General features: G+C 53.9%; 70 protein-coding genes, 9 tRNA genes, 1 other RNA gene and 1 pseudogene (2 of these 81 cut by a window edge). 47 read left to right on the top strand and 34 right to left on the bottom strand.

Features of this window, described 5'->3' with window-relative positions; genetic code table 11:
* Together ligA and KHQ23_RS14185 are read left to right on the top strand one after the other, a co-directional pair.
* Positions 1 to 1,268: the 3' portion of an NAD-dependent DNA ligase LigA gene (gene ligA / locus KHQ23_RS14180; protein ID WP_004180820.1), read on the top strand. 748 nt of this gene lie to the left of the window's left edge; only the last 1,268 of its 2,016 coding nucleotides appear in the window; the start codon falls outside the window, past its left edge; it ends in the stop codon at positions 1,266 to 1,268.
* A gap of 1 nt (position 1,269) precedes the next feature.
* A complete protein-coding gene (locus tag KHQ23_RS14185; RefSeq protein ID WP_002913440.1) occupies positions 1,270 to 1,488 on the top strand; it encodes a DUF3820 family protein in 219 nt (72 codons plus the stop codon).
* Here the strand turns inward: KHQ23_RS14185 and KHQ23_RS14190 are convergent.
* On the bottom strand, positions 1,485 to 2,483 hold the full coding sequence (locus KHQ23_RS14190; RefSeq protein WP_002913439.1) for a bile acid:sodium symporter family protein: 999 nt from the start codon (positions 2,481 to 2,483) through the stop codon (positions 1,485 to 1,487). The genes KHQ23_RS14185 and KHQ23_RS14190 overlap by 4 nt on opposite strands.
* Positions 2,484 to 2,571: 88 nt before the next feature.
* Here KHQ23_RS14190 and KHQ23_RS14195 point away from each other — a divergent pair, with 88 nt between their 5' ends.
* Positions 2,572 to 3,498, top strand: coding sequence for a LysR family transcriptional regulator (locus KHQ23_RS14195; protein ID WP_009486215.1), 927 nt, complete (start codon positions 2,572 to 2,574; stop codon positions 3,496 to 3,498).
* An 84-nt stretch (positions 3,499 to 3,582) separates the two neighbouring features.
* Here KHQ23_RS14195 and KHQ23_RS14200 read toward each other — a convergent pair.
* The 5 genes from KHQ23_RS14200 to KHQ23_RS14220 all read right to left on the bottom strand — a co-directional run bounded on the left by KHQ23_RS14200 (position 3,583) and on the right by KHQ23_RS14220 (position 4,214).
* Positions 3,583 to 3,720, bottom strand: a non-coding RNA gene (locus tag KHQ23_RS14200) — RtT sRNA.
* 95 nt (positions 3,721 to 3,815) lie between these two features.
* Positions 3,816 to 3,891, bottom strand: a tRNA-Lys gene (locus tag KHQ23_RS14205).
* 4 nt (positions 3,892 to 3,895) lie between these two features.
* Positions 3,896 to 3,971, bottom strand: a tRNA-Val gene (locus KHQ23_RS14210).
* A gap of 46 nt (positions 3,972 to 4,017) precedes the next feature.
* A tRNA-Val gene (locus KHQ23_RS14215) sits at positions 4,018 to 4,093 on the bottom strand.
* A 45-nt stretch (positions 4,094 to 4,138) separates the two neighbouring features.
* Positions 4,139 to 4,214 (bottom strand) — tRNA-Val (locus KHQ23_RS14220).
* Positions 4,215 to 4,473: 259 nt separating this feature from the next.
* On the opposite strand from KHQ23_RS14220, the gene gltX reads away from it, so the two are divergent.
* Positions 4,474 to 5,892 (top strand): glutamate--tRNA ligase, encoded by a 1,419-nt coding sequence (gene gltX / locus KHQ23_RS14225; RefSeq protein ID WP_032421614.1) that lies wholly within the window; start codon positions 4,474 to 4,476, stop codon positions 5,890 to 5,892.
* A gap of 51 nt (positions 5,893 to 5,943) precedes the next feature.
* Here the strand turns inward: gltX and KHQ23_RS14230 are convergent, their stop codons facing one another.
* A complete protein-coding gene (locus KHQ23_RS14230; protein WP_002913435.1) occupies positions 5,944 to 6,336 on the bottom strand; it encodes a YfeC-like transcriptional regulator in 393 nt (130 codons plus the stop codon).
* 3 nt (positions 6,337 to 6,339) lie between these two features.
* The gene (locus KHQ23_RS14235) at positions 6,340 to 6,693 is read right to left on the bottom strand and encodes a YfeC-like transcriptional regulator (protein WP_002913434.1); all 354 of its coding nucleotides are present in this window, start codon (positions 6,691 to 6,693) and stop codon (positions 6,340 to 6,342) included.
* A gap of 219 nt (positions 6,694 to 6,912) precedes the next feature.
* Here KHQ23_RS14235 and KHQ23_RS14240 point away from each other — a divergent pair.
* From KHQ23_RS14240 to KHQ23_RS14250, 3 genes are all read left to right on the top strand, one after another.
* Positions 6,913 to 6,988, top strand: a tRNA-Ala gene (locus tag KHQ23_RS14240).
* A 41-nt stretch (positions 6,989 to 7,029) separates the two neighbouring features.
* A tRNA-Ala gene (locus KHQ23_RS14245) sits at positions 7,030 to 7,105 on the top strand.
* A gap of 209 nt (positions 7,106 to 7,314) precedes the next feature.
* The gene (locus KHQ23_RS14250) at positions 7,315 to 9,486 is read left to right on the top strand and encodes an EAL domain-containing protein (RefSeq protein WP_073553385.1); all 2,172 of its coding nucleotides are present in this window, start codon (positions 7,315 to 7,317) and stop codon (positions 9,484 to 9,486) included.
* Between the two features lie 48 nt (positions 9,487 to 9,534).
* On the opposite strand, the gene nupC is transcribed toward KHQ23_RS14250, so the two are convergent.
* Positions 9,535 to 10,737, bottom strand: a complete 1,203-nt coding sequence (gene nupC / locus KHQ23_RS14255; RefSeq protein WP_002913423.1) for a nucleoside permease NupC — start codon at positions 10,735 to 10,737, stop codon at positions 9,535 to 9,537.
* Positions 10,738 to 11,083: 346 nt separating this feature from the next.
* On the opposite strand from nupC, the gene KHQ23_RS14260 reads away from it, so the two are divergent.
* A complete protein-coding gene (locus tag KHQ23_RS14260) occupies positions 11,084 to 12,325 on the top strand; it encodes an Nramp family divalent metal transporter (protein WP_002913421.1) in 1,242 nt (413 codons plus the stop codon).
* A 57-nt stretch (positions 12,326 to 12,382) separates the two neighbouring features.
* Here KHQ23_RS14260 and KHQ23_RS14265 read toward each other — a convergent pair whose 3' ends face one another.
* Both KHQ23_RS14265 and mgrA read right to left on the bottom strand, forming a co-directional pair.
* On the bottom strand, positions 12,383 to 12,742 hold the full coding sequence (locus KHQ23_RS14265) for a DUF2502 domain-containing protein (RefSeq protein WP_002913419.1): 360 nt from the start codon (positions 12,740 to 12,742) through the stop codon (positions 12,383 to 12,385).
* Between the two features lie 130 nt (positions 12,743 to 12,872).
* Positions 12,873 to 13,865, bottom strand: a complete 993-nt coding sequence (gene mgrA / locus KHQ23_RS14270; protein WP_002913417.1) for an L-glyceraldehyde 3-phosphate reductase — start codon at positions 13,863 to 13,865, stop codon at positions 12,873 to 12,875.
* Positions 13,866 to 14,045: 180 nt separating this feature from the next.
* Here mgrA and KHQ23_RS14275 point away from each other — a divergent pair, with 180 nt between their 5' ends.
* Positions 14,046 to 15,707 carry an alpha-keto acid decarboxylase family protein gene (locus KHQ23_RS14275; protein ID WP_004159719.1) on the top strand — a complete coding sequence of 554 codons (1,662 nt, stop codon included), beginning with the start codon at positions 14,046 to 14,048 and terminating at the stop codon, positions 15,705 to 15,707.
* Here the strand turns inward: KHQ23_RS14275 and KHQ23_RS14280 are convergent.
* Positions 15,704 to 16,939 carry an ion channel protein gene (locus KHQ23_RS14280; RefSeq protein WP_032421613.1) on the bottom strand — a complete coding sequence of 412 codons (1,236 nt, stop codon included), beginning with the start codon at positions 16,937 to 16,939 and terminating at the stop codon, positions 15,704 to 15,706. The two genes, KHQ23_RS14275 and KHQ23_RS14280, sit on opposite strands and share 4 nt — an antisense overlap.
* Positions 16,940 to 17,202: 263 nt before the next feature.
* Between KHQ23_RS14280 and glk the strand changes: the two genes are divergently transcribed.
* Complete coding sequence (gene glk / locus KHQ23_RS14285; protein ID WP_002913377.1) at positions 17,203 to 18,168, top strand: glucokinase; 966 nt, start codon at positions 17,203 to 17,205, stop codon at positions 18,166 to 18,168.
* Between the two features lie 53 nt (positions 18,169 to 18,221).
* Here glk and KHQ23_RS14290 read toward each other — a convergent pair whose 3' ends face one another.
* Together KHQ23_RS14290 and KHQ23_RS14295 are read right to left on the bottom strand one after the other, a co-directional pair.
* On the bottom strand, positions 18,222 to 18,959 hold the full coding sequence (locus KHQ23_RS14290) for a LytTR family DNA-binding domain-containing protein (RefSeq protein ID WP_002913374.1): 738 nt from the start codon (positions 18,957 to 18,959) through the stop codon (positions 18,222 to 18,224).
* A gap of 11 nt (positions 18,960 to 18,970) precedes the next feature.
* Positions 18,971 to 20,668, bottom strand: coding sequence for a sensor histidine kinase (locus tag KHQ23_RS14295; protein WP_004149230.1), 1,698 nt, complete (start codon positions 20,666 to 20,668; stop codon positions 18,971 to 18,973).
* On the opposite strand from KHQ23_RS14295, the gene KHQ23_RS14300 reads away from it, so the two are divergent.
* Positions 20,667 to 20,780 (top strand): hypothetical protein, encoded by a 114-nt coding sequence (locus tag KHQ23_RS14300; RefSeq protein WP_032415287.1) that lies wholly within the window; start codon positions 20,667 to 20,669, stop codon positions 20,778 to 20,780. The genes KHQ23_RS14295 and KHQ23_RS14300 overlap by 2 nt on opposite strands.
* Here KHQ23_RS14300 and KHQ23_RS14305 read toward each other — a convergent pair.
* Entirely contained in the window at positions 20,777 to 20,962 is a 186-nt protein-coding gene (locus KHQ23_RS14305) for a phytanoyl-CoA dioxygenase (protein WP_032421610.1), read from the bottom strand. The genes KHQ23_RS14300 and KHQ23_RS14305 overlap by 4 nt on opposite strands.
* An 88-nt stretch (positions 20,963 to 21,050) precedes the next feature.
* Here KHQ23_RS14305 and alaC point away from each other — a divergent pair, with 88 nt between their 5' ends.
* Positions 21,051 to 22,265, top strand: a complete 1,215-nt coding sequence (gene alaC, locus KHQ23_RS14310) for an alanine transaminase (protein ID WP_002913372.1) — start codon at positions 21,051 to 21,053, stop codon at positions 22,263 to 22,265.
* Between the two features lie 70 nt (positions 22,266 to 22,335).
* Here the strand turns inward: alaC and ypdK are convergent, their stop codons facing one another.
* The 3 genes from ypdK to KHQ23_RS14325 form a co-directional block, all read right to left on the bottom strand.
* Positions 22,336 to 22,407 carry a membrane protein YpdK gene (gene ypdK / locus KHQ23_RS14315; RefSeq protein WP_099119320.1) on the bottom strand — a complete coding sequence of 24 codons (72 nt, stop codon included), beginning with the start codon at positions 22,405 to 22,407 and terminating at the stop codon, positions 22,336 to 22,338.
* Between the two features lie 338 nt (positions 22,408 to 22,745).
* On the bottom strand, positions 22,746 to 23,942 hold the full coding sequence (locus tag KHQ23_RS14320) for a CynX/NimT family MFS transporter (RefSeq protein ID WP_023313459.1): 1,197 nt from the start codon (positions 23,940 to 23,942) through the stop codon (positions 22,746 to 22,748).
* Positions 23,939 to 24,397 carry a nucleoside deaminase gene (locus KHQ23_RS14325; RefSeq protein WP_009486224.1) on the bottom strand — a complete coding sequence of 153 codons (459 nt, stop codon included), beginning with the start codon at positions 24,395 to 24,397 and terminating at the stop codon, positions 23,939 to 23,941. The genes KHQ23_RS14320 and KHQ23_RS14325 overlap by 4 nt, the downstream gene beginning before the upstream one ends.
* Positions 24,398 to 24,529: 132 nt before the next feature.
* Here KHQ23_RS14325 and cynR point away from each other — a divergent pair, with 132 nt between their 5' ends.
* Positions 24,530 to 25,438: a transcriptional regulator CynR gene (cynR, locus tag KHQ23_RS14330; protein WP_004149227.1), complete on the top strand. Its 909-nt coding sequence runs from the start codon at positions 24,530 to 24,532 to the stop codon at positions 25,436 to 25,438.
* Positions 25,439 to 25,447: 9 nt separating this feature from the next.
* On the opposite strand, the gene KHQ23_RS14335 is transcribed toward cynR, so the two are convergent.
* The 14 genes and pseudogenes from KHQ23_RS14335 to KHQ23_RS14395 all read right to left on the bottom strand — a co-directional run bounded on the left by KHQ23_RS14335 (position 25,448) and on the right by KHQ23_RS14395 (position 31,501).
* Positions 25,448 to 26,329 (bottom strand): hypothetical protein, encoded by an 882-nt coding sequence (locus KHQ23_RS14335; protein ID WP_023313458.1) that lies wholly within the window; start codon positions 26,327 to 26,329, stop codon positions 25,448 to 25,450.
* A 367-nt stretch (positions 26,330 to 26,696) separates the two neighbouring features.
* The gene (locus KHQ23_RS14340) at positions 26,697 to 27,179 is read right to left on the bottom strand and encodes a WbuC family cupin fold metalloprotein (RefSeq protein ID WP_004174945.1); all 483 of its coding nucleotides are present in this window, start codon (positions 27,177 to 27,179) and stop codon (positions 26,697 to 26,699) included.
* A gap of 336 nt (positions 27,180 to 27,515) precedes the next feature.
* Positions 27,516 to 27,716 (bottom strand): AlpA family transcriptional regulator, encoded by a 201-nt coding sequence (locus KHQ23_RS14345; RefSeq protein WP_023301637.1) that lies wholly within the window; start codon positions 27,714 to 27,716, stop codon positions 27,516 to 27,518.
* Complete coding sequence (locus KHQ23_RS14350) at positions 27,713 to 27,949, bottom strand: TraR/DksA family transcriptional regulator (RefSeq protein ID WP_211776910.1); 237 nt, start codon at positions 27,947 to 27,949, stop codon at positions 27,713 to 27,715. The genes KHQ23_RS14345 and KHQ23_RS14350 overlap by 4 nt, the downstream gene beginning before the upstream one ends.
* On the bottom strand, positions 27,946 to 28,173 hold the full coding sequence (locus tag KHQ23_RS14355) for a hypothetical protein (protein WP_211776909.1): 228 nt from the start codon (positions 28,171 to 28,173) through the stop codon (positions 27,946 to 27,948). Before KHQ23_RS14355 ends, KHQ23_RS14350 begins: the two co-directional genes overlap by 4 nt.
* Positions 28,170 to 28,394, bottom strand: coding sequence for a hypothetical protein (locus tag KHQ23_RS14360; RefSeq protein ID WP_096903563.1), 225 nt, complete (start codon positions 28,392 to 28,394; stop codon positions 28,170 to 28,172). Before KHQ23_RS14360 ends, KHQ23_RS14355 begins: the two co-directional genes overlap by 4 nt.
* On the bottom strand, positions 28,391 to 28,663 hold the full coding sequence (locus KHQ23_RS14365; RefSeq protein ID WP_049195670.1) for a DUF5405 family protein: 273 nt from the start codon (positions 28,661 to 28,663) through the stop codon (positions 28,391 to 28,393). Before KHQ23_RS14365 ends, KHQ23_RS14360 begins: the two co-directional genes overlap by 4 nt.
* Positions 28,660 to 28,880 (bottom strand): annotated as a pseudogene (locus tag KHQ23_RS26310) (hypothetical protein). Before KHQ23_RS26310 ends, KHQ23_RS14365 begins: the two are co-directional and overlap by 4 nt.
* Positions 28,877 to 29,404, bottom strand: a complete 528-nt coding sequence (locus tag KHQ23_RS14370) for a phage N-6-adenine-methyltransferase (protein ID WP_064392100.1) — start codon at positions 29,402 to 29,404, stop codon at positions 28,877 to 28,879. The pseudogene KHQ23_RS26310 and the gene KHQ23_RS14370 overlap by 4 nt, the downstream one beginning before the upstream one ends.
* A gap of 28 nt (positions 29,405 to 29,432) precedes the next feature.
* Positions 29,433 to 30,056: a lambda exonuclease family protein gene (locus KHQ23_RS14375; protein WP_048328006.1), complete on the bottom strand. Its 624-nt coding sequence runs from the start codon at positions 30,054 to 30,056 to the stop codon at positions 29,433 to 29,435.
* Positions 30,053 to 30,799 (bottom strand): phage recombination protein Bet, encoded by a 747-nt coding sequence (bet, locus tag KHQ23_RS14380; protein WP_008807812.1) that lies wholly within the window; start codon positions 30,797 to 30,799, stop codon positions 30,053 to 30,055. Before bet ends, KHQ23_RS14375 begins: the two co-directional genes overlap by 4 nt.
* A gap of 16 nt (positions 30,800 to 30,815) precedes the next feature.
* Positions 30,816 to 31,100: a host nuclease inhibitor GamL gene (gamL, locus tag KHQ23_RS14385; protein WP_060578944.1), complete on the bottom strand. Its 285-nt coding sequence runs from the start codon at positions 31,098 to 31,100 to the stop codon at positions 30,816 to 30,818.
* Between the two features lie 88 nt (positions 31,101 to 31,188).
* Positions 31,189 to 31,383: a hypothetical protein gene (locus KHQ23_RS14390; protein ID WP_032717012.1), complete on the bottom strand. Its 195-nt coding sequence runs from the start codon at positions 31,381 to 31,383 to the stop codon at positions 31,189 to 31,191.
* Positions 31,376 to 31,501 carry a hypothetical protein gene (locus KHQ23_RS14395; RefSeq protein ID WP_167875476.1) on the bottom strand — a complete coding sequence of 42 codons (126 nt, stop codon included), beginning with the start codon at positions 31,499 to 31,501 and terminating at the stop codon, positions 31,376 to 31,378. Before KHQ23_RS14395 ends, KHQ23_RS14390 begins: the two co-directional genes overlap by 8 nt.
* A 500-nt stretch (positions 31,502 to 32,001) precedes the next feature.
* Here KHQ23_RS14395 and KHQ23_RS14400 point away from each other — a divergent pair, with 500 nt between their 5' ends.
* Complete coding sequence (locus KHQ23_RS14400) at positions 32,002 to 32,205, top strand: hypothetical protein (RefSeq protein ID WP_019725100.1); 204 nt, start codon at positions 32,002 to 32,004, stop codon at positions 32,203 to 32,205.
* A gap of 166 nt (positions 32,206 to 32,371) precedes the next feature.
* Here the strand turns inward: KHQ23_RS14400 and KHQ23_RS14405 are convergent, their stop codons facing one another.
* Both KHQ23_RS14405 and KHQ23_RS14410 read right to left on the bottom strand, forming a co-directional pair.
* Positions 32,372 to 32,635 (bottom strand): hypothetical protein, encoded by a 264-nt coding sequence (locus tag KHQ23_RS14405; protein WP_211776908.1) that lies wholly within the window; start codon positions 32,633 to 32,635, stop codon positions 32,372 to 32,374.
* A 183-nt stretch (positions 32,636 to 32,818) separates the two neighbouring features.
* A complete protein-coding gene (locus KHQ23_RS14410; protein ID WP_064146708.1) occupies positions 32,819 to 33,529 on the bottom strand; it encodes a LexA family transcriptional regulator in 711 nt (236 codons plus the stop codon).
* A 104-nt stretch (positions 33,530 to 33,633) separates the two neighbouring features.
* Between KHQ23_RS14410 and KHQ23_RS14415 the strand changes: the two genes are divergently transcribed.
* The 33 genes from KHQ23_RS14415 to KHQ23_RS14565 all read left to right on the top strand — a co-directional run.
* Positions 33,634 to 33,825: a Cro/CI family transcriptional regulator gene (locus tag KHQ23_RS14415; protein ID WP_001548452.1), complete on the top strand. Its 192-nt coding sequence runs from the start codon at positions 33,634 to 33,636 to the stop codon at positions 33,823 to 33,825.
* Between the two features lie 79 nt (positions 33,826 to 33,904).
* Positions 33,905 to 34,189, top strand: a complete 285-nt coding sequence (locus tag KHQ23_RS14420; RefSeq protein ID WP_038435002.1) for a CII family transcriptional regulator — start codon at positions 33,905 to 33,907, stop codon at positions 34,187 to 34,189.
* Positions 34,190 to 34,223: 34 nt separating this feature from the next.
* Positions 34,224 to 34,370 carry a hypothetical protein gene (locus KHQ23_RS14425; protein WP_004151298.1) on the top strand — a complete coding sequence of 49 codons (147 nt, stop codon included), beginning with the start codon at positions 34,224 to 34,226 and terminating at the stop codon, positions 34,368 to 34,370.
* A gap of 40 nt (positions 34,371 to 34,410) precedes the next feature.
* Positions 34,411 to 35,262 carry a DNA replication protein gene (locus KHQ23_RS14430; protein ID WP_211776915.1) on the top strand — a complete coding sequence of 284 codons (852 nt, stop codon included), beginning with the start codon at positions 34,411 to 34,413 and terminating at the stop codon, positions 35,260 to 35,262.
* Positions 35,263 to 35,266: 4 nt separating this feature from the next.
* On the top strand, positions 35,267 to 36,682 hold the full coding sequence (locus tag KHQ23_RS14435; protein ID WP_211776914.1) for a DnaB-like helicase C-terminal domain-containing protein: 1,416 nt from the start codon (positions 35,267 to 35,269) through the stop codon (positions 36,680 to 36,682).
* Positions 36,682 to 36,984 carry a helix-turn-helix domain-containing protein gene (locus tag KHQ23_RS14440; RefSeq protein ID WP_023341873.1) on the top strand — a complete coding sequence of 101 codons (303 nt, stop codon included), beginning with the start codon at positions 36,682 to 36,684 and terminating at the stop codon, positions 36,982 to 36,984. The genes KHQ23_RS14435 and KHQ23_RS14440 overlap by 1 nt, the downstream gene beginning before the upstream one ends.
* On the top strand, positions 36,981 to 37,535 hold the full coding sequence (locus KHQ23_RS14445; protein ID WP_227525522.1) for a hypothetical protein: 555 nt from the start codon (positions 36,981 to 36,983) through the stop codon (positions 37,533 to 37,535). The genes KHQ23_RS14440 and KHQ23_RS14445 overlap by 4 nt, the downstream gene beginning before the upstream one ends.
* Positions 37,532 to 38,212, top strand: a complete 681-nt coding sequence (locus tag KHQ23_RS14450; RefSeq protein ID WP_074421332.1) for a DUF551 domain-containing protein — start codon at positions 37,532 to 37,534, stop codon at positions 38,210 to 38,212. Before KHQ23_RS14445 ends, KHQ23_RS14450 begins: the two co-directional genes overlap by 4 nt.
* Positions 38,212 to 38,460: a hypothetical protein gene (locus KHQ23_RS26540; protein WP_039108781.1), complete on the top strand. Its 249-nt coding sequence runs from the start codon at positions 38,212 to 38,214 to the stop codon at positions 38,458 to 38,460. The genes KHQ23_RS14450 and KHQ23_RS26540 overlap by 1 nt, the downstream gene beginning before the upstream one ends.
* A gap of 164 nt (positions 38,461 to 38,624) precedes the next feature.
* Positions 38,625 to 38,945: a hypothetical protein gene (locus tag KHQ23_RS14455; protein ID WP_039108779.1), complete on the top strand. Its 321-nt coding sequence runs from the start codon at positions 38,625 to 38,627 to the stop codon at positions 38,943 to 38,945.
* Positions 38,946 to 39,299: 354 nt separating this feature from the next.
* On the top strand, positions 39,300 to 39,755 hold the full coding sequence (locus tag KHQ23_RS14460; protein ID WP_004884220.1) for a YbcN family protein: 456 nt from the start codon (positions 39,300 to 39,302) through the stop codon (positions 39,753 to 39,755).
* Positions 39,755 to 39,922 (top strand): NinE family protein, encoded by a 168-nt coding sequence (locus KHQ23_RS14465; RefSeq protein WP_040218304.1) that lies wholly within the window; start codon positions 39,755 to 39,757, stop codon positions 39,920 to 39,922. Before KHQ23_RS14460 ends, KHQ23_RS14465 begins: the two co-directional genes overlap by 1 nt.
* The gene (locus tag KHQ23_RS14470) at positions 39,919 to 40,587 is read left to right on the top strand and encodes a metallophosphoesterase (RefSeq protein WP_087825974.1); all 669 of its coding nucleotides are present in this window, start codon (positions 39,919 to 39,921) and stop codon (positions 40,585 to 40,587) included. Before KHQ23_RS14465 ends, KHQ23_RS14470 begins: the two co-directional genes overlap by 4 nt.
* Positions 40,580 to 41,161 carry a recombination protein NinG gene (locus KHQ23_RS14475; RefSeq protein WP_211776907.1) on the top strand — a complete coding sequence of 194 codons (582 nt, stop codon included), beginning with the start codon at positions 40,580 to 40,582 and terminating at the stop codon, positions 41,159 to 41,161. Before KHQ23_RS14470 ends, KHQ23_RS14475 begins: the two co-directional genes overlap by 8 nt.
* Positions 41,158 to 41,382 carry a protein ninY gene (locus KHQ23_RS14480; RefSeq protein ID WP_211776906.1) on the top strand — a complete coding sequence of 75 codons (225 nt, stop codon included), beginning with the start codon at positions 41,158 to 41,160 and terminating at the stop codon, positions 41,380 to 41,382. Before KHQ23_RS14475 ends, KHQ23_RS14480 begins: the two co-directional genes overlap by 4 nt.
* Positions 41,379 to 41,519, top strand: coding sequence for a YlcG family protein (locus tag KHQ23_RS14485; RefSeq protein WP_211776905.1), 141 nt, complete (start codon positions 41,379 to 41,381; stop codon positions 41,517 to 41,519). Before KHQ23_RS14480 ends, KHQ23_RS14485 begins: the two co-directional genes overlap by 4 nt.
* On the top strand, positions 41,519 to 42,208 hold the full coding sequence (locus KHQ23_RS14490; protein ID WP_211776913.1) for a bacteriophage antitermination protein Q: 690 nt from the start codon (positions 41,519 to 41,521) through the stop codon (positions 42,206 to 42,208). Before KHQ23_RS14485 ends, KHQ23_RS14490 begins: the two co-directional genes overlap by 1 nt.
* Before the next feature lie 103 nt (positions 42,209 to 42,311).
* Positions 42,312 to 42,383: transfer RNA gene (locus KHQ23_RS14495), tRNA-Asn, on the top strand.
* A gap of 9 nt (positions 42,384 to 42,392) precedes the next feature.
* A tRNA-Phe gene (locus KHQ23_RS14500) sits at positions 42,393 to 42,468 on the top strand.
* A 5-nt stretch (positions 42,469 to 42,473) separates the two neighbouring features.
* Positions 42,474 to 42,548: transfer RNA gene (locus KHQ23_RS14505), tRNA-Thr, on the top strand.
* 394 nt (positions 42,549 to 42,942) lie between these two features.
* A complete protein-coding gene (locus tag KHQ23_RS14510) occupies positions 42,943 to 43,482 on the top strand; it encodes an HNH endonuclease signature motif containing protein (RefSeq protein ID WP_211776904.1) in 540 nt (179 codons plus the stop codon).
* Positions 43,483 to 43,600: 118 nt separating this feature from the next.
* Positions 43,601 to 43,906: a phage holin family protein gene (locus KHQ23_RS14515; protein WP_025987688.1), complete on the top strand. Its 306-nt coding sequence runs from the start codon at positions 43,601 to 43,603 to the stop codon at positions 43,904 to 43,906.
* On the top strand, positions 43,893 to 44,342 hold the full coding sequence (locus KHQ23_RS14520; RefSeq protein WP_211776903.1) for a lysozyme: 450 nt from the start codon (positions 43,893 to 43,895) through the stop codon (positions 44,340 to 44,342). The genes KHQ23_RS14515 and KHQ23_RS14520 overlap by 14 nt, the downstream gene beginning before the upstream one ends.
* Complete coding sequence (locus tag KHQ23_RS14525; RefSeq protein ID WP_211776902.1) at positions 44,339 to 44,545, top strand: hypothetical protein; 207 nt, start codon at positions 44,339 to 44,341, stop codon at positions 44,543 to 44,545. The genes KHQ23_RS14520 and KHQ23_RS14525 overlap by 4 nt, the downstream gene beginning before the upstream one ends.
* Entirely contained in the window at positions 44,542 to 44,952 is a 411-nt protein-coding gene (locus tag KHQ23_RS14530) for a DUF2570 domain-containing protein (RefSeq protein WP_374110501.1), read from the top strand. The genes KHQ23_RS14525 and KHQ23_RS14530 overlap by 4 nt, the downstream gene beginning before the upstream one ends.
* Complete coding sequence (locus KHQ23_RS26315; RefSeq protein WP_228297551.1) at positions 44,837 to 45,094, top strand: Rz1 lytic protein; 258 nt, start codon at positions 44,837 to 44,839, stop codon at positions 45,092 to 45,094. Before KHQ23_RS14530 ends, KHQ23_RS26315 begins: the two co-directional genes overlap by 116 nt.
* 137 nt (positions 45,095 to 45,231) lie before the next feature.
* Positions 45,232 to 45,960, top strand: coding sequence for a hypothetical protein (locus KHQ23_RS14535; RefSeq protein WP_211776901.1), 729 nt, complete (start codon positions 45,232 to 45,234; stop codon positions 45,958 to 45,960).
* A gap of 462 nt (positions 45,961 to 46,422) precedes the next feature.
* Positions 46,423 to 47,004, top strand: a complete 582-nt coding sequence (locus KHQ23_RS14540; RefSeq protein WP_101857262.1) for an HNH endonuclease — start codon at positions 46,423 to 46,425, stop codon at positions 47,002 to 47,004.
* Between the two features lie 38 nt (positions 47,005 to 47,042).
* A complete protein-coding gene (locus tag KHQ23_RS14545; RefSeq protein ID WP_087749011.1) occupies positions 47,043 to 47,678 on the top strand; it encodes a putative metallopeptidase in 636 nt (211 codons plus the stop codon).
* Positions 47,679 to 47,708: 30 nt separating this feature from the next.
* Positions 47,709 to 48,194, top strand: coding sequence for a DUF2280 domain-containing protein (locus KHQ23_RS14550; protein ID WP_211776900.1), 486 nt, complete (start codon positions 47,709 to 47,711; stop codon positions 48,192 to 48,194).
* 1 nt (position 48,195) lies between these two features.
* The gene (terL, locus tag KHQ23_RS14555) at positions 48,196 to 49,872 is read left to right on the top strand and encodes a phage terminase large subunit (RefSeq protein WP_211776899.1); all 1,677 of its coding nucleotides are present in this window, start codon (positions 48,196 to 48,198) and stop codon (positions 49,870 to 49,872) included.
* On the top strand, positions 49,873 to 51,393 hold the full coding sequence (locus KHQ23_RS14560; RefSeq protein ID WP_025713734.1) for a DUF1073 domain-containing protein: 1,521 nt from the start codon (positions 49,873 to 49,875) through the stop codon (positions 51,391 to 51,393).
* Positions 51,394 to 51,445: 52 nt separating this feature from the next.
* Positions 51,446 to 51,884: the 5' portion of a phage minor head protein gene (locus KHQ23_RS14565; protein ID WP_025713735.1), read on the top strand. It continues 260 nt past the right edge of the window; the window shows 439 of its 699 coding nt (coding positions 1–439); the start codon lies at positions 51,446 to 51,448; its stop codon lies beyond the right edge, outside the window.

Raw genomic sequence — 51,884 nt, forward strand, 5'->3', positions numbered from 1 at the left:
GGCTGCCGGTGAGCGATCGCGTCACCCTGTGCCACACCCCCGAGGAAGTGCTTACTTACTATCGTAAAGTCGAGGAAGAGCGTCCCCACCTGGGCTTTGACATTGATGGCGTGGTGATCAAAGTCGATTCGCTGGCGCTGCAGGAACAGCTGGGTTTCGTCGCCCGCGCGCCGCGCTGGGCCGTGGCCTTTAAGTTCCCGGCACAGGAGCAGATGACCTTCGTCCGGGACGTGGAGTTCCAGGTGGGCCGCACCGGGGCGATTACGCCGGTGGCGCGTCTGGAGCCGGTCCATGTTGCCGGCGTGTTGGTGAGCAATGCCACCCTGCATAATGCCGATGAAATTGAACGCTTAGGCTTGAAAATCGGCGACAAGGTGGTGATTCGCCGGGCAGGCGATGTGATCCCGCAGGTGGTTAACGTGGTGCTTTCCGAGCGTCCGGCGGATGCCCGGGATGTCGTCTTCCCGACCCACTGTCCTGTATGTCAGTCAGACGTTGAACGGGTGGAAGGCGAGGCGGTAGCCCGCTGTACGGGCGGCCTGATCTGCGGCGCGCAGCGCAAAGAGTCGCTCAAGCACTTCGTCTCCCGTCGCGCGCTCGACGTTGACGGCATGGGCGACAAGATCATCGACCAGCTGGTGGAGAAAGAGTACGTCCATACCCCGGCGGATCTGTTCCGGCTGACGGCGGGGAAACTGACCGGGCTGGATCGGATGGGGCCGAAGTCCGCGCAAAACGTAGTCAACGCCCTCGAGAAAGCCAAAGAGACGACCTTCGCACGCTTCCTCTACGCCTTAGGTATTCGCGAGGTAGGAGAAGCGACGGCGGCGGGCCTGGCGGCGCATTTCGGCACTCTCGAAGCCCTGGAGCAGGCTTCCATTGAGGAGCTACAGAAAGTCCCTGATGTCGGCATCGTAGTCGCTACCCATACCTTCAACTTCTTTGCCGAAGAGAGCAACCGCGATGTCATTGCGCAACTGCTGGCGGAGGGGGTTCGCTGGCCAGCGCCGGTGGTGGTGAAGGCGGAAGAGATTGATAGCCCGTTTGCAGGCAAAACCGTGGTCCTGACCGGCAGCCTCAGCCAGCTGTCGCGCGATGACGCCAAAGCGCGTCTGGTGGCGCTGGGGGCGAAGGTGGCAGGCAGCGTGTCGAAGAAAACCGACCTGGTGATTGCCGGCGAAGCGGCGGGTTCTAAGCTGGCGAAAGCGCAGGAGCTGGGCATCGAGGTGATTGACGAAGCCGAAATGATGCGTCTGCTGGGAGAATAACGTGGATAAAGCGCAGCTGGTCGAGATAGCCAATACCGAAATGCCGTTCGGTAAATACAAGGGACGTCGCTTAATCGATGTCCCGGAAGAGTATTTATTGTGGTTCGCGCGTAAGGATCAATTCCCTGCCGGGCATCTTGGCGAGCTGATGGCGTTGACCCTGCTGATTAAAACTGAGGGGCTGAGCGATCTGGTCCAGCCCCTGAAGAAAGCGCGTTAGGCTTTGGCCGCGTTGGCCTTTTCCTCAGCGAGACGCGCATCGGTTTGCTGCTTGTAGCGCCGCGCCAGCACCGCGCAGACCATCAGCTGGATTTGGTGGAAGATCATCAACGGCAGCACCATGATGCCGAGGATGGAGGTCGGGAAGAGAATATTGGCCATCGGAATGCCGTTGGCCAGGCTCTTTTTCGAACCGCAGAAGACGATGGTAATCTCATCGGCTTTGTTAAAGCCGCAGCGGCGGGCGACAAAGACGTTGACCGCGATGACGATGGCCAGCAGCACCAGGCTGACCACCACGATAAACAGCAGCGATCCCAGACCGACTTTATGCCAGATGCCATTCACCACCGCCTCGCTAAAGGCGGAGTAAACCACCAGCAGAATCGAGGTCTGGTCGGTCTTACCAATCCACTTCTTATGCTTCGCCACCCAGTCGCCAATCCACGGCCGCGATAAGTGACCGAGCACGAAAGGCAGCAGCAGCTGCAGCATAATTTTACCGACCTGCTCCAGACTGCCGCCTGCGCCGTGAAGGTTCATCAGGACCCCCACCAGTAGCGGGGAAACAAAGATCCCCAGCAGGCTGGAGGCCGAGGCTGAGCAAACCGCAGCCGCGACGTTGCCCCCGGCCAGCGAAGTAAAGGCGATAGCGGATTGCACGGTGGCCGGCAGAATGCACAGATAGATAAAGCCGCTGTAGAGCATCGGATCGACATTCACCGGCGCCCACCAGGCAAACAGAACCCCGAGTAGCGGGAAGAGAATAAAGGTGCTACACATCACCCAGAGATGCAAACGCCAGTGGCTGCCGCCGGCGATAATCGCCTCCCGGGAGAGTTTAGCGCCATGCATAAAGAACAGTAGCGCGATGGCGGCGGTGGTCAGATGTTCAAAGAAGGGGACGAAAGCGCCACGGGCCGGGAAGAATGAGGCCAGCAGGACAACGGTGATTAGCGTGGCCGTAAACGGATCGAGAATACGGAAAAGTTTCATAAACGCTCCTGAAAAGAGATGCGCTATTGTGCTTTTTTTCATTTGAGAAATAAAATTGATTTATTGCATCTATTCATGAATAAAAAAGATGAATTACTCTCTGCGTCAGTTAAAAGTATTTGTCACCGTCGCCCGGGCCAGAAGCTTCAGCCGGGCAGGGGAGATGATTGGCTTAAGTCAGTCGGCCGTCAGCCATAGCGTCAAGGAGCTGGAGCATCAGACCGGCGTCCGTCTGCTCGACCGTACTACTCGCGAAGTGGTGCTCACCGAGGCGGGCCAGCAGCTGGCGGGCAGGCTGGAACGTTTGCTCGATGAGTTGACGATTACCCTGCGCGACGCCGGGCGGGTTGGCCAGCAACTGAGCGGCACCGTCAAGGTCGCCGCCAGTCAGACGATTTCCGCCCACCTTATTCCGCAGTGTATTGCTCACAGCAATCGTCGTTATCCCGATATCGATTTTGTGCTGCACGATCGGCCCCAGCAGTGGGTGCTGGAGAGTATCCGCCAGGGGGAAGTGGATTTTGGCATCGTGATTGATCCGGGCCCGGCGGCAGACCTTCAGTGTGAAGTGGTTCTGGCGGAACCATTTTTGCTGCTCTGCCGGGAGGATCATCCTTTTGCCAGCCTGACAGAAGTGCCGTGGCTGGCGCTGCAGGATGAAAGGCTAATCCTGCAGGATTATGCGTCCGGCAGCCGCCCGCTGATCGATGCGGCCCTCAGCAGGCTGGCTATCCGGGCGAACATCGTCCAGGAGATTGGCCACCCGGCAACGCTGTTTCCGATGGTAGAATCGGGAATTGGCATCAGCGTTCTGCCGGCGCTGGCGCTACCGTTACCGCAGGGGAGCCATCTGACGGTGAAACGGCTGACTCCGGTGATGGAGCGGCAGCTGATGCTGGCATGCAGGAAAAATCGCTCGCTGTCGACCGCCGCTCAGGCGTTATGGGAAATTGTGCGTGAAGAAGGGGAGAATTTAACCGCCGCCAGGGTTGAAGATCCGCTATATCAGCGCTGACAGAGGGGATTGCTGCGGAGGGACTCGTGGCAGGGCCATGTTCCGCGCATAGCAAAAAGGCGCCTTTAGGGCGCCTTTTTACATTGGTGGGTCGTGCAGGATGACTCGGCTTCGCCTCGCCCTTCGGGCCGTCGCCGCAAGCGGCTCCGTTGTCTCACTACGTTCGACCCGAACCTGCTGCAGAGAAACTCGTCTCATCCTGAGACTCGCCCTGCGGGCCAACGCTGCCGCGTTGTTCAAAATTGTTCCCGACAATTTTGTCGAATCGTTGAGTTCGGCGCAAAGCAAAAAGGCGCCTTTAGGGCGCCTTTTTACATTGGTGGGTCGTGCAGGATTCGAACCTGCGACCAATTGATTAAAAGTCAACTGCTCTACCAACTGAGCTAACGACCCGAAGTGGTGGGTGATGACGGGATCGAACCGCCGACCCCCTCCTTGTAAGGGAGGTGCTCTCCCAGCTGAGCTAATCACCCACTTCGGTACTTAACATTTTGACAGAAAATCCAGCTGGCGAGAAAGTGGTGGGTGATGACGGGATCGAACCGCCGACCCCCTCCTTGTAAGGGAGGTGCTCTCCCAGCTGAGCTAATCACCCACTTCTCAATTTTCTGTTCTACACGGCGGATACTACGTTAAGTAGTGGTGGGTGATGACGGGATCGAACCGCCGACCCCCTCCTTGTAAGGGAGGTGCTCTCCCAGCTGAGCTAATCACCCCCGCTGTGTGGAGTCGCATTATAGGGAGAGTTGAAAATGAGTCAACGCCTTTTCTAAAGAATTCGTTCGTTCGTCGTAAAATTAAACAAAGCGATCGCGAAACCGGCGCCATAGCATGATTTATAAACAAAAATGGCAAACCGTGACGTTCCGATGGGAACAACATTGAGGAATCAGCCCACGGTGTTAGAATATTGACCCATAATTTCCACCGGACATTGCCGGCTATCGGCATCTTTATTAAACGTAAGGCCAATTCATGAAAATCAAAACTCGCTTCGCGCCAAGCCCAACCGGCTATCTGCACGTTGGCGGTGCGCGTACTGCTCTCTATTCCTGGCTTTTTGCCCGTAACCACGGCGGTGAGTTTGTGCTGCGTATTGAAGACACCGATCTCGAACGCTCCACCCCGGAAGCAATTGAAGCCATCATGGATGGCATGAACTGGCTGAATCTGCAATGGGACGAAGGCCCCTATTTCCAGACCAAACGTTTCGAGCGTTATAACAACGTAATCGATGAGATGCTGGAAGCCGGTACCGCTTACAAATGCTATTGCTCGAAAGAACGTCTGGAAGCGCTGCGCGAAGAGCAGATGGCGAAGGGTGAGAAGCCGCGTTACGATGGCCGCTGCCGCCATAGCCACGAGCACCATGCTGACGATGAGCCGTGCGTCGTGCGTTTCGCCAACCCGCAGGAAGGTTCGGTTATTTTTGACGATCAGATCCGCGGACCTATCGAGTTCAGCAACCAGGAACTGGACGATCTGATCATTCGCCGTACCGATGGTTCCCCGACCTATAACTTCTGCGTGGTGGTAGATGACTGGGATATGGCGATCACTCACGTGATCCGCGGCGAAGATCATATCAACAACACGCCGCGCCAGATCAACATCCTCAAAGCGCTGAATGCGCCGGTGCCGGTTTATGCGCACGTGTCGATGATCAACGGCGATGACGGTAAAAAACTTTCCAAGCGCCACGGCGCAGTGAGCGTGATGCAGTATCGCGACGACGGCTACCTGCCGGAAGCGCTACTCAACTATCTGGTGCGCCTGGGCTGGTCTCATGGCGATCAGGAGATTTTCACTCGCGAAGAGATGATTGAGTTCTTCTCGCTGGGCGCGGTGAGCAAATCCGCTAGTGCCTTTAACACCGATAAACTGCTGTGGTTAAACCATCACTATATCAATACCCTGCCGGCGGAGTATGTGGCAACGCATCTGCAGTGGCATATCGAGCAGGAAAATATCGACACTCGCAACGGCCCGCAGCTGGCTGAGCTGGTGAAACTGCTGGGCGAGCGTTGCAAGACGCTGAAAGAGATGGCCCAGAGCTGCCGCTACTTCTATGAAGAGTTCTCTGAATTCGATGCCGACGCCGCGAAAAAACATCTGCGACCAGTGGCGCGTCAGCCGCTGGAAGTGGTTCGCGATAAGCTGGCGGCGATTAGCGACTGGACGGCGGAAAACGTCCATCACGCGATTCAGGCAACTGCTGATGAGCTGGAGGTGGGGATGGGTAAAGTCGGTATGCCGCTGCGCGTGGCGGTTACCGGGGCAGGGCAATCTCCTGCGCTAGACGTTACTGTCCATGCTATCGGTAAATCCCGTAGCGTAGATCGTATCAATAAAGCGCTGGCTTTTATCGCTGAACGCGAAGGCCAGGCGTCCTGACGGCGACGCAGCTGAAACAACGGCAGGTTACCCTGCCGTTTTTTTTGTCTGTTATTCCGGACTGGCGATGCCGAGGCGGGCAAGAAAACCGCTAATCCCTTCCCGGGCCAGCAGATCGCGGAGCTGCAGCTGTTCTGCCGGAGTCATCAGCTGTAGGGTTTCCGTGATTTGCCGCCAGATCGCGTCTGCCTCATTGACCAGGTATGCACCTGGCGATTCCGCGAGATGATTGTCGGTAAGCAGATGGCGTCTGGCAGGGATGTTGGTCAGAAACTCGCGTACCGGTTGGTCGATAACCACCAGTCGCGCTCGCCCCCCTTTAACGCCGGGTATTGCTTCGGTGCGCCATTGTTTCTCGCGAACCCAGCGATTGATCGTTTGTCTGGCCAGCCCCAGGCAGTCGGCAAGCTCTGCGGGCGTCATTTTATCTTTCAGTTTCATCATGGTTTACCGATCGCGGATCCCTAACCGAAGCAGTAACCCGGTGATCCCCTCGCGCAGCAACAATGACATAAGCTGCTTCTGCTCGCTGGGGGTGAGTTCTTTACTGAGGGTCAGCAGCAGCGATTCCAGATCGCTATCATGGGGAGAATAGATGCCGGGCGTCTCCGCCACGCGCTGGGCGCTGCGGATAAACTCCCTGACTTGCTCATTGACATGGACCAGGCGCGCTTTGCCGCCCTGGACGCCAGGTCGCGGAGAGGTTTGCCAGCCTTCTTTCCGCACCCACTTATTGATAGTTTGCCGACTGTAGCCGGTTAGATGGGCAATTTCTTCAGGTGTCATTCGTTCCTTGAGCATACTATTTCCTGATTAAATGTATGGGAATTAGCTGCCCATGTTATAGCATCCTTTTACGTGAAAAGGTGACCTGTTTAACTTCTGACTGCGATAAGGCTCGCAATGTCAGCAAGTTGCCTGCTTTTTCAGCGATTGAATCGGGAAGGATAATTTTGCCGTTGACACCTGAGCGAGGAATTCATATTATGCCGCCCGTCAACACGACACGCTTTACGTTACGGGGCTATAGCTCAGCTGGGAGAGCGCTTGCATGGCATGCAAGAGGTCAGCGGTTCGATCCCGCTTAGCTCCACCAAATTCTGCACCCAGCGGATTTGGTTCGTAAAGAAGTCCTGTGGGGCTATAGCTCAGCTGGGAGAGCGCTTGCATGGCATGCAAGAGGTCAGCGGTTCGATCCCGCTTAGCTCCACCAAAATTCAGAACCCTCGCTTCGGCGGGGGTTTTTGTTTTTAGCGGGTTTCATGTAAAGCACTTTCTGGTTACGTCAGTTAATCTCCAGCAATTAAAATCGAAAGTAATTTCAGACTTTTTCCTGATAATTCGCCTTGCCTGCCCTAAATAAGCAACATAACATTTCCCCCATTAAACGTGATGAGGTTTCTGGAGTTTTAATTAACAATAATGCTTGATAAAATTAACATTAATATCAAAAAAACTCTATTGGCCTTTATCATTTGTTTAGTCGCTATTCCGCTGGCTCGTTTTATTTCACCGCAAACGATAATTGACGGCAATCTTATTTATATTGCCTGGCTGCCAATCAGCGTGATGTTTTCTGTTATTTTTATCTTTGGCCGCTATGCAATTGCGCCATTAATTCTCGCGTTTGCCATCACCAATAGTTTTCTCATTAAATTAACGCTGCCGCAGGCGTTTATCTTACTTTTTTGTCAACTGTTCGCCGTGTTTGTCTCCTGCGCTATTCTGCGACTGTTGGTGGGGAAGCGCTGGCGCTGCGGTCCAACGGCAAAATATATGGGGGCGCGGATCTTCTGGGGCGGCTTCTTCGCGCCGGTGCTCCTGAAAATCACCATGTATCTCGCCGGACAATATTTTGCGTTTCCATTAGCTATTACCAGTTACTTTGGTAGTATGCCGTTGATTTATACTGTAATAGATATCCAAAGTTTAATCAGTGCGGCATTAATTTTTACGACGTTTCTTTATTATCCAATGCGGATGATTATCAGTCCGCGCTACGCCCGACGTTTCTGGCAGCAGGAATGTTTACCGTGGCTGGCACCGCAATATCGCTCCTTTACCCTATATTGGTTTATCGCGTTGGCGGTGATATTAACGCTATTGTGTGCGCCGTATCAGTCTGAATTTATTGCCGGTTATTTAGTTCCGGTTATTTTTATTGTCTACTTTATCGGTATCAGTCGAATAGGCCATGCGCTGTTGCGGATTTCATGGTCTGTCTCGGCCTTTTTGCTGGTGGTATATAACAAAAACTTTCTCCAGGGGGTGCAAAGCGAGTATTCACTCTCCTTTGTGCTGTCGGTTCTGATCTCCTTTACTATCTGTTTGTTTTATATGGCCGACATCTATGCCCGCAGCGACCGCAACAAACGCCGCTGGCGTAGCCAGGCGGAAGAGGATCCGCTGACCGGCTTGCCTAACCTGCGCGCGCTGGAGAGCCATTTACAGAGCTGTCCTCAGCAGGCTATCTGCAGCCTGCGTATTGATAATCTCGACTTTCTCAGTCGGCATTATGGTCTGATGATGGGGGTGGACTGTAAACGGCAGATTATTCGGGCGCTGCAACCGCTGCTGGGAGCGGCGGATAAAGTCTTCCAGGTACCGGGCAGCGAACTGATCCTCGTGCTTGATGGACCGGAGCCGTCGTCCCGCTTGAACCATATGGTCGCGGTCCTCAACCACAAAAAGTTCAGCTGGCACAATCAGCCGCTGGATTTGGAGTTTGGCGCGGCCTGGGGCCGCGATGACGGCCAGGGTGAGGGACTTTACCAGATGCTGGGCCAGCTAAGCTGGCTTTCCGAACAGGCGGGCAGTGAACGTCGGGTGCTGGCGCTGGACGAGGAGCAGGATCTGGTAGTGGATCAAACTACCGAGCAGGTGCGCCTCCTAATGCGCGTCAAGCAAGTGCTCAAAGATCGCGCGCTGATGCTCTATGCGCAACCGATTCAGAATCCGGAGGGGGAGGGTTATCATGAGATCCTCACGCGCATGCGCTGTGGCGATAGCGTCATTATGCCCGACCGATTCATTCCGCTGATTGTGCAGTTTAACCTCAGCCAACGTTTTGACATGCTGGTGCTGGAGACCTTGTTCAGTATGCTCCATAAGCATCCCGGCCAGCGCTTCTCGGTCAACCTGCTGCCTGCAACTCTGATGCAAAAGAACAGCGCAGGGCAGATTATCGCGCTGTTTCAACGCTATAGCGTCTCGCCAGAACTTATAACTATTGAGGTGACCGAAGAGCAGGCCTTCTCTAATGCGGACACCAGTCGGCAAAATCTTGAAGCGTTGCGCGCGTTTGGCTGCGCCATCGCTATTGATGACTTTGGCACCGGCTATGCGAACTATGAACGTCTGAAACATTTACAGGCCGATATCATTAAGATTGACGGCTGCTTCGTCCGCGACATCCTCACGGACCCGCTGGACGCCATCATGGTGAAATCGATTGTCGAGATGGCGCGGGCGAAACAGATGAGCGTGGTGGCGGAATATGTCGAAAGCGAACCGCAAAAAGCGCGCTTGCTGGAGCTGGGCGTGAATTATCTGCAGGGTTATCTGATCGGTAAACCACAGCCGCTGGGTGAATGACGGGCAAAAAAAAGCCGGGCATTGCCCGGCTCAGATGACTGACGTCTGTTACAGAACCAGCGCCGCAATCGAGGCGGACAACACGCTAACCAGCGTGGAGCCGTACACCAGCTTCAGACCGAAGCGAGAAACTACGTTGCCCTGTTCTTCGTTCAGACCTTTGATCGCCCCGGCAATAATACCGATAGATGAGAAGTTGGCGAAGGAGACCAGGAAGATAGAGATAATGCCTTCCGCGCGCGGGGAGAGCGTCGAGGCAATTTTCTGCAGATCCATCATGGCGACGAATTCATTGGAGACCAGTTTGGTAGCCATAATACTGCCCACCTGCAGCGCTTCGCTTGCCGGCACACCCATCACCCAGGCGACCGGGTAGAAGATATAGCCGAGGATACCCTGGAAGGAAATGCTATAGCCGAACCAACCGGTCACGGTGGCGAACAGGGCATTCAGCGCCGAGATCAGCGCGATGAAGCCGATCAACATCGCCGCCACGATAATCGCGACTTTAAAACCTGCCAGAATATACTCGCCCAGCATCTCGAAGAAGCTCTGACCTTCGTGCAGATTCGACATCTGCAGATTTTCTTCGCTCTCTTCCACGCGGTAAGGGTTAATTAATGACAGAACGATAAAGGTGCTGAACATGTTGAGCACCAGCGCCGCAACGACATACTTTGGCTGCAGCATGGTCATGTAAGCGCCTACGATGGACATGGACACGGTGGACATCGCCGTCGCCGCCATGGTGTACATGCGGTTGCGCGACATTTTGCCGAGAATATCTTTATACGCGATAAAGTTTTCCGACTGGCCGAGGATCAACGAGCTCACGGCGTTGAAGGACTCCAGCTTGCCCATGCCGTTAACTTTCGACAGGACGGTACCGATCGCGCGAATGACAATCGGCAGGATACGAATATGCTGCAAAATGCCGATCAAAGCCGAAATGAAGACGATAGGGCACAAAACCTTGAGGAAGAAGAAGGCCAGGCCTTTATCGTTCATGCCGCCGAACACGAAGTTTGTCCCTTCGTTGGCAAACCCGAGGAGTTTTTCAAACATCTCGGAAAATCCTTTCACAAAACCCAGACCAATATCGGAGTTGAGGAAGAACCAGGCCAGCAGGACTTCAATGACAAGCAGTTGAACAACATAACGAATACGGATCTTTTGGCGGTCATGGCTGACCAACAGGGCCAGTATAGCCACCACAACGATCGCGAGGACAAAATGCAAGACGCGGTCCATAGTTGCTCCAAATATGAGGCAGGTTAAATTTCCGTGCACATTCTATGCAACGGCTTTAAAGAAAACGAGATCAATTGCACACTATTGCAAGGAACTGTGACCAATGGCAAAAATAGTGATCCAACATCCACTTTTGTTATGTTACGTAAAGGTTTTAAAAGTTGCATTCTTGTACTACTCTTAATAGCGGGCTGGATCTCGTTTTCTGACGCCCGTATTTCATTTCCGGCCAGCTATTGTTCCCTTCTATCACAGCAATCATTATCTCCATTCTAAATGAACTTGATAATCATTCGCATTTTGATAGCATGAAACATAGCAAAGGCTATATTTCCAGAGGCAGAAGATGACTAGCAGTCGCGTTGAGAATAGCAGTAGTCGCGCCGCGCGCAAGGTGAAGCTCGCCTTAATGGGCCCGGCTTTCGTCGCTGCCATTGGCTATATCGATCCGGGTAATTTCGCCACTAACATTCAGGCCGGCGCCAGCTTTGGCTACCAGCTGCTGTGGGTCGTGGTGTGGGCTAACCTGATGGCGATGCTGATCCAGGTGCTTTCTGCCAAACTGGGCATTGCCACCGGCAAAAACCTGGCCGAGCAGATCCGCGACCATTACCCGCGTCCTGTTGTCTGGTTTTACTGGGTACAGGCGGAAATTATCGCTATGGCCACCGATCTGGCTGAATTTATCGGCGCCGCAATTGGCTTTAAGCTGGTGCTCGGCGTGTCGCTTCTGCAGGGGGCGGTGCTGACCGGGGTGGCGACTTTTCTGATCCTGATGCTGCAGCGGCGCGGACAAAAACCACTGGAGAAGGTGATCGGTGGATTGTTGCTGTTTGTCGCCGTGGCCTATGTCGTGGAGTTGATCTTTTCCCAGCCCGCGCTGGCTCCTCTGACGAAAGGGCTGGTGATCCCCACGCTGCCCAACGGGGAGGCGGTATTCTTAGCCGCCGGGGTACTGGGGGCGACAATCATGCCGCACGTCATTTACTTACATTCCTCGCTTACCCAGCATCTGCATGGCGGAACGCGAAAAGAACGCTATAACGCGACCCGCTGGGATGTGGCGATCGCCATGACCATTGCCGGGTTCGTCAATCTGGCGATGATGGCGACCGCTGCGGCGGCATTCCACTTTAATGGCCATACCGGCGTCGCCGATCTCGATCAGGCCTACATGACGCTGGAGCCGCTGCTGAGCCACGCGGCGGCGACCATCTTTGGCCTCAGCCTGATTGCCGCCGGTTTATCGTCGACCGTGGTGGGCACTTTGGCAGGTCAGGTCGTTATGCAGGGGTTTATCCGCTTTCATATTCCGCTGTGGTTTCGCCGGGCGATCACCATGCTGCCGTCGTTTGTCGTCATTCTGCTGGGGCTGGATCCTACGCGCATCCTGGTAATGAGTCAGGTGTTGCTCAGCTTTGGCATTGCGCTTGCCCTGGTGCCGCTGCTGATATTTACCAGCAATGCGAAGCTGATGGGGGACCTGGTGAATACCCGTTGGGTGAGAGGCATCGGCTGGGCGATAGTCGCTATTGTGGTGAGCCTGAACGGCTGGTTAATAGTGGGGTCGCTGCTCGGGGTGGATTAATTGATTCCTGATGCTGAATAAAGTAAAGGGGAGCCGATGGGCTCCCCTTTTCGTTTGTTAGTGATGGCCATGTCCATGACCGTGACCGCGCCCACCCGGGCCGCGTCCCCAGCCGCCGCGGTGGTCATCGCGGTCGTTCCAGCCAGCACGATAGCCGCGCTCCCAGGCTTTATCTCTGCCTTTGTACCAGCCTTTGTGCCAGCCGTTGTCATGACGATGCCAACGGTTATCACGCCATTCATAGTGACGACGCCAGTAATCACGGTCGCGCCAGCTGCCACCGTCCCAGTAGTTACCGTAATTGTCACGATCGCCTATTTGTAATTTTACCGACGGCAGCAGGGTGATTTCACCAGCGTTAGCGACCAGTGGCCCTGCGGCCAGCAGTACTGCTGCCAGAATCAGTGACCTGAACATACTCTTCTCCTTCACGATCGGGGCCGTAAGCGGCCTGTTAACCTGATATTACGGGCCGGTAAAGACCTGCCGCATCGGACGAACTCCGAAAGCGCAGGAAAGAGCACTTTTTGCTAAAGTAACATTTGCTTTACAGCGCAAGGATGGCGTCGATGGCCGCGCACTCCTCGGTGGTGAAATGGCGATTCTGCAGCATGCCGACGGCATCATCCAGTTGCGCGGTTTTGCTGGCGCCGATCAGCACCGAGGTGACTTTCTCTTCGCGCAACACCCAGGCCAGCGCCATCTGCGACAGCTTCTGCCCACGCGCTTCCGCCTGCCTGTTAAGCTGACGAATTTTTTCTAATCGGGCAGGAGTCAGTTGCTCCGGCTGCAGAAAACGACTGCTGCTGGCGGCGCGCGAGTCGGCCGGAATGCCGTTGAGATAGCGGTCGGTAAGTTGCCCACCGGCCAGCGGTGAAAACGCTATGCTTCCAATCCCTTCCGTCTGCAGAAAATCCAGCAATCCTTCTTCCACGCCGCGTTCGAACATCGAGTAGCGAGGCTGGTGAATGATGCAGGGGGTACCGAGGTCGTTAAGGATCTTCACCGCCTCCCGCGCCTGGGCCAGAGGATAGTTGGAGATCCCGACATATAGCGCTTTACCCTGATGAACCAGATGATCGAGCGCACGCATCGTTTCCATCAGCGGCGTCTGTGGATCAGGCCGGTGATGGTAAAAAATATCGACGTATTCCAGCCCCATGCGTTTAAGGCTCTGGTTAAGGCTGGCTACCAAATATTTTCGCGATCCCCAGTCGCCGTAAGGGCCGTCCCACATCGTGTAGCCTGCTTTAGTGGAGATGATTAACTCATCGCGATAAGGCAGGAGCGACTCTTTCAGGATGCGGCCAAAGTTGCTTTCCGCCGAGCCCGGCGGCGGCCCATAGTTGTTGGCCAAATCGAAATGGGTTATACCGAGGTCAAAAGCGTGCAGGAGCATCTGCCGGCTGGTTTCCACTCGCGTTTCATCGCCAAAGTTATGCCACAGGCCAAGGGAAATGGCCGGTAGTTGCAGACCGCTGCGGCCGCAGCGACGGTACTCCATCGTTTGATATCGCGTGGTGCTTGCCTGGTAAACCATTCTTCCTCCGCCGACAAAACAGGGTGTGTATACGTTTACACTAAACAATGTTCTGCGTGGAGTACACTGCTTTTTCTGCGTAATTATTGCTTTACACTGCCATTATCACCTCCCATCTGGACAGGCGGATCGCTTATTCAATACTCAAATTACACCTGCACCAAAATGAGGATAATGGATATGCAACCGACCTACACTATTGGGGATTATCTGCTGGATCGCCTTGTCGACTGCGGTATTGACCGCTTGTTCGGCGTGCCGGGAGATTACAACTTACAGTTTCTCGATCGCGTCATCGCGCACAGCGCCTTGGGGTGGGTCGGCTGCGCCAACGAGCTGAATGCGGCATATGCCGCTGACGGCTATGCGCGCATCAAAGGGGCCGGTGCGCTGCTGACCACTTACGGCGTCGGCGAATTGAGCGCGCTGAACGGCATTGCGGGTAGCTATGCGGAACATATTCCGGTATTGCATATTGTCGGTGCGCCCTCTACCGGCGCCCAGCAGCGCGGCGAACTGCTGCACCATACCCTCGGCGATGGCGATTTTCGCCATTTCGCCCGCATGAGCGAGCAGATCACCTGTAGCCAGGCGCTGCTGACCGCCGGCAACGCCTGCCATGAAATCGACCGTGTGCTGCGCGATATGTTGACGCATCATCGCCCCGGCTATTTGATGCTGCCAGCCGATGTCGCCAGAGCGGCAGCGATTGCCCCAGCCCAGCGCTTGCTGGTGGAGCCCGCTCCGGCGGATGAAAACCAGCTTGCCGGGTTCTGCGAACATGCCAGCCGCCTGCTGCGGGGCAGCCGACGCATTTCCCTGCTGGCGGACTTCCTGGCGCAACGTTATGGCCTGCAGAAGACGCTCCGGGAGTGGGTGGCGAAAACGCCTGTCGCCCATGCGACGATGCTCATGGGCAAGGGATTGTTCGATGAGCAGCAGAGCGGGTTTGTCGGCACCTACAGCGGGATTGCCAGCGCGCCGCAGACCCGGGAGGCGATTGAAAACGCCGACACCATCATCTGCATTGGCACGCGCTTCACCGACACCATCACCGCAGGATTTACCCAACATCTGGCGCGGGAAAAGACTATTGAGATCCAGCCCTTCGCCGTCAGGGTGGGCGATCACTGGTTCAGCGGGGTGCCGATGGATAAGGCCCTGGCCGCGCTGATGACGCTTTCCGCCCCGCTGGCGGCGGAGTGGGCTACGCCTCAGGTCGTGGCGCCGGAGGCTGAGGAGGGCGCTGAAGGCGAGTTGACCCAGAAAAATTTCTGGGCGACGGTGCAGGGCGCCCTGCGTCCGGGGGATATTATTCTCGCCGATCAGGGGACGGCCGCCTTTGGCATTGCGGCGCTGAAGCTGCCCTCTGAAGCATCGCTGATCGTCCAGCCGCTGTGGGGCTCGATTGGTTTTACTCTCCCGGCCGCCTATGGCGCACAAACCGCGGCGGCGGAGCGGCGGGTGGTGCTAATTGTCGGCGATGGCGCGGCCCAACTGACCATTCAGGAGATGGGCTCCATGCTGCGTGATAAGCAAAAGCCGCTTATTCTGCTGCTGAATAACGAAGGGTATACCGTGGAACGGGCGATTCATGGTCCAGAGCAGCGCTACAATGACATCGCTCTGTGGGACTGGCAGCGGCTGCCGGAAGCCTTCGCCCCTGACGTTGCTTCGCGCTGCCGGCGGGTCACTCAGACGTCTGAACTGCGGGAGGCGATGACGGAGAGCATCACCTCCGATACCCTCACCCTGGTAGAAGTGATGCTGCCGAAAATGGATATCCCCGATTTCCTGCGCGCGGTGACGCAGGCCCTTGAGGAGCGAAACAGCCGCGTTTAATCGTTATGCCGTTTGGCAATCATCAACGGTCTCCCGGCCAGCAGCAGCCAGGCCGGGAGCATCACCATACACAACAGCGGCAGCAGAGTCGTATCCGGGACCACCACGGCGGCCATAAACAGGCTCAACCAGCCGTCGCGAGTGACGACCAGCACCATGCCGAGGATCGCGCAGGAAACGGTGATTGCCGCCGGCACCGCGTCAACATGAGCATGCAGCATCAGCCCCAGCGCTACCCCGACGAACACCGCCGGGAAAATTCGCCCGCCGCGAAAGCCGCTGGCTGAGGCAAGAACCAGGGCCGCCAGTTTGACCAGCGCGATAAGCAGAAAATCCGCGGCGGTTAGCGTCTGGCTGAAGGCCAGCTGCTGCATCTCATCCAGCCCTTTAAATAGCGTTAAGGGCCCGCCTATCGTCCCCACGATCCCCAGCAGCAGCCCGCCGATGCCGAGGGTCAGGATTGGATTTTTCAACCGATGCATCAGGGCATGCAGTCGCGGCAGACACCAGACGGCCACCATGCCGACGGCGATAGCGATCAGGGCGACGATAATGCCGCTGAGAATATCAACGAAGCGCATCTGACCATAGTGCGGGATCGGCAGCGAAAAATGGGGATGGAAAAACAGACCCGTCGTCAACGCGCCGGCGGCGGCGGCGAGGAGGGGAGCAAAGAGGCGATCCCACAGTGGCGTATCGTTGCTGCTATTGAGGGTTTGCGAAAAAATCAGCGCGGCGGCAACCGGGGTACCGAAGAGGGCGCCGATGGTGCCTGAGGCCGCGAGGATGGTCCAGTCCAGCGAGCTGACGCGCGGAAACAGTCGGGAGCCGACGGCGACAGCCAGCGCGATATTCACCACCATAATCGGATGCTCCGGGCCGAGGCTGACGCCGCCGGCGAGGCCGAGGATCAGTGCGGCCAGGAGTCCGGGCAGCGCGCCGGTGGCAATGGGAGCGCCGATTAACGACTCGGTCGCTGGATCCGGCCCGGCGTGCCCGGGGCTGTAACGAATGACCAGACCCACCGCGATCCCTGTCGCCGTCAGCATGGCGATGATCCACAGCGGGCTGTCGGCGCTCACCCCTAACTGCGTGGGCAGATTGCTCCACAGCACGCGCTGCAGCAGCGCGGCAACCTTCATCGCCACGATCAGGATCAGGCTGCAGGCGATACCTATCAGGATGGCCGGCACCGACAGGATCAGCATTGTTCTGGCGCGAGGATGGAGCATGGAAATGTCCTTGTAAAAGTGCTGGAGCACTACTTTGCCTTCGTCAGCGGAGACCGTCGATGCAAATGGTGCTGAAACGATAAAGTTAAGGTGACATCTGATATCCGGCGCGTCCTTTACAGGCTACCTTGCATAGATTACAAACTAAATGTGACCTGTGTCGCTAAACAAGGGGCGTCTGCGCGTTGGACGTTGTTGTTAAGCCGCCATGAATTTACAGTGTGCCAAAAGATTTATTTTGACTTTAGCGGAGCCGTAACGGAATGACAAAATTTGCTTTAGTAGGAGATGTCGGGGGGACCAACGCCCGCCTGGCGCTATGTGATCTGGCGAGTGGAGAGATCTCTCGCGCAAAGACCTATTCCGGGCTCGATTACCCCAGTCTGGAGGCAGTGGTGCGCGTCTACCTCGAGGAGCACCAGGTAACGGTCAACGAAGGTTGTATCGCCATCGCATGCCCGATTACCGGCGACTGGGTGGCGATGACCAACCATACCTGGGCTTTCTCTATCGCCGAAATGAAGCGCAACCTCGGCTTTGCCCATCTGGAGATAATTAACGATTTTACCGCTGTTTCAATGGCCATTCCGATGCTGAAAGCTGAGCACCTTATTCAGTTTGGCGGCAGTGCGCCGGTAGCGGGCAAACCGATCGCCGTTTATGGCGCCGGGACCGGGCTCGGCGTGGCGCATCTGGTCCACGTTGATAAGCGTTGGGTCAGCCTGCCGGGCGAAGGCGGTCATGTTGATTTTGCCCCGAACAGCGAAGAAGAAGGGATCATTCTGGAAGAGCTACGCGCCGAGCTGGGGCATGTTTCCGCAGAACGCGTGCTCTCAGGTCCCGGGCTGGTCAACCTGTATCGCGCGATTGTCAAATCGGACGGCCGACTGCCGGAGAACCTGCAGCCGCGTGAGGTGACCGAGCGAGCGCTGGCGGACAGCTGCACTGACTGTCGTCGGGCGCTGTCGCTGTTCTGCGTCATTATGGGACGCTTCGGCGGTAACCTGGCGCTGACCCTTGGGACGTTTGGCGGGGTGTATATCGCCGGCGGCATCGTGCCGCGCTTCCTGGAGTTCTTTAAAGCCTCTGGTTTCCGCGGCGGTTTTGAAGACAAAGGCCGTTTTAAAGCTTATGTTCAGGATATCCCGGTTTACCTGATTGTGCATGATAACCCAGGCCTGCTGGGCTCCGGCGCGCATCTGCGTCAGACGCTGGGCCAGGTGCTTTAAGCATTCTTCTCCCGGGCTACCGTCGTAGCCCGGATGGCGGTGCTTTCCGCTCTCTACAGATTCATCAACTGGCGAAACTCTTTCACTTTACTGCGACTGACCGGAACCTGAAACTCCAGGTCACGCAGGCGCAGCACATAGGTGTTGTTGAACCACGGCTCAATTTCCCGAATTTTGCTGAGATTTACGCAATACGAGCGGTGGCAGCGGAAGAAATGCGCGGTGGGCAGTTTGCTGCAGAATTCAGTAATGTTCATCGGCATGACGAATGACTCCCGGCGGGTATAGACGAATGTCATCTTTTCATGCGCCTCGGCATAATAAATATCATGAATACTGGTGACGATGATCCGCTCATCTTTGATCAGATTGATGGTGTCGTTTTCCCGTGGCGCCGCGCTGGCTAATCCTGAAGCAGCGTTATTTTGCTGCTGCCAGGCGGTGGTCAGCTTTTGCAGCATATTGATGATGCGCGACTCCTGGTAAGGTTTCAGGATGTAGTCAAATGCTTCCAGCTCAAAGGCTTCCACCGCATGTTCTTTCCACGCGGTGATAAAGACGATAAAAGGTTTATGGGCAAACTGGCTGATGTTTTGCGCCAGCAGAACCCCGTCGAGCGACGGAATATTGATATCGAGAAAGATGGCGTCGACCTTGTTGTGCTGGAGAAATTTCAGCACGTCCAGGCCGTCGTCAAAGCTGCCGACGATCTCCATCTGGCTATGGGTGTTAATAAGCCAGGAGAGCTCCTGCTGGGCCAGAAACTCATCCTCCACAATGATAACTTTCATCTTTTCTCCGCTCATGACAACAGCGACTCCGTCAGCGCCTGCGGCGTAGAGTTATTGGGGACATAAAAGGCGATTTCGGTTCCCGGCGTCAGATTGCGGATATGCAAACCCTCGCCGTAGAGAAGTTTCACCCGATGATGCACATTGAGCAGGCCGATTTTGTTACCCGGCATCTCATCGGCTTCCACGCGGGCAACCACGGCGGGATCGATACCGTTGCCCGTATCGCGAACGCTGATGCGTACCCGATTGCCGCACTCGTTAATGCCGATCGTCACCACGCCTTTGCCTTTACAGGGTTGAATACCGTGAACGATGGCATTTTCCACCAGCGGCTGGATAAGCAGGCTCGGGATCACGCAGCTGACGTCGTCGTCAATATCGTAGATGACCGTCAGCTTGTCGCCGAATCGCGCCTGTTCAATAGCGATATAATCTTTGATCTGATACAGCTCTCGTTTGATATCAATCTGCTCATCGTCTTTTAATTCGATGTTATAGCGCAGGTAGCGCGACAGATTAAAAATGAGCTGGCGCGCGGTGTCCGGATTAAGGCGAATCGAGGAGGAGATCGCGTTCAGCGCATTAAATAAAAAATGCGGGTTAATTTTGCTTTGCAGGGCGCGCAGCTCCGCTTTGTTGGCCATCTCCCGCAACTGTTCGGCGCGGGAGACTTCCAGCTGGGTGGAGATTATTTGCGACAGGCCAATCGCCATCTCCTGCAGCGTCGAAGTGATGCGATGGGCGTGGCAGTAATAGATTTTTAGCGTGCCGGTCACCACCCCTTTTTCCCACAGCGGGATCACCATCAAGGAGTGGATCTCCGGGGTACGGTGGGCTTCGTCATTGTTTTTTATGATGATTTTCCCATAACGAATCGCCTGCCGGGTGGTGGGGCTAATCATATCGTCGTGGCGTTGATAGTTGGCTTCACCGACGCCCACGTAGGCCAGCACGTGCTCGGTATTGGTGATCGCCACCGCGTCGGCGGTAATGTCGCGGCGGATAATCTCGCAAACCTGGCGCAGAGAATCGCTGTTAACGTGTCGAAACAGCGGCAGGGTTTTGTTGGCGATATCGAGCGCCAGTTTCGCCTGCCGCGCCGCGCTGGCCTCCTTTTCCCCTTCAACGCTCTGCACCAGCAGCACGATAAAGCCGATGCAGACGCTGCCGAGGATCATCGGGATACCAATTTTCGAAACAATATCTACGCCGAGACTCAGGGAAGGCGCCCAGACCACCACCAGGATCATGGTCAGAGTTTCACACATCATCCCCGCCAGAATGCCGATTTTCCACCGTTGTTCGCGGGCCACTTTACGATTAATCAACCCCGACAGCAGGCCGGCGACAATGCTGGTGATAAAGCAGGGCACCGCGGTCACGCCGTCGATATCAATCAAATAGCGGTGCACGCCGGCAATCGCCCCGACAATCGCGCCCACCCAGGGACCAAACAGGATCCCACCGGACATCACGGCGATAATGCGCACGTTCACCAGGGACCCCTCAACCGGGACGCCGGACCAGGTACTAAATAGCGCGAACAGCGAGAAAATGGCTGTCACCGCCAGCAGCTCTTTCGGAGTATGGGCCGACTTATGCAACAGTTCGCGGAACAGGCGCAGGCGAATAAGGAAAAAGAGGCAAATAAGCATCAGGGCCGCACGATCATAGACCGCCAGCATCATAGTAAAGATTTCGTGCATGGGTGCGCCGCGTCAGTGGCCAGAAAGGGACATGATAAAAAACCTGACGGCAGAAGACCAGCCGTGGAACCATAAAGCGGAAAAGTTGCACTTTTTAAAGGGGATTAATTAAAAAGCATCGCGATAGCGGCGGTCTTCGCCATTAACGATAATATTCTGTGTTAAGAAAGATATCAGTGTGTTACCACTTTTATACAACCCGGGATTATTCCGCCAATGAACTGCCGCATTTAGCGCAGTCGATACCCGTTTTAGATGCCAGGGAATATTTTTTAACGGGCCTCTCGACAACATGAATTTTTTCAGGTTATTTTCTAAACGAGCCGCAACAGCGGCAGCGTCGCTCGGACGGTCCGGGCGCTAACGTTAATTAGAGGAACCTATGGCTGAATCCAGTCCTGAACGCCGTTTTACGCGTATCGATCGTCTCCCTCCGTACGTTTTTAACATTACTGCTGAACTGAAAATGGCTGCGCGTCGGCGCGGCGAAGATATTATCGATTTCAGTATGGGTAATCCCGATGGCGCGACGCCGCCGCATATCGTGGAAAAACTCTGCACCGTTGCTCAACGGCCTGACACCCATGGTTACTCTACCTCGCGGGGGATCCCGCGCCTGCGTCGCGCCATTTCACGCTGGTATGAAGAACGCTATAACGTCGATATCGATCCGGAATCGGAAGCGATCGTCACCATTGGTTCGAAAGAGGGGCTGGCGCACCTGATGCTGGCGACGCTGGATCATGGCGACACCGTACTGGTGCCGAACCCCAGCTATCCGATTCATATCTATGGTGCGGTAATCGCCGGGGCGCAGGTGCGCTCAGTGCCGCTGGTGGAAGGGGTGGATTTCTTTAACGAGCTGGAACGCGCCATCCGCGAGAGCTATCCGAAGCCGAAGATGATGATCCTTGGCTTTCCCTCAAATCCGACCGCGCAGTGCGTCGAACTGGATTTCTTTGAAAAGGTTGTCGCTCTGGCGAAGCAGTATGACATTCTGGTCGTCCACGATCTGGCCTATGCCGATATCGTGTATGACGGCTGGAAAGCGCCCTCCATCATGCAGGTGCCCGGCGCGCGGGATGTCGCCGTCGAGTTCTTTACCCTGTCGAAAAGCTATAACATGGCCGGCTGGCGCATTGGCTTTATGGTGGGTAATAAGACTTTGGTGAATGCCCTCGCTCGTATCAAAAGCTATCATGACTACGGGACTTTTACTCCGCTGCAGGTGGCGGCGATAGCTGCGCTGGAGGGCGATCAGCAGTGCGTGCGCGATATTGCCGAACAGTATAAGCGCCGTCGCGATGTGCTGGTCAAAGGGCTTCATGAGGCCGGCTGGATGGTGGAGTGTCCGAAAGCGTCTATGTACGTGTGGGCGAAAATACCGGAACCTTACGCCGCCATGGGGTCGCTGGAGTTTGCGAAAAAGCTGCTTAATGAAGCGAAGGTTTGCGTCTCGCCGGGGATTGGCTTTGGCGACTATGGTGATACCCACGTCCGCTTCGCGCTGATCGAGAACCGGGACCGTACGCGCCAGGCGATCCGCGGTATCAAGGCGATGTTCCGCGCGGATGGTCTGCTGGCCTCCGCGAGCTAGCGCTGCGGGCAGCACGGCAAAATAAAAACGGGAGCATGAAGGCTCCCGTTTTTTTTGACACCGCTGCAGTCTAGATCATCAGGGCAAAAGTACCGGCCCAAACGATGACCATAAAAGAGAGGCCCATAAAGAAGTATTTCACGACTCATCACTCCACGCGCTTGTGCGACGTTCAAATGAATTAATTGTTCTGTTTTTCAAGGGCTGTCGCCAGTGTAACTTCACCCTGCAGCAGCCCGTAATTCTGTGCGTTTAGTGCTCCAGATGGCGCTAATGTACGCCTAAAAAATCAGGGAAACAAGAGGCATTTTTTTATTAATTTTTAGTTACTTACGAGTGTCGTGATTCGGCGACACATTAATTTCACAGGGTAATAAATTTAGCGCCAGCGACGCGAAGGAAACGGGTTTTAGCGATGGGGCGGGCGGAGAAGGCCAACGAGAGCGCGCGGCATTATCTTTGCCACGCGCCGCCGTCGGTTCAGGGCAGGTCTGAGGCGCGCTGTCGCCACTCGGCCGGGTAGTGTGCCGGGATAAAGCGCAGCGTCAGCGCCATGAGTAGCAGGACGCAGATCGCATGCCAGGACCAGTCAAGCGTGTAGTTCCCGCTCAGGCTACGCAGCAGGCCGGAAAGCCAGGGCGACAGACCGGCGATGATAAATCCGATCCCCTGCATAAAGGCTACCAGCCTGCCGGCCACTGCCGGTTGTCCGGCGTGATCCAGCGCCAGCACCAGGCACAGAGGAAACGCGCCGCCCAACCCCACGCCGCAGGCAATGGCCCAGAGCGCAGAGAAATGCTCTGGCAGCCAGATAAAGCCGCAGAAGCCAATCAGCTGTAGCGCCAGCGCTAGCAGAAGAAGCTGGCGCCGATCCTCCTGGCGAGCCAGCGCCGGGAGCAGCAGCGCGCCGGCGGTTTGCCCGACGGTCAGCAGCGCCAGCAGCGAACCGCTGTACTGGGCGCTGTCGCCTAGCTGGATGTAGTAAGGAGGCAGCCAGGCGATCAGGCTGGCGTAACCGGCATTGATCAGTCCGAAATAGAGTCCCAGCGTCCAGGCGCGGCGCTGGCCAATAATCGCGACCCGGGGGGAAGCGCTGGCCTGATGCGGTGCGCGAGGCAATTGCCGACAAATCGCCAGCCAGCTGAACAGAGCCAGGAGCGCAGGGAGCGCCCACCAGGCTAGCGCATCATGCCAGGCCGCGCTATGTGACGCCAGCCATGGGGTGAACGCGGCGCCTAACCCGCCGCCGCCCATCAGCGCCGCTGACCATAGTCCCATCACCAGCGGCGTCCGTCGGGGAAAGAGGTGCTTAATTACCGCCGGGATGGCGGCCTGAATAATGCCGATGCCAATTCCTCCGGCCAGAGCGCTGGTGAGCAGTAAGCCACTATTCGGAGCGATTTCCCGCAGCAGGGCGCCTGCCGCGATAATCAGCATACTCAGCGCAATACTGCGCTTTTGACCGATATAGCGATCGACCCAGCCAGCGGCCAGCGCCAGCACCCCCATCGCGATCACCGGCAGCGCGGTCAGGAGTGCGGCCAGGGTATAGCTCATGCCGCTGGCTGCGCGGATGTCCGGCAGCAAAGGACCAATGGAGGTAAGCAGCGGCCGCATATTGATCCCAGTCAGTACCAGGACTGCCAGCGTCAGGTTCTGTCGCAGCGCTGGTGTCATGACTGCCGTTCCGCCCAGCGCTGATAAAGTTCAGTTCCCTCCGGCTGCGGGCGATGATGGATCGGCAGCGTTTGCTGGGCCAGCGGCTGCTGCAGCTGCTGATAAATCGCGGCGGTCGAGAGCTGAAAAGGCTCCCCGTCCTGATTGCTATTGGCGAAAAACACTTCCCGCACGCCGGTTAAATAGAGCGCGCTCAGGCACATAGGGCAAGGTTGTCCGCTGGCATAGATGACGCATTCGCGCAACACCGCGCTTCCCAGTCTGGCGGCAAGATCGCGAACGGCGTTCAGTTCGGCATGCGCCGTTGGGTCACCGCTCAGATGAAAGGTATTGACGCTTTCAGCGACAATCTCATCATTCCGCACCAGCACGGCGCCGAAGGGGCGCCCACCGTCAGCAATGTTTTGTTTTGCCAGCACTAATGCGCGCTGAAGATAACGATCGTGAGCGGACATAGTCACTCCTGCATAAAACGATGTTAAAGGTGAAATATGTTGAGGGTCGTGCGAAGAGGGTACGTCTCTTGTTTCATAAGTTAAAAGACTTATTTATGATAATGCCTATTGGAATTTCTTATAGGTGGGCCGATGCTTCTGCGCCAACTTTCCTACTTTATCGCTGTGGCTGAACATTGTGGCTTTTCCCGCGCCGCCGCGGCGCTGCATGTCTCCCAGCCTGCGCTGTCACAGCAGATACGCCAGCTGGAAGCGATGCTGGAGGTTCAGCTTTTCGACCGCTCTGGCCGACGTATTCGCCTGACCGATGCTGGAGAGATCTGGCTGGAGTATGCCCGTCGCGCGTTACGCGAGCTTGAGGAAGGTCGGCGCGCCTTGCATGACGCAGAAGATCTCCAGCACGGTAAACTCCGCATTGCTATGACGCCAACTTTCACTACCTATATGCTGGGCCCGCTGATGGAGGCGTACTACCGACGCTATCCTGGAGTAAAAGTGCTTATCCAGGAGATGAACCAGGAGCGGATGGAGGCGATGCTGCTGGAGGATGAACTGGATGTGGGGATTGCCTTTGACGACAGCCGGTCACAGGAAATTGTGGTTCAGCCGCTGCTGACGGAAACGCTTGCGCTGGTGGTGAGCCGTGCGCATCCGCTGGCAGGAGAGCGCGACTTGCAACTGCAGGCTCTCGACGCCCAGCCGCTAATTTTACTGAGCAGCGAGTTTGCTACCCGCGAGCAGATTGATCGTTATTGCCGCCTTCATCGGCTCGAACCAGACGTGCGGATGGAGGCCAACTCCATCGGGGCCGTTCTGTCGGTTATTCGAAGCACAACGTTAGCAACGCTGCTGCCGGCGGCGATCGCCGGACAGTTTGATGATGTGGTGGCGATTGAGCTAAGACCTGCGCTGCTGCAGCGCACGGCCTGTTTATTGCAGCGGCAGGGCGCCTGGCAGAGCGCCGCAGCGCGCGAATTCATCACCCTGGCCCGAGAGAACGCGATAACGATTGAGCAGGAAAACCGCCAGTCCCTTGCCTGAAGGACTACGTTACTCGCCGGCGAACTGCGACTCACGGCTGGCTTCGCTGCCGATATCGCCTTCATCGGGCTGGGCATTCTCTATAAGCATGCCTTCTTCCTTAAGCCTTTTCAGCACGTGATGAAAGAGCTGAGTCTTGTCTGGCTCAGCCATACTCTGCAACTTCTCATTAAATACAGTATGGGACTGAACAAGATAATGGATAAATTCCAGCAATACCTCACTTTGCGGCAGGACGGTTAATTCCTGCTGGATGTAACGGGTTTGATCCAGTAGCGGATTTTTCGTCACGTCCATAGGCCGGGCGCTAATACTGTGGGCGTATATTTTCTCAATGGCCTGGCTGGTGATATAGATGCGGTTCAATGATATCGAGGGGCGTTCGTCTTCCTCTGGAATGAAATGACAATAAACAAATGGTTTATCCGGCAGCATCATGCTGAGGCGGTTTTCGAAAAGAATATCATCTGGCGCCTCCAGCAGCGCCATTAGGTTCCGACAGTGTGGATGCCAGAGCCCTGAAGCAAATACCTTTACGTTGAACTGGGTTACCGTATTTCCGCGCAGGGTTTCCATCGTCGGAATATCGCCTTCAAGCCGCAGAATGCTGCGGATATGGGAGTGATGCGACCAGACTGTTTCTCCTGCCTCGACTGAGGTAAATGGATTAAACGCGCTGGTTACCTCTTTTTCCTGATGGGAGAGGACGGCGATTTTTAATATTCCCGGCGTTGGGTTAAGCTTAAGACATAGATTGATTGCGCCTATATCATGCCAGTGAAGAATGTCTTCCAGTTCGCAGTTTAATAATTTTTGCGCCCGCGCCAGAGAGCAATACTCCATTGGCGGTAAATTATTTAGCTTCCAGATATTCCGTTCTGTAATATTCATAAGAATTGTATGTCGATGAAAAAATAAATCGCCATGGTGAGCAAAAGCATCAATGACAATGATTTATTTTTTCTGCTGACTTCCTTTACCTGATTAACAAAATCCATTCACATTGAGAATAATATATCGATAAATTGGCTGTTTTTATTGTTTTGCTGCCGCATATTTACTCTTTCCCGTTATCTTATCATCTCTTATTCGTAGAGAAAAATAGTTTGCTGAATATAAGCGTTTCTTCCTGTTTAGCAGCAATATTTAAGGTGAGTATGAGCGGAGCACGAAAAAAGGGACGGTCAATTTGGCAAACTTTGTGGTCGGCAGGAAGTATCAAACAGACGCCTGCGGCGCCTGTCGAAGCTACCTGTAGTTATTGCGGCATAGACAGGAAGCGGTCACCCGGTTGCGCGATGGCATACCAGGCCATCATTTCGGCAGTGCCTGGCTGGCCTTCAGCAGGCGCCCAGGCCATAGTGTCCATTTCGGCAAGCGGTTGATAAGCGCCTTGTTTGACTTCAAATACCATGCCGCCTGCGTCGAGCGAGAGCACCGTATGCCAGGTGCCAGCCTCCATTTCCAGCGCCGTACAGGTTTCACCCAGCACCACCCGGTTGGTGACCACGCCGTGGTCATCAAAATTCAGCACCACAAATCGGCCTTTCAGCGGCAGTAAAAGTTCGAAAGTATGCCTGTGCCGGTGGGGGCGGATATAGGTGCCGGGTTCCATGGCGATGGCCAGACGCTGTATCGGGTCGCTTAGTTCGGGATGAAAATTGCGATGGGCACGCAGGCGCGGAGCACTGGCTGCCGCTTCGCTCTGCTGCTGCATATCGCTGAGGGTGATCTGTTTCATATCAACGCCTGGCTCCTGTATCGTCCAGAGAAGGTTGTAAAAGGTCGCGGCTAGTGACTGAAAAATTCAGAAGGTATTGTACGCAGAAATGCGCGTTGCTGTCGGTTTATTGTGTGCGTGATCGACAAAGACACGTTCCTTTCTGGCAGGACTAACCATACTGAAATCGTTGGCTAATTATGATTACGAGAAGAATACGTTCTGGCTGGCGTTTAGGTCATCGTGGTGAATGGCGGGCAACTTTTATATGGTGTCCCCTGCATACATCTAACCTGATATGCAGGGGATTGAAATGGATGATGTTTTTTACGTGTGAAAAATATTTTACTCGTTGCTTTACCCATCGGAGCGGGACAGGAGCTTTTCTCTGAATTTGCAGTGGTCACTATATAACCACCTCGCTCTGCCGTGGATGAGTTTGGCTTTGGGGAGATCGCCGGACTTAATCCGGTCGTATATGAAGGTTTTTCCAAAGCCAGTATCCGCCATGATGAATTTCAGATCAACAAGGCTATCTGGTTGCATCTCATGTTTCATCTTCCACCTCTCGTTAAAGCCAAATGCTTGCCACGTTCTTCAAACTCTTCCTGACAGTCAGCGCAGCGCTGGCATCCCGCCACCAGTTCCCGGCGCCGCTCGGGTATCTCTTCCCCGCAGTCGCGGCAGTGAGTAGCTGAGACTGCCGCATGGTTGATGCGCATGTTCTGGATGGTCATTTCCAGCCGGCGCTCTGCCAGCTCGTTGTCCTGATCGATGAGTTCTGCGCTCATAACTTCACCCATCCTTTACCTTTCACATGGGCAATCACCCCCAATTTACGCAAGGCCTGTAATCGGCGGTCGAGGATGCGGAACGACTCTTTTTTATCTCCTTCATCCTTCGCTATATCGACGCACTCAGCCCCTACGTCACCAGAGAACAGGCGGCTAAACGGAGAAGGCGTCTCGCTAAGCTTGCTCATTATCGAGATATCAAGATTTACGTATTTGCTCATGCTGCACCTGCCTTGTCTTCATCCATTTTCCAGGCCGTGGCGAGAGCGCCAGCCACCTGGTGGAAGCTATGTTTTACTGCCACCTTCCCATGGTTGCCGGCTGGCGAAACCAGTTCGATTGTGGTCAGCTCTCCGCCGCTTGCAACGTCTGGGTAAAACTGCGCAACGTCGTTGGTTTCGACGATCACAGACCCAGATGGGGTATACATTTTCAACCTCATGATTCCATCGCCTTACTCAGTTTCTCGCCGAGCGCAAAGATGTAGTCGCGTAATTCTTCCAGTGACTGAGCTTCTGACTGAAGAATCTCCCGGTGGCATAACTCCTTCACCAGGTGCTCAAACTTGCTGTAGTAGCCGAGTCGAGCCAGCGTTTCCTGACCGGCGTTCTTACCATCCTTAATGATGCGTTTCTCGTTCAGGATGAGGTCATGCGTTGACCCTGTGACGACGTATTTATCACCGAGTTCGATGTGTAGGTTTTTGCTCATGACTCCACTCCATACCGCCCATTCATGCGGCCAATAACACTGACAAATTTCACCAGGCTGACACCCATCGGCTTTACCTTCTCGTAGTGCTTGCGAAGGATGGGGGGCATACAGCGTTCCACTTCGGTTTAGGCTTTACGCTCATCGCTTTGGTTATCTCTTCTGCGCAGCGACGAGCCTGGGCGCGGAGAGCGTTTTCTTTTTCTTCTGGCGTCATGCAGCCTCCAGATTCCCGATCCGCTTTAACTCAGCCAGCGATACGGTCGTGATGATGTGTCGCGGGGTGATGTACGGGCGCCAAATAAACAGGAGCGAGCCTTTTGGGTTGCTCTGGCGCTTTCCTGTAACGGATGCCGGAACAAACTGAACACGGCCGCCGGTTATGAGTCTGAGTTCATCAGCTGATTGCATGGCTGAAATAAACCAGCCAGTAGAGATGTCAGCCGGTAGCAACATCACTACGGCCTGAGACTGCGCCCGGGATTGCTCAGCAGCCTTTTCTACCCACGGGCCGATATCGGAATAGGGCGGGTTACACCATATCGCCCCGCATGACGTCCATTCGCTGTTCAGCGAGTCATCCAGCTCAGTGAGGTAGTGAGCGCATAGCGCATTACTCTCAGAGGCTGCAGCATCCAGCCAGAAGCCAAACTCGCGGTCGAGCGCGTTGAAAATTTCAATCGGCGTTTGCCAGTAGTCACGTTCATTTTTTGGAGTTTTCGATCCGCCATAATCAGTCATTGCGCACCTCTTTTCGTGTCTGCCTTTCTCATGCGGCATGGTCGTGGTTTTTTATGCTGGAAATTTCTTTCTCCAGCTCTTCCAGGAACTTTTTCACTTCGGACTCAATCTCATTTGCCAGTGCTTCGTCGAAGTGAATGCGCTTTTTGAAATAGGCGAGGTCTGGCGGTAGACGATCGTCGAAACTAACGAAATCACACCATTTACGCCCTGTGCACATCATCTGAGCGTGCATCTGCAGCAGGTATTGGCGTTTTGGCTCGCCAGTTTTTAAGGTCTCAAGATGAGTCCAGGTGTTGGGGCACTTAATTTCGATAAGCCCATCACCATTAACAAGCCCATCAGGACTTGCTGCGAATCCTGGTATAGTTGGGTGATCGATAAGCCCCACCTCAGTGATTTCGGCATCGAACTCATTCAGTGCATACATTTCGCGCGCTACCGGCTCGAGTTCTGTTCCGCGCATCATTGCGGCATTGGAGAAACCTTCTTCAAGCTTCCCGGTGAGGCGTTGGCAAATCAGCTCGGCCATGTAGTTCTGTCGGCTTGCTGCATAGCCAGACTTGGTTCTGGCCATGACGTCAGCAAGGCGGCTAGCTGTGACTTTTCCGCAGCGAGCGGCAAACCATTCTGGGGTGCGCTGTTCCATCATTTATCCTCCGGCGCTGCGGCATCGACAGGTTCTGCGTTGTCGACTGCAAGGCTCATGTCATACATGCGGCGCTTCTCAACCGCGCCGATAACCTGTTTCTCTTCTGCGCTCAACGCCACCCAGAATTCCTGATACTTAACGGTTCCAAGGCGCGCGGCAGACTCACCTTTTGCGATAAGTTCCGGGCGGCGGCCATCCGATTCATGCCCTACATGAACCTCTGTCGTACTCCCTTCAATGACACGTTCGGCTTCGTCCTGATCGAAGATGCCAGCAAACCCGAATGCGAGACGCGCACACTGGATCAGCGTCTTGTGACGAAGCATGCGGGTAGGGTGGGACTGCCATGGCTGAGTATTGCGCTTGCACTCTCCCATGTACTCAGTAACGATGGTCGGGTGTGTGCGGTCTTTCCGGTATATCTTGCAGGTACACGCGCCTTCCTCCTTGTCGTAGGCAAACTCCATTCCATCAAACTGAGGATGTTCGTTGATAATTCGAGCCCAGCCGTCAACGCCGACCACTGGAACAATTCCGCCTTTATCCGGGAATGCATAAATCTCTTTCGTCCACGGGTTCAGTCCGTACTGGTTGGCGACGATCAGCAGTGCCGTGAACTGCTCATCAGTGACATTCCCACCCTTAAATGCAGTATTTTTCAGCGTGTTCATCAGGTCAGTTCCGGCATCCATGCCGAGGCGGGAGGCAAGCTTCCCGGCCATTGTAGAAAGTGCTGTGCTCATAGAATTCCCCTCAAAGTTAAAACGGGCAGCCGGTGCGGTGATCCCAGTCGTATTCCGCCTGGGCGTAAGCTACTGCCGAAATGAGATCGTTATATGCCTCGCCAGCTGCATCGCTGCGGAGGCCTTCGTATGGGCTTTTGTCCATAGGTACAGAGAAGCGGAACAGGCCTGACGGCTCTTTCGGCAGGGAGTCGATAATTTCCTGCGCCCGATCGTCAATCCACTTTTGCTTCTCTTCGGTGAGCGACTGTTCAGCCCACTTACGCTCTTCGATCACGTCATATGCGCGGTATGCGTTCATAGCTCGCTCCTGAAATTTGGTTGTGAAACGCCCGGCACCGGAATGGCTGCCTGATAGCTCAGTTAAATTCGTGCGCTGATATGCGCGGTTAATGCGTCCCGGCTGGTACCAGGTTCGGCTCAATGCTGCGTGAAGCGTATGGCCGGCGGATGTGGCGCAGATTACCCTGCGGCTCATGCCAGTAGCTGCCGTCGCGATAGTCGAAGCTGACCAGCCAGGCGGCCCCGGTGCGGCGATTGCGCATCATCACGGCGCGTCCGCTGTTAGGAATTGAGTTAGCCATTGAACACCCCCGTAACGTGCAGAATTTTGATAACCACTGCCGCCCAGATAACACCGCAGATCAGCAGGCAGTAAATCAGTGAACGAATGCCTTGTTTGCTCATGCGACACCCCAGCAAAACTCAAAGCTTACCCATGCAACCGCAATCACAAGCAGAGCAACCTTTAAGCAGAACCGATGCCATGCAGGTACTTCGTGTTCTCGGATCATTCTTCAGTACCTCGAAAATTAATCTCATGCAGCCTGAGAAGCCCACGCCCTTGCGTCACGACGATTAAGCCATGCCAACTTAACCCACAGGTCATGAACCCCATCACCTCGGCGAGTATTGCGGCATTTCTCGCGGTACCGGAGATACTCGGAATTGCACTCAAGGGCATATTTTTTTGCGGTCATCTCTTCACCTTTTGCCTTATCGCGGCTAACGGAGCGTTGTTACCTATCACCGGCGCCAACGTTGTTGTTTGGATGAGATGATAATACTCCGGGTATTATTTTATATCAATACCGCTAGTATTATGAAATTTAATAAAACTACTAACGGTATGATTTTAAAGTTGATTTATTTTTGTAAAGAGTGCTGTTATGCTCAAAAAAACATCATAAAGGGGTGTTGGCATGTCGAATGAGGATGAGTTTTTCGCAGAAATGCACCCGCAGATAGCGCAGGTCATCGGGATAGCGGTTATGCAGCTGCTGGTTGAGAAGCGAGAGCCATCAAGAGAGGCGCTGATAGAGATGATTCAGGTGTTGTGGCAGGGTGACCAGGTAGATCTGGCAGTAGAGTTGGCACTGGATGTGCTGATGCTGCGGGAAGAGTGATTCCTTAAACTATGATTAATATGGTTTTATTTTCTTGTTATAAGGGAGAGCAGCTTTTCTGAAGCGCGTATCGGCTTTGATAAGTCTCCTGCGATATAAGTATATTTATTGGTTTTTATCAGAACCTCTTCCCCTCTGTGTGAGCTTTCGAACTCATCAAATGCACTCATAAGATCACTGTTATCAATTTTTTCCTAATGTCAGAAAACCTCAATATATCAATTCGTTTTACTTGAGGATGAGAGAATTCTCCTCTACGCATATCATCAATATGGCTTATCAATTTCTCTCTAATCGGTATTGATACCTGATTCCACTCCTTTCTTTTTTCACCTTTTATGGCAAAGTAGTAGCTTATATAACCAGTTGCAGGAACTGCAATGGCGGCTACAATCATGGCAATTGTTGCAACGCAGTCGCTATATGTCATGAGGTCTTCCTATGCCAGATGTATTTACATTTTCCGAAATGCTTTCAACAGTGGCGCTGGCAATATCTTTAACCAACGCTGTCTGGTTGTTCTTTTTTTGGTTGACAGTCAAGAGGATGTAATAGCGATTAACATCCTCTACAAATCAACCGTGCTTCCTGTACGTCTGCGGCATGCTGCCGATCACACAAGTCTCAACTTAGTTTCTACAGCCACACCAATGATCCGGCAATTCCCATTGATGGGAACCAATGGCCATTGAGGGTTTAAGCCCTTCAGGTACTTCTGGTCACCATCAATGATCAGTTTTTTAAATGTCGCCTCGTTTGATTCCGAGAGTTTTGCAATAACGAGGCTTCCGTTGACCGGCTCCCTTCCGGTATCAAAAAGAACATATGTACCCTCTGGTATGCTGAGCCCGATCGGGGCAGTCATGGATTCCCCCTCGACCAACAACCAGAACGCATCCCCCTGGATGTGAGCGTCTGATTCGAGCCATAGATCGATATCTTTAAGTGCATACGGCTCGCACGCTTCCGACCAATGCCCAGCCTGAATCTTGCTTAATACAGGGTATTTAATGCCTGGGGTGTACTGGCCTACATACTTGGCATTCGATGTGGCGGCAGCACTCATTGCAGATATTTCTTTCGCAAGGCTGGGGCTAAAATCAGAGACGTCCACCTGGAGGGCTCTGGCAAAAACAGCAGCCACGGCAGCATTAAGGGCATTCCTGCCATTCAAGTAATGCCCAACGCCACCCTGAGATATGTCTAGCATGTCAGCTATTGATTGCTGTGTTATCCCAAGCTCTTTTTTCTTGGCTTCATAGAGGGCTTTCAGTCTTTCTGCGTCAGCGATCTGAGCCGATGTCAGTGTCTTTTTCTTTTCCATTTTCAAATAGTAATACCAATGCTCTTATTTTAAAAATACTCGCGGTATTGCAATGTTTAATACTTGTGGTATTGTTTGCTCATGAGTTGATAGGAGCTAACCACATGAAAATTTCTTTAGCTGAATACGTTGACGAAGTTGGACAGGCAAGAGCTGCTGATGCCATCGGCGTTCACCAGACCGCAATTAGTAAAGCTATCCGGGTAGGGCGGAAGATTTTCGTTAACACCCTGCCTGATGGAAAAATTAAGGCTGAAGAGATCAAGCCTTTCCCACATAACAGAAATCCTGATTAAACAAAGCTGAATTGAGCAGTCAGCGGGTTCTGACTGAGTAATTCAGCCATTCCAAACAACACCAGAGGAAGTATTGCAGATGGAGAATTCAACAGCACGAAACAAACACCAGGCCAGGAATATTGAGTCATGGCTGCATAACCAAATCGCAATGAAGGGGACGACCAATGTGGCCAATGCCATGGGTCTTACAAAGTCGAGTATCAGTAAATGGAAGGAAACCTGGATTCCGAAAATAGCGATGTTACTGGCGGTCTTGGAGTGGGGAGTGGTCGATGACGATATGTCTCGACTGGCGAAAGAAGTAGCAAGCCTGCTTAGAAAAGAGATGGCCCCAAAGTGCTCGCAACACTTTGAGGCCTGATGCGAATTAACTGGATCAATTCACAGGAGTAATTATGCCTAAGAGCAACAGATTTTACCAGGCACAAACACACAAAAATGTTACCCGCGACCGCTTCATTCGCTCTGTTAACCCGGTGGTTGGCATGAAAATGCGCGCCATCCTGGAAGAGCTGAAACGGAAGGAGGAAGGCCGTGAGTAACGTTCTCCGCATATCCGATTTTAGAGGGTCTCAGAAGCCCATGGAAAAACCTCAGCCATCAGGGCAGGGGTTGGTATTCCTGCACCGTAAAGTAAGAGAGCTGCCGTTCTACAAGACCGACAGTGAAGCCGTCCATCTGTGGATCCATCTCATCATGGAGGTGAATTCAGCTGACGGGATGGTAACCACAGAGTTTGGTGAGTATCCGGTTTCCCGCGGTCAGGTGATCACCGGGCGACATACCCTGTCGAAAGACACAGGAATAGCACCTGACCGGGTGAAATATCTTCTGAACAAATTCGCCAAAATGGGCATGGTCACCACCCTGGCAAACAAGAAATTCACCCTCTTAACCGTCACCAAATATGACGATTATCAGCAGTTTTTTGTGCCAACAGAATGCCAACAGAGTGCCAACGCAAACCCAGTAACCACGCTGCGTACAAGTGAGGTTATGCCAACAGAATGCCAACAGAGTGCCACAAACAATATATTAAATAATATCTCTTCTACTGACGTAGAAGAGAGTGCATCAGCATCGAAAAAATCAGAACCGAAAAAACCGTCTCTCAGCTGTGAGCAGGTTGTTGAGGTTTACCACCAGGTTCTGCCAGAAGCACAAGGCATCAGGATCCTTACTGACAAGCGACGTAACCTGATCCGCTCGTTCTGGCAGAAGGCCAACAAAATCACCCGTCAGCTTGATGGCCATAGCTTTACCCTGGCCGACTGGGAGTCTTACCTGAGCTACATCGCCAGTAACTGCCGGTGGATGCTTGAGAATCGCCCTGATCAGCGCACCGGTAAAACCTGGCGCCGCAAGTCGCTGGAATACTTCCTGAACGTCGATGTCTACGCCAAAACGCGCGAGGGGGCCTGTGATGACCTCTGATTTCATGACACCTCCGCACAGCATTGAAGCAGAGCAGAGCGTACTTGGCGGACTCCTTCTGGACGACGACAGCAGCGAGCGTACTCAGAAGGTACTTTCGATCCTCAAGCCGGAATCGTTCTACTCGCGTCAGCACCAGGTCATTTTCGCTGAAATGCGCCAGATGTATCGCGACCATAAGCCGGTTGATCTGCTGACCCTGTTTGATGCTCTCGATAGCAAGGGTCTGACGGAAACCGTTGGTGGCTTTGCATACCTGGCTGAAATGTCGAAGAACACACCAAGCGCGGCGAACATCGTGGCCTATGCAATGCGTGTCCGTGAGACCGCGATGGAGCGATACGGCATCGAGAAAACAACGAAGGCGATCGAGTTGCTTTATGCCCGCAACGGCATGACGGCAGAACAGAAGTTTGACGCAATTCAGGGATTATTTACTGAGATAACCGAGCACGTAAAAACAGGGCGACGGACTGGGCTTCGCACGTTCTATGACGCTGTAACTGACTGGTCAGCAGAATTCGACGAAAGGCTCAAGCCGGATGGTCGTTCCCGCGGGTTGTCGACCGGGATCCGCTCTCTGGATGAACTTCTCGGTGTGAAGCGCATTGTGCGCGGCAGCCTGTTTGTTATCGGCGCACGTCCGAAGATGGGTAAAACCACGCTCTACACCCAGATGGGGATCAACTGCGCGACGGTCGAGAACGAACCGGCCCTTATGTTTTCTCTGGAAATGCCGGAAGGGCAGATGGTGGAGAAAATCACTGCGCAGAAGGGGCGGATCTCTCCAAACCTGTTTTACCCGGACATGACTAAGGATGACTACGGCTATCGCGGCGACTGGAATGGCGATTTGAAGAAAGCTACCGGCGTTATGGGAGCGCTGATTGACACCAATAACCTCCTGATTGATGACACCCCGGGTATTTCACTGGCGCATGTCGTGGCTGAGTCACGTCGCATCAAGCGTGAACGCGGCAAGGTCGGAATGATCCTCGTTGACTACCTGACGCTGATGACTGCCGATAAGGCAGAGCGAAATGACCTTGCTTACGGGCTGATCACCAAAGGCCTCAAGACGCTGGCGAAGGAGCTGGATTGCGTCGTGGTTCTCCTGACTCAGCTTAACCGTGAGCTTGAGAAGCGAACCAATAAGCGCCCCTTGCCGAGCGACTCCCGCGACACCGGGCAGATTGAACAGGACTGCGATTACTGGCTGGCCATATACCGGGAGGGCGCCTACGACGAGAACGCAAACCAGAGTGACACAGAGCTCCTCCTGCGCCTTAACCGGCATGGTGAGACAGGTGTTGTCTATTGCGAGCAACGTCACGGGGCGATTTATGACTGCGATCAGGAAGCTGCCAGTCAGCGCCGGCGCGAGAAAGAGGATAAACCAACCAAACGGGGTGGATTCTGATGAAAAAGAACTCGGGAAAACAAGCCGTTATTAACTTCATCGGCCAGCATCCTGGCTGCAGCTTTCAGGATATCCGCCGCGGCACCGGGCTTGACTCTTCAGTGGTCAATTCCTCCCTGTGGCAGATGAACAAAGACGGCCAGGTTAAGCGTGAAGGTGAATGCAGGAGCTACCGCTACACCCTGATTGACACAACAGCCGTAACCGAAAGCGATCCGTCTGTTCAGTATCGCCAGCGTCCTGGCGGCGTAAACCCAATGACCAACCTGTTTAACCAGTGCCTGGCGGGAGTAAGAAAATGAAAAACGAAGTCGAACAGATTGCACTGCAAAACGATATGAGCATTGAATTCGTAACCTGGTTCTTTAACGAGAAGAAAGCGGGTTGCGGAAATGTCTGGTTCATGATGATGGCTGCAATGTGGGAGGGCTGGAAAGGTCGTAGCATCGAAATGGATAAGCTGGCTGCGGAGAATGTGGAGATGAAGCAGATCATTGACTCCGTAACCAACCTGGATAACGAACCTCAGTACCACGACGAAGGCATGGGGTGCGGACTGGAAGACCGAGGTATTACTGACCGGTACGATGCCTGCCGCTATGGCTGGGATGAAGCTATGGAGCGGATATACGGCGAAGTGATCCCATGTGCCGATGAGCTTGATTTTTCCGCCACCGATGCCTACCTGGCCGGGATTAAGGCTGATGGGGTAGAAGAGTTTGCAGCGATGACAGAAAAAGTTGGTGATGAAGAGGAGTTTTACGATCACGGGGAGTCTTCTGAGACGCTGAAATACACGGCTAAGCAAGCAAGATTATTCGCCCAGCAGCTGCGCGATGGGGCCGACAAATGACCAAATCAACCATAACCAGAGAAGAAAGCGTTCAGGCCGTATTTGATTTAAAGGTTGGCTATCGGCTTGGGTTTGCCGACTTAGAGATTCTCAAGCGAGTGGCCCGCATGGCGCTGGCCGCAATGGGCAGCAGCGAGTCGGTTGAACTGCCTCTTGACTACCTGCAGGGGCACAAAGACGGTCTGGAGTGGGCCGCTCAACTGGCAGAGTCCAATCACCCTCAGACCGGAGACTGGCTTTACGATGACCCTATCGAGCTGGCAAAAGCTATTCGCAAAGGTCCAGATATGCCGCCAGCGCAGCCAGCGCCGGTAGTGCCGCCTGAATGTGTTGCCCCCGTCTCTACGCCGAGCAATCTGGCATATGAGGCAGGCTGGAACGCCTGCCGCGCCGCCATGCTCGCAGCCGCGCAGCATGATACCCCCGCTCTCAACCCGGTGCAGAGCGTCGTTACTGTGCCGGGCAAATGGATTCCGGTAAGCGAGCGGATGCCGGAAGTCGGCGTTAAGGTCTTGTGCTTCCCGGCAGAGGATGAGCCGATTCATGCGGTATTCAATGGTCAGTTATGGCTGCAGGATGTTTCATGGAGCGGAAGTGAAGAGCCAATTGATAACGTCATTCCTGTCACCGTAACCCACTGGATGCCGCTGCCGGCCGGGCCGCAGGAGGTGAGGTGATGCCGAGGGCTAGTACGGTAGGCGAAATCGTCAGGTCTGACATGGTGCAGTCTGGGTCGCTCAGAAAGCGATACTGGCAATCATCATCTCTTCCGTTTCGTGAAAAGCGTAAGCACAGGCCACAACCTTGCCATTTCAGAAGAGATAGGGTGCTTCAAAAAATCATGCGCAGGGAGATGGAAGCCATGGTTAATCGCCTTAGTAAAATCGATGCTTCAAAGATTCTTGAGGAAGTTGGCGATGCCTAAATCCCCCGCAGACGCAAAGCCGCGCACCCATCTACTTGATGCTATATAATCCCCTCCACACCAGAGGGGGCTTGTGTCGAAGTGGAGCCTCTCCCTCCGGCTTTACGTGTAAAATGCACATTAGTGAACTTTGGACGCAAGGAAAACAACAATTGGTATCGTTTATGAAAAAAACATTGCTTCTGGTTTGTGCTGTCCTTGTATCAAACGTGGCGCTTGCTATTGAAAAAAAAGAAGAAATAGTACCTGTTCGCATAAGCTGTCCTGCGCCAGTGATGCCAGTCAAGGCTCAGGCATTGAGAATTGAAGGGAGTGTCGATTATGCGGCGTGGGTTAATGATAAAGGCGATGTGTACTCAGTAGACATAACGGGCGATGAGGTTTTCTTCAGGGAAGCTGAGGTTGCTATTAAAAAGTGTAAGTTTATGCTAGGCCATCCAGGGGTATATCGGGATACAATAAAATTTAGTCTGGTAAAACCTTAAAAAGGGCTTTTGTCGTCAAATATCTACCATGTGGGTAACTCCGCGGCATGCTGAGGCTCTGGTGAGCAGAGATGTGTCAGGCACGTGAGGCTGCTTAACGGTAACCCCCGCAGAACGCAAAGCCTTCAGTTGAAATCAAACCCCTCTCCGGAGGGGTTTTCTCGTATATGCTCATTTTGCTTTTATCCCCGTAACGGGCGATAATTACCTCGTCAGCCTGAGCAACTGACGACTTACTTCCGGCGCCAAGTGGGGACACATGGCGCACAAAACCTTACAGCAATCCCTGTCACCGATGGCGAAATCCACCGGCGATTTTCTGCATTCAGAGTTTGGCCTCTTCGGAGGTGAAGCGTGAACATCCCTCAATGCGGCATCAAACTGCACAGCGGCAACTTCAGCGCTATAGGCAAGATTCTTCAGGAGCAGCTCTCTGACGGGAAATGTCTTCGCCTGCAGGTCAAAGAGTGGCGTGAAAAACGCAGCCTGAGCCAGAACGCACTCAGTCACATGTGGTACGCGGAAATCAGCGAATACCTGATTAACTCAGGACGTACCGACGCAACTCCCGAGTGGGTTAAGCGGAACCTAAAAAAGACCTATCTCGGCTGCGAAGAGGTGACATACACCGACTTCATCACCGGTGAGAAAACCACAACCTGGGAACCCCGGCATACCTCCGATCTTGATACCGGCGAAATGCACATCTTCCTGACCAAAGTAGAGGCCTGGTGCGCTCAGTTTGGTCTGGCTCTCACCATTCCACACGGTTGCGAATATCAGCAACTGCAGCAAAAGCAGGAGGCCTGATGAGCAGCCTTCTCGCCAAAGTAATGGATCGCGGCATCTTCCGCGTTCCTGCTCGCCGCAAGCGCAAGGTCGAAGTTAAGCCTTCCGATATCCCTACCTTTCATTATACGGCTCACCTGGCAGATGTCCGCTGGCTGCGCCGCGCTGCCAGAAGGAAAATTGCATGAGCCTCTACCGAAGCATTAATGGCGCAATCTGGCGCAACATCTGGGTTGTTGGCGATCTGCATGGGTGCCATACGCTGCTGATGAACGAGCTGGAAAGGGTCCATTTTGACCCATTGTGTGATCTGCTGATCTCAGTAGGTGACCTTATCGATCGCGGGGCGGAAAACGTCGAATGCCTTGAGCTAATCGCAATGCCCTGGTTTATGGCTGTAAGAGGGAACCATGAGCAGATGATGCTCGACGGACTATCCTCCTCCGGGAACGTGTATCACTGGCTCGCTAACGGTGGCGGATGGTTCTTTAACCTTGACTACGACAAAAAACGGCAGGCTATCGAGCTGGTCAAATTGGTTGGCACCATGCCACTCATTATCGAGGTAATGACCGAGGGTAAGAGGGTGGTGGTCTGCCATGCTGACTACCCGCATAACGAATATGCGTATGGCAAGCCCGTCGATGCAGAACAGGTCATCTGGAATCGTGAGCGAGTGAGCGCGGCTCAGGATGGGATTGTGAATGAAATATCCGGTGCAGACCTGTTTATTTTTGGTCACACCCCGACGCATCAGCCAAGTCAGTACGCCAACCAGATGTATATCGACACTGGGGCCGTGTTCTGCGGCCGCCTGACCTTGGTGCAGATCCAGGGTGGTGAGCATGCTTAAACGAACTCAGCGCCGGTGCAAAATCTGCCGGGCAAAATTCACCCCATTATTCGAAAACCATCGTTGGTGCTGCCCTGAGCATGGCGCTGAATTTGCCATGCAGGAGCTTGAGAAGAAGCGCGATAAGCAGGCCAAGGCAAAAGAGAAGAAAGAGCGCGCAGCCTGGCGCAAGCGCAAAGCCGCGGTGAAGCCTCTACGGCACTGGGAAGACATGACCCAACGTGTCGTTAACGACTATATCCGCGAGCGTGACCACGACCTGCCGTGCATCAGCTGCGGCACGTTCGAAACGGTTCAGTGGGAGGCCGGGCATTACCGTTCCCGCGGGAAAGCATCACACCTGCGCTACAACGAGGACAATATTCACAAGCAGTGCCATCACTGCAACGTGCAGATGTCAGGGAATCAGCAGCAGTACCGCATTGCTCTGGTAGAGAAAATCGGCGCTGAGCGCGTCGAGGCGCTCGAAAACAACAACACCCCTCACCGATACACCATCGAAGAACTGGAAGGCATCAGGCGCCATTACAGCGCGCTACGCCGTGCGCTCATAAAACAACGGGAGGCCGCATGAGAAAAATCCAATACCCAATGTCCACCGCCGCTGTTTTTGATGACGTGGTCTATCCCATCCACCTGAACGGATCGCATCAGATAGAGAGCGAGGTTATGGGCGCGATCAGATGGTTCTGCCGGTGGAACAACGAGGAGATGGCCGTCGTTAAGGCGCATGTGCTGTTTAGCTGCTGGGGCCTATACCTGACGTATGACCAGCTTATGGCGGAGGCCAAATGAGCCGAGACGTTATCGAACTCATCCGCGACCGATGGCAAAAGCTCCGGCTCTTGCGTAGCCGCGGCACTGTACTGGTTGACTACCGCATATTGAGAAATTTCGTTCGCATCTATCAGACCCGGGGAGAGACAGCATGATCAATACCCAATACCTCCAATATGTTCGCCAGCAGCTGATAGTGGCCACTGCCGATCTGAGCGGTGCGACGAAAGGGCAACTGGTAGCCTTTGCAGAGAACGCGCAATTCACCGCTACGGCGCGCAGCCGGGGAAGGAAGAAGGTGTATAGCGAGGCGAAGCAAAAAATGGTTAACCCGGATGGGCCGCCGATGAGCGGCAGCCAGTCGCGCGCTAAGGGTTCATCGATCGCCCTCGTTCTTCCCGTTGAGTATTCGACGGCCAGCTGGCGCAGGGCTCTGCTGTCGCTGGAAGAGCATCAGAAAGCCTGGTTGCTTTGGAACTACAGCGACAATATCCGCTTTGAATATCAGGTAGCGATAACACAGTGGGCATGGGTAGGATTCCGTGATCAACTCGGCTCTAAGAAAGTGGCCGGCAAGACGATGGAGCGGCTGAAGAAACTGACATGGCTGGCGGCCCAGGATGTCAAAGCAGAACTGGCTGGCCGGGAGACTTATGAATACCAGTCGCTGGCGGAGCTGGTTGGTGTAGCAAAGTCCACATGGACAGAAACCTACCTTCCTCATTGGCTGGCGCTGCGCAGCAGTTTTGTGAAGCTTGATAGCGACGCTCTCATATCGGTAACGCGATCACGTTCACAACAAAAGGCGACAAATTTAGATGTAAGTCTTGCAAAACCGAACTGAAAGGCATATATTTCATGTAAATCTGATATTGTCGCCATAGCTTCGATTGTCGACACACAAAGAATTCAAGCCCGAGGTTAACGCCTTGGGCTTTTTCATTTCAGGGTCAGAAGCACAGCGGTTGTGCGTTCGGCTGTTAACCGAATGGTCGAAGGTTCGAATCCTTCCTGTCCCGCAAAATTTTGGAACTCTGGTGTAGATGGTTCGCGCGGATGCCTGAAGAGCATTAGGAGATGGTTCGATTCCATCGGGTTCCACCAAATTCGCCGGTCTAGTTCAGTGGCAGAACGGCAGCCTTGTCAGCTGCGCGTCAGAGGTTCGATTCCTTTACCCGGCACCAAATAGAAGGCCGCATAGAATGCTATTATGGCTATGGATGTTTTTTTGCTTTTGGTCTCCCACAGTCATCTTCGCAATCATGATTGAGGACAGATTTTGCTGTCTCGGTCAACATGACTGGCATGTTGATACTGTGGAAGATGAATGCAAATACATGCCATTAAAGACAATTACGCGATGCAATCGCTGCGGTAAAGTTGAATCTATTTAGTACCAAACCCAGCCAGGGTACCTTCGGCCATGATGCCGACATTGCCACACCCTCATATTCCCGCCTTGAGCGGGTTTTTTTTCGCGCTTCGCATGCGCATCCAAATAACGTCGAACCAATCACTTTGAAATGAGCCTTTGAGGAAGTCAGTTAGTGCTGGCGAGCCTCGACGGGCTGATTTCCTATGCGACAAAGGTTCATCTCAAAGAAGGTAAACGCAATTCCTAACGATCCAAAAAAAGAAGATATTGAGAAGTTTTTCGAATGCGACCCTGAGAATGGGTTAATCAAGCGCGCTATAAATTCTGGCGTAGCAAAAGCAGGAGAAGTACCTGTCAGTATCAATAACTGCGGCTACCACATGGTTTGTGCTCTGGGCCGCATTGTCGGTCTTCATCGAATCATGTGGATAGTTGCAAACGGGCAAATACCTGAAGGCATGGAAATTGACCATATCAATGGTGATAAGGGCGACAACAGGATAGCAAATCTCAGGCTCTGCACCATAAATCAGAATCGGCAGAACAAGCCCAAATACAAAAATAACAAATCTGGGTTTAAGGGAGTTTGCTTTGAATCTGGCGAAAGAGAAAAGCCTTGGCGAGCAAGAATAGTGGTAAATAAAAAAGCAATCAGCTTGGGTAACTTTCATACCAAGCTGGAGGCTCATCACGCATATCAAGAAGCAGCTAAAAAATATTTTGGCGAGTTCAATAGAAATTAATTTTCAGGGTCGCGGGTATCACCCTCGACGCTTTGTTGGTAAATCAGCCCGACGGCCCTGACCTTCTCACACACAGCTTCCCGATCTTTCATCGGAGGCGGTAACTATGGCTAAGCGTATGCAAGACAAAGAGAGCATTGCCGGGATGTCCTGGCTGGTTCTGCTGATCATTGCTTGCTGGGGTGGACTTGTCCGCTACCTGATAGATGTGAAGCAGAGCAAGGCAACATGGAGCTTGATCAATGCTCTTGCCCAAATGGTGGTTTCAGGGTTTACCGGCGTTATTGCTGGCCTGGTGAGCATTGAAAGCGGACTGAGCATTTACATGATTCTGGCAACCGCGGGGATAAGCGGCGCGATGGGCTCCGTAGCGTTGACCTATTTCTGGGAGCGCCTGACGGGGATTAAAGATGCAAATCAGTAATAACGGTATCGCGCTGATTAAGCGATTTGAGGGTTGTCGGTTAACCGCATATCCCGACCCGGGCACCGGCGGTGATCCCTGGACGATTGGCTACGGCTGGACGGGAAAAGTAGACGGAAAGCCTATCAAGCCCGGAATGAAGATTGACGACGCAACGGCGGATCGCCTTCTGCGCACTGGCGTGGTGAGCTTTGACCAGGCGGTAAGCAAGATGCTCAAAGTTACCGTTACCCAGAACCAGTATGACGCGCTTGTATCGCTTGCCTATAACATCGGTACGCGAGCGCTATCCACCTCAACGCTTATGAAGAAGCTGAATGCAGGTGATGTGAAAGGCGCAGCTGATGAGTTCCTTCGCTGGAACCGGTCAGGCGGCAAGGCAATGGCTGGCCTCACCAATCGCCGCAAGGCAGAGCGTGAGGTATTTCTCTCATGAAACTCGTTGATGACTGGAAAAGCGCATGGCGCTGGTTCTCCATGCATGCACTGGTGCTGGCCGGGATTATCCCCACGGTATGGGCAGAGCTACCGCCAGACCTCAAGACCGCAATCCCGCCGGGAGCGATGGGCACCATTACGGCGGTAATCGCTGCATGCGGTATTGTTGGCCGTCTGGTTAGCCAGAGTAAGCCGCAATGACAGCCGAAGCCATTCTGGCGCTGGTTAAAAAGTTCTGGCTGCCGGCGCTCATGGTCGTGCTGATTGGTGCGCTGGCTATCTCTGTCAGCCACTACAAAGGCAAAGCCGAGCAGGAAAAGCAGCGAGCCGATGGAGCCGAACAGCAGGTAAACGCAGCTCAGGCCATAACATCCAACGTTCTGACTACCATGACCATATTCAACACCATCGTCGAGGCCAATCAGCATGCAAAAGAGCAGATCGCACTGGACGCATCGGGAGCCTCGGCTGATATCCGGGTTGCTGTTGCGAATGATGATTGCACTAATCGCCCTGTGCCTGCTGGCGCAGTTAAGCGGTTGCAACAATACGCGAACGGTCTACGTCAAAGTGCCGGTGGTCCCGTTACCGGGCAGCCTGACGGCTGACACCCCTCAACCGGAAATCCCTGACAACCTGACCTGGGGCCAGAGCCTTGATTTAAACGTCAGTCTGCTATCAGCGCTGGGGCAGTGCAACCGGGATAAGGCCGATATCAGGCAAGCAGAGAAAAAACGAGCCTCGCAATAGCGGGGCTTTTTAATGCGTATCGTACACGCAAACCATCGAGAGTCTTTCAGTCGTGAGCCTGAGGAACGCCGTTAAAGGTGGCGACCTCTCTCGGGCGGCGTTCCTGTACGACAGGCTCACATCTAAAGGAAAACAGCATGAAACTTATTAAGTATTGGAAAGTTCAGCTTCTGAAACTTTCTCATTCTTCCGGCGCTCTCTGCAGCCGTAATCCAGACGATACCCTGTTATTTGAGGGGTATTCAAAAGACAAACCCAATATCAAGCTAGGAACCGGGCTCAGCATCGAACTATTTACGGCGCCTGACTCAGTGGAAACCTGTATCTTCCGAGACCACCTCATTGACGGCGTGTTATGCATCCCGGTGTATGAGAGAGATGAAGGTGACGATGAAACTGACGGGACTCAGGAAGAGCAGACTAAGCCACCCTCACGCGAGGCCATGATTGAATATATCAAGCAGGCCATTGGGGAAGGCTATCAGCCTAAAATCTGCCATGAGCTCATTCGCAATCCTGATCTGCTTTGGCAGTTGCATGACGAGGCGGTCGATTATGAATATCGCGCTTGTTGGCGCTGGTACCAAAACGGTCATGGTTTTCATGAGACTTTTAGCGTCCCTGAGAAAATCCACGATCACGCCTGCGTAAACTGTTTTGCCGATAAAGGCCCATGCCTTGGCGAGTGCCACGTATCCGACGTTAATAAGGCTCGCAGCTCCTCCTTCGAAGACGTAGTGAAGCCGGTAATCAAATGGCTTAACGAAAACGCCAACCCTCATACATCAGTGAGCATCGACACGACCAGTGCTCATCTGCTTACTGGTGAAATCGGCATTCACACGGAAGAGTTCTTTAAGGACTGATCGGGCATTACAGAGCCACTTCCAGAGGTGGCTCGATAATGTCACAACGAGGTGAGTCATATGCGCACTACTGGAATCCTAATGGCGGAAATTACGCTTCGCCCATACATGAAGCCGCTGCTCATCCTTTCAGTGCTTTTGCGCTGGGGCTGGCTCACTAAGAAGTGTATCCGGATTAGCCCTGCAATTGGCAAGCGGGTGTAATTATAAAGTTCTGCAAATGGTGCCATAAAAGCGCCATTGACAGAGTTTTATTTCAATAACCTTTTTTGAGTTATCAAAAATCCCGGGGTTTTAATCCCTTCCTCCAATAAGTACCAGTTTAATATTCTGAATGCCCGTCACGGGGCAACATAACCACAGAGCCTTGCGGGGTGAGTCTATGGGGTAGGCAGTAATGCTTTCACTCTGTGGGCTGCTTTTATCCGCGTGAACTTAGGCTCACCACCGAAAGGAAAAGCAATGGACTATTCATTATCAGAGCTATCTGAGGTTTTTACGTGCGACCCTGAAAAGGGTGAGCTTTATTGGCTACCTCGCAGCAGAGAAAGTTTCAATAACGATTTCACCTATCGGATGTGGAACTTGCAGTTCTCCGGCAAAGTGGCCGGGGGAATCAATGGATCTGGATACGTAGTGGTTAGCTCTGGGGAAATGAAAATCCTAGCGCACCGGGCAATCTGGATTTTCGATGAAGGCCCCATTCCAGATGGAATGTTTATTGACCATATCAATCACATCCGACACGACAATAGGAAAGTAAATCTGCGCTTAGTGACTCACGCCCAGAACCAGAAAAACCAATCCATGCACTCTACGAACATTAGCGGTATCAATGGAGTAAGAAGGGATGAGAGGAGCGGGAAGTGGGCCGCCTTCATAAAAACAAAAGGCCGAAGCATTAGGCTTGGTTTATTTAATACATTAGAAGACGCCACTCAGGCGAGAAAGAGCGCTGATCGCAACTTCTGTTTTCATGAGAATCACGGTAAAGACAAGTATCTTGATACCCCTTACGTTGACCCTTGGTTAAGGGTTAACTGACCGGGGAAGTATCAAAGTAAACCAGAGGATTGTTCTGCATGACTGAAAATGAAAATCGCAGACCATTCCCTCCCGTCAACTTCACTGGCGAAAACTGGCTGCCTTATACCCGGCTGATCCCTGCCACCGAAATCGGCGAATGGGTAAATCAGAACATCCTCTCCGAAGAGGGCCAAATCCATAACCCTGACCATACGCACTTGGTCGACGCTGATGTCGCGTTCATGTGGGCTTCTGGCTCATTCGCCAAAAGCGGGCGCATTGTACTGGGCCAGTGTGAGCAGGTAATGATGCGCGCCGGCGGCTGGCAGAAATCCCGCATGGAACAGCAGATGCATGAATGGTTCGGTCGTATACCAAAGTTCATCATCACCCTGGCTGCTGACTACTGCGAGCAATGCAACGATCTGGAGTTCTGCGCTCTGGTTGAGCATGAGCTTTACCACATCGCCCAGGCAACTGATGACTATGGCGCGCCGAAGTTCAACAAAGAGACCGGGATGCCGGTGCTCAAACTTCGCGGCCATGACGTAGAGGAATTCGTCGGAGTGGTCCGGCGTTACGGCGCCAGCAAAGACGTGCAGGAAATGGTGGATGCGGCGAACAGGCCGGCGGAGGTTGCTCATATCGATGTTGCCAGAGCATGCGGGACATGCATGCTGAAACTGGCGTGATTTTATACTGCTTTATACGGACGGTGGGTTATGGCTGCACTAAAACCAGAAGTGAGAGCCTTTATCGTTCAAGAGCTCGCTTGCTTTGATACGCCATCCCAAATCGTCGAGTCCGTACAAAAAGAATTCAAGGTTCAGGTGACGCGCCAGCAGGTGGCATCGCATGACCCGACAAAGGTAGCTGGGAAAGGTTTGGCTCAAAAATGGGTCGACCTTTTCAACCGCACCCGTGACCGATTCCTCAACGAAATCTCTGACATCCCGATCGCCAACAAAGCCTATCGCCTGCGCGTCCTGCAGCGAATGTCTACGACTGCCGAAGGTATGAAAAACCTCGGCATGACAGCTCAGTTACTGGAGCAAGCGGCAAAAGAGGTTGGCGATGCCTACAGCAACAAGCAAAAGGTCGAGCTGACCGGTAAAGACGGCGGCCCACTGAATCAGGTGACGTACACCGCTGAAGACTATGCGGAGGCCCAGCAGAAGCTGGAGGGAAGGCTAGAAGGGCTGGACTGATATGAGCGGAATTATCGAATGGGATGACCTGTCATTCCCGGAGCGCGTGATGATCCGTTCAAAGTCCACGAAGTCATTCCTGAACTTCACCCGGATATGGTTCGAGCTGATTCAGGGCGATCGGCTGCTGGTTAACTGGCATCACCGCCTGATGGCTTCGAAAATTGATGATCTGCTTGCCGGGCGCCTTGTCCCGCGAAACCTGATTATCAACATCCCGCCCGGCGGTACAAAAACAGAGTTCTTCTCCATCCACTTCCCGGCGTATGTCAACGCCCTGGTGCAGGAGAAGCGGCTTAAACGCTTTCGCAACCTGAATATCTCTTTTGCTGACACGCTGGTAAAGCGTAACAGCCGGCGCACCCGCGACATTATCGCCAGCCGTGAATATCAGGAGTTCTGGCCCTGCTCGTTTGGTGTCAACCAGGCGGAAGAGTGGGAGATAAAGGACGAGCGAGGGCGCTCTATAGGACAGACGGTATCGCGCTCAAGCAACGGGCAGATCACCGGTGGTCGTGGTGGATACTACGGACCAGAGTTCTCCGGCATGGTGATGCTGGACGACTACAACAAGCCGGTGGACATGCTCAGCGAGTCCCGACGCAAAAGCGCGAATACGCTGCTGGTAAACACCATCCGCTCACGTCGCGGCGATAAGTCGAAAGAGCACCCGACTCCGTTTGTGAGCATTCAGCAGCGCCTGCACACCGACGATGCAACAGGCTTCATGCTTGCCGGCGGAATGGGCGTGCCGTTTCACCATGTCGCCATACCGGCCATGATCGACGAGAAGTACATCCAGTCGCTCGATGAGCCATGGCGTTCGCTGTGCTGGGAAACGGTCAAAGATACCGATTCTGTGGTCGTTGGTGGCGTTCGCTACTGGTCCTACTGGCCGCAGATGGAAGACGTTAACGACCTCCTGCAGCTGTGGGAAAAGGATCGCTATACCTTCCTTTCGCAATACCAGCAAAACCCAATGGCGCTGACTGGCGGGATCATCGACACCAGCTGGTTCAGAACGTACACCACCCTGCCGAAGCTTACGCACCGTGCCGTGTACGTCGATACGAACAGCGGGAAGGTAGAGGACTGGCTGGATTACACCGTGTTTACGCTGGCTGGAATGGGCGTGGACGGGAATCTGTACATCATCGACGTCGTTCGCGGTCGATGGGACCCGGAAGACCTCCTGAAGAAAGCGGAAGAGGTTTGGGAAAAATGGCGCCTCTCTGGCTCCATGCGGGTTATGCCGCTGCGTCATATGGCCATTGAAGAGAAGCAGGCCGGACAGGGCCTCATCACCACTCTGAAAAAACGTAGCCAGACCCCAGGACAACTCGCCATCCCGGTGAGGGAAATTCCGCGCGGCACCGGGCAGAACAAGCTTGTTCGCTGCCTTAACGTCATCCCCCAAATCAAAACCGGGAAAGTGTTTGTCCCCGCGACGCACACCGACGACGGACAGAAGCTTTCCAGCATCTTCTACGAGGACGGCACGATCGCAGGCTCAACGGAGTGGGTTCTGACGGCGATGACGGAATGCGCTGCTTTCTCCGCTGATGACAGTCACGACAACGACGACATCCTCGATACCTGGATGGACGCAATCGACGACAACCTGATTTCCGGCCCGCAGCCGATGGTTATCGACCCGAATCAACTCAGGAGAATTTAAGTGTGGTGGTTTAAAAAGAAAGAAGTCGCCGCGCCTGAGCCGGCAAAAGAACCTGAAGCACCGAAGGTCGGGATCAGACCAGAGGCCGTGGCCGAAGTCCGTGCATTACCGAAAAGAGAGTTTCAGCGCTACGAGCCGCCGAAAGGGGTGATCCCAGAGTCTATCAAAAGCGCCATTCTGGCAATGGACTCCACGCCTTACGATGACCTCAATGCAGCATATGGCGGTTACGGCTACGGTGACTTTGATAGCTTCCCTGGCTATCCGTACCTGGCCACGCTGGCGCAAAAGCCTGAATATCGCAAGATGGTTGGCACCATCGCGGAAGAAATGACCCGCAAATGGATAAAGCTCAAAACTGTCGGCGATGAAGACAAGGCGGATCGGGTAAAACAGCTCGAAGAGGCCATGAAGCGGTTTAAGGTGCGCGAGCGCTTTAAAGAAGCCGCAGAGCATGACGGCTACTTTGGCGGCGGCCAGATTTATATCGACGTTCGTTCGCCGCGGGGAATCTCCGCATGGATGGACGACAACGAGCTGCAATCGAAGCTCTTCATGAGCGACAAGAAGATCACGAAAGGCAGCCTGCAGGGGTTCAGGGTCATCGAGCCTATCTGGACCTATCCGGGGATTTATAACTCCGACAACCCGCTGAGCCCGGATTTCTACAAGCCGACTCAGTGGTTTGTCATGGGCCGGACCGTACATGCAAGCCGGATGATTGATTTCGTCTCGCGGCAGGTACCTGATCTGCTGAAAGCATCGTATAACTTCCGCGGCCTGTCTCTCTCGCAGATTGCCGAGCCATACGTCAATAACTGGCTTCGCACCCGCGACAGCGTCAGCGACATGATTCACTCGTTCTCTGTTCCGGTAATCGGAACAAATATGAGCACGATTCTGCAGGGCGGGGCGGCAGATGGCCTTCTGGCAAGGCTTGATGTCTTCAACCGATGCCGTGATAACCGTGGCGCATTCGCTAAAGACAACAACCCTACCCAGCCAGAAACGGTTGAGTTCGTTAACGCCCCGCTTAACGGTCTGGATGCCCTGCAGGCACAATCGCAGGAGCACATGTCAGCGGTTTCGAGCATCCCGCTCGTCAAACTGCTGGGCATCACTCCAAATGGCCTTAACGCAACGTCTGACGGCGAAATCCGCGTTTTCTACGACTACATTCACGCTCTGCAGCAGTCTGTTTTTAAAGACAACCTGAAGCGTGTGATGGACATCATTCAGCTCTCTGAGTTCGGGGATATTGACGACGGCATAACCTTCGACTTTGAGCCGCTGTACGAAATGAGCGCTAAAGAGCGGGCGGAAATTCGCAAAGTAGACGCTGACACGGACGCTGTCTATGTGGCCGCCAGCGTGCTCTCTGGCAACGAAGTCCGCGAAAAAATCGCCGGTGACCCGGACTCGCCCTATCACTCTCTGGACCTGAATGATGACCTCGAAATCGAAGACGACTACGACGAAGAGGAAGAAACAGACCCTGACGATAAGGGCGGTTCATCCTAACGCTGGCGTCGAAGCATGGTACCGCCGACAGCTTGATAAGCAGGTGCAGGAAATGCAGGCATCTGTTGTCTACTGGCTGTCTGCAAACTATCGGGCCAGCGGCGCGGCTGTCGCCATGGATGCATCACCTGCAGTGATGATGCGTAATGCCATGCAGAAACTGGCTAAGCGCTGGACTCGGCGGTTTGATGACATGGCGCAAAAGCTGGCAGACAGGTTCGCTAACGACGCCATGAAGAACGCAGATGCGTCACTGGCCACAGCCTTCAAAGATGCGGGGTTTACTGTCGAGTTCAAGATGACCTCGCAGATGAATAACGCTCTTCAGGCGACTATCGCCGAGAATGTCGGCCTTATCCGATCCATCCCCGAGAAGTATTTCACTGAGGTGGAAGGGCTGGTTATGCGGTCGGTAGCGCGTGGGCGCGACTTGTCCTATCTCACTGATGAACTCCAGAAGCGATACGGGATTACCCGGCGCCGTGCGGCGT

The organism is Klebsiella sp. 64, assembly GCF_018223915.1.
In the GTDB taxonomy this organism is placed as follows: domain Bacteria; phylum Pseudomonadota; class Gammaproteobacteria; order Enterobacterales; family Enterobacteriaceae; genus Klebsiella; species Klebsiella pneumoniae.

Coding starts and splice junctions, on each gene's coding strand:
- KHQ23_RS14190 (WP_002913439.1), bottom strand. CDS start 2,483: ATGAAACTTTTCCGTATTCTCGATCCGTTTACGGCCACGCTAATCACC.
- KHQ23_RS14195 (WP_009486215.1), top strand. CDS start 2,572: ATGAATTACTCTCTGCGTCAGTTAAAAGTATTTGTCACCGTCGCCCGG.
- gltX (WP_032421614.1), top strand. CDS start 4,474: ATGAAAATCAAAACTCGCTTCGCGCCAAGCCCAACCGGCTATCTGCAC.
- KHQ23_RS14230 (WP_002913435.1), bottom strand. CDS start 6,336: ATGATGAAACTGAAAGATAAAATGACGCCCGCAGAGCTTGCCGACTGC.
- KHQ23_RS14235 (WP_002913434.1), bottom strand. CDS start 6,693: ATGCTCAAGGAACGAATGACACCTGAAGAAATTGCCCATCTAACCGGC.
- KHQ23_RS14250 (WP_073553385.1), top strand. CDS start 7,315: ATGCTTGATAAAATTAACATTAATATCAAAAAAACTCTATTGGCCTTT.
- nupC (WP_002913423.1), bottom strand. CDS start 10,737: ATGGACCGCGTCTTGCATTTTGTCCTCGCGATCGTTGTGGTGGCTATA.
- KHQ23_RS14260 (WP_002913421.1), top strand. CDS start 11,084: ATGACTAGCAGTCGCGTTGAGAATAGCAGTAGTCGCGCCGCGCGCAAG.
- KHQ23_RS14265 (WP_002913419.1), bottom strand. CDS start 12,742: ATGTTCAGGTCACTGATTCTGGCAGCAGTACTGCTGGCCGCAGGGCCA.
- mgrA (WP_002913417.1), bottom strand. CDS start 13,865: ATGGTTTACCAGGCAAGCACCACGCGATATCAAACGATGGAGTACCGT.
- KHQ23_RS14275 (WP_004159719.1), top strand. CDS start 14,046: ATGCAACCGACCTACACTATTGGGGATTATCTGCTGGATCGCCTTGTC.
- KHQ23_RS14280 (WP_032421613.1), bottom strand. CDS start 16,939: ATGCTCCATCCTCGCGCCAGAACAATGCTGATCCTGTCGGTGCCGGCC.
- glk (WP_002913377.1), top strand. CDS start 17,203: ATGACAAAATTTGCTTTAGTAGGAGATGTCGGGGGGACCAACGCCCGC.
- KHQ23_RS14290 (WP_002913374.1), bottom strand. CDS start 18,959: ATGAAAGTTATCATTGTGGAGGATGAGTTTCTGGCCCAGCAGGAGCTC.
- KHQ23_RS14300 (WP_032415287.1), top strand. CDS start 20,667: ATGGGTGCGCCGCGTCAGTGGCCAGAAAGGGACATGATAAAAAACCTG.
- KHQ23_RS14295 (WP_004149230.1), bottom strand. CDS start 20,668: ATGCACGAAATCTTTACTATGATGCTGGCGGTCTATGATCGTGCGGCC.
- KHQ23_RS14305 (WP_032421610.1), bottom strand. CDS start 20,962: ATGTTGTCGAGAGGCCCGTTAAAAAATATTCCCTGGCATCTAAAACGG.
- alaC (WP_002913372.1), top strand. CDS start 21,051: ATGGCTGAATCCAGTCCTGAACGCCGTTTTACGCGTATCGATCGTCTC.
- KHQ23_RS14320 (WP_023313459.1), bottom strand. CDS start 23,942: ATGACACCAGCGCTGCGACAGAACCTGACGCTGGCAGTCCTGGTACTG.
- KHQ23_RS14325 (WP_009486224.1), bottom strand. CDS start 24,397: ATGTCCGCTCACGATCGTTATCTTCAGCGCGCATTAGTGCTGGCAAAA.
- cynR (WP_004149227.1), top strand. CDS start 24,530: ATGCTTCTGCGCCAACTTTCCTACTTTATCGCTGTGGCTGAACATTGT.
- KHQ23_RS14335 (WP_023313458.1), bottom strand. CDS start 26,329: ATGAATATTACAGAACGGAATATCTGGAAGCTAAATAATTTACCGCCA.
- KHQ23_RS14340 (WP_004174945.1), bottom strand. CDS start 27,179: ATGAAACAGATCACCCTCAGCGATATGCAGCAGCAGAGCGAAGCGGCA.
- KHQ23_RS14345 (WP_023301637.1), bottom strand. CDS start 27,716: ATGAAACATGAGATGCAACCAGATAGCCTTGTTGATCTGAAATTCATC.
- KHQ23_RS14350 (WP_211776910.1), bottom strand. CDS start 27,949: ATGAGCGCAGAACTCATCGATCAGGACAACGAGCTGGCAGAGCGCCGG.
- KHQ23_RS14355 (WP_211776909.1), bottom strand. CDS start 28,173: ATGAGCAAATACGTAAATCTTGATATCTCGATAATGAGCAAGCTTAGC.
- KHQ23_RS14360 (WP_096903563.1), bottom strand. CDS start 28,394: ATGAGGTTGAAAATGTATACCCCATCTGGGTCTGTGATCGTCGAAACC.
- KHQ23_RS14365 (WP_049195670.1), bottom strand. CDS start 28,663: ATGAGCAAAAACCTACACATCGAACTCGGTGATAAATACGTCGTCACA.
- KHQ23_RS14370 (WP_064392100.1), bottom strand. CDS start 29,404: ATGACTGATTATGGCGGATCGAAAACTCCAAAAAATGAACGTGACTAC.
- KHQ23_RS14375 (WP_048328006.1), bottom strand. CDS start 30,056: ATGATGGAACAGCGCACCCCAGAATGGTTTGCCGCTCGCTGCGGAAAA.
- bet (WP_008807812.1), bottom strand. CDS start 30,799: ATGAGCACAGCACTTTCTACAATGGCCGGGAAGCTTGCCTCCCGCCTC.
- gamL (WP_060578944.1), bottom strand. CDS start 31,100: ATGAACGCATACCGCGCATATGACGTGATCGAAGAGCGTAAGTGGGCT.
- KHQ23_RS14390 (WP_032717012.1), bottom strand. CDS start 31,383: ATGGCTAACTCAATTCCTAACAGCGGACGCGCCGTGATGATGCGCAAT.
- KHQ23_RS14400 (WP_019725100.1), top strand. CDS start 32,002: ATGTCGAATGAGGATGAGTTTTTCGCAGAAATGCACCCGCAGATAGCG.
- KHQ23_RS14405 (WP_211776908.1), bottom strand. CDS start 32,635: ATGACATATAGCGACTGCGTTGCAACAATTGCCATGATTGTAGCCGCC.
- KHQ23_RS14410 (WP_064146708.1), bottom strand. CDS start 33,529: ATGGAAAAGAAAAAGACACTGACATCGGCTCAGATCGCTGACGCAGAA.
- KHQ23_RS14415 (WP_001548452.1), top strand. CDS start 33,634: ATGAAAATTTCTTTAGCTGAATACGTTGACGAAGTTGGACAGGCAAGA.
- KHQ23_RS14420 (WP_038435002.1), top strand. CDS start 33,905: ATGGAGAATTCAACAGCACGAAACAAACACCAGGCCAGGAATATTGAG.
- KHQ23_RS14425 (WP_004151298.1), top strand. CDS start 34,224: ATGCCTAAGAGCAACAGATTTTACCAGGCACAAACACACAAAAATGTT.
- KHQ23_RS14430 (WP_211776915.1), top strand. CDS start 34,411: ATGGAAAAACCTCAGCCATCAGGGCAGGGGTTGGTATTCCTGCACCGT.
- KHQ23_RS14435 (WP_211776914.1), top strand. CDS start 35,267: ATGACACCTCCGCACAGCATTGAAGCAGAGCAGAGCGTACTTGGCGGA.
- KHQ23_RS14440 (WP_023341873.1), top strand. CDS start 36,682: ATGAAAAAGAACTCGGGAAAACAAGCCGTTATTAACTTCATCGGCCAG.
- KHQ23_RS14445 (WP_227525522.1), top strand. CDS start 36,981: ATGAAAAACGAAGTCGAACAGATTGCACTGCAAAACGATATGAGCATT.
- KHQ23_RS14450 (WP_074421332.1), top strand. CDS start 37,532: ATGACCAAATCAACCATAACCAGAGAAGAAAGCGTTCAGGCCGTATTT.
- KHQ23_RS26540 (WP_039108781.1), top strand. CDS start 38,212: ATGCCGAGGGCTAGTACGGTAGGCGAAATCGTCAGGTCTGACATGGTG.
- KHQ23_RS14455 (WP_039108779.1), top strand. CDS start 38,625: ATGAAAAAAACATTGCTTCTGGTTTGTGCTGTCCTTGTATCAAACGTG.
- KHQ23_RS14465 (WP_040218304.1), top strand. CDS start 39,755: ATGAGCAGCCTTCTCGCCAAAGTAATGGATCGCGGCATCTTCCGCGTT.
- KHQ23_RS14470 (WP_087825974.1), top strand. CDS start 39,919: ATGAGCCTCTACCGAAGCATTAATGGCGCAATCTGGCGCAACATCTGG.
- KHQ23_RS14475 (WP_211776907.1), top strand. CDS start 40,580: ATGCTTAAACGAACTCAGCGCCGGTGCAAAATCTGCCGGGCAAAATTC.
- KHQ23_RS14480 (WP_211776906.1), top strand. CDS start 41,158: ATGAGAAAAATCCAATACCCAATGTCCACCGCCGCTGTTTTTGATGAC.
- KHQ23_RS14485 (WP_211776905.1), top strand. CDS start 41,379: ATGAGCCGAGACGTTATCGAACTCATCCGCGACCGATGGCAAAAGCTC.
- KHQ23_RS14510 (WP_211776904.1), top strand. CDS start 42,943: ATGCGACAAAGGTTCATCTCAAAGAAGGTAAACGCAATTCCTAACGAT.
- KHQ23_RS14515 (WP_025987688.1), top strand. CDS start 43,601: ATGCAAGACAAAGAGAGCATTGCCGGGATGTCCTGGCTGGTTCTGCTG.
- KHQ23_RS14520 (WP_211776903.1), top strand. CDS start 43,893: ATGCAAATCAGTAATAACGGTATCGCGCTGATTAAGCGATTTGAGGGT.
- KHQ23_RS14525 (WP_211776902.1), top strand. CDS start 44,339: ATGAAACTCGTTGATGACTGGAAAAGCGCATGGCGCTGGTTCTCCATG.
- KHQ23_RS14530 (WP_374110501.1), top strand. CDS start 44,542: ATGACAGCCGAAGCCATTCTGGCGCTGGTTAAAAAGTTCTGGCTGCCG.
- KHQ23_RS26315 (WP_228297551.1), top strand. CDS start 44,837: ATGATGATTGCACTAATCGCCCTGTGCCTGCTGGCGCAGTTAAGCGGT.
- KHQ23_RS14535 (WP_211776901.1), top strand. CDS start 45,232: ATGAAACTTATTAAGTATTGGAAAGTTCAGCTTCTGAAACTTTCTCAT.
- KHQ23_RS14540 (WP_101857262.1), top strand. CDS start 46,423: ATGGACTATTCATTATCAGAGCTATCTGAGGTTTTTACGTGCGACCCT.
- KHQ23_RS14545 (WP_087749011.1), top strand. CDS start 47,043: ATGACTGAAAATGAAAATCGCAGACCATTCCCTCCCGTCAACTTCACT.
- KHQ23_RS14550 (WP_211776900.1), top strand. CDS start 47,709: ATGGCTGCACTAAAACCAGAAGTGAGAGCCTTTATCGTTCAAGAGCTC.
- terL (WP_211776899.1), top strand. CDS start 48,196: ATGAGCGGAATTATCGAATGGGATGACCTGTCATTCCCGGAGCGCGTG.